Annotated in this window: 52 protein-coding genes and 7 pseudogenes; 30 read left to right on the forward strand and 29 right to left on the reverse strand. The window is 59.8% G+C overall.

Annotated features, from left to right (window positions below):
* The first annotated feature begins 150 nt into the window (after positions 1-150).
* From AC1ECN_RS23045 to AC1ECN_RS23070, 6 genes are all read left to right on the forward strand, one after another.
* On the forward strand, positions 151-711 hold the full coding sequence (locus tag AC1ECN_RS23045) for a hypothetical protein (RefSeq protein ID WP_130663678.1): 561 nt from the start codon (positions 151-153) through the stop codon (positions 709-711).
* A gap of 531 nt (positions 712-1,242) precedes the next feature.
* Positions 1,243-1,947 (forward strand): carbonic anhydrase, encoded by a 705-nt coding sequence (locus tag AC1ECN_RS23050; RefSeq protein WP_018068610.1) that lies wholly within the window; start codon positions 1,243-1,245, stop codon positions 1,945-1,947.
* 4 nt (positions 1,948-1,951) lie between these two features.
* Positions 1,952-3,481, forward strand: coding sequence for a SulP family inorganic anion transporter (locus AC1ECN_RS23055; protein WP_027689799.1), 1,530 nt, complete (start codon positions 1,952-1,954; stop codon positions 3,479-3,481).
* Between the two features lie 569 nt (positions 3,482-4,050).
* Entirely contained in the window at positions 4,051-4,359 is a 309-nt protein-coding gene (locus tag AC1ECN_RS23060; protein WP_018068608.1) for a type II toxin-antitoxin system TacA family antitoxin, read from the forward strand.
* Positions 4,359-4,901, forward strand: coding sequence for a hypothetical protein (locus tag AC1ECN_RS23065; protein WP_018068607.1), 543 nt, complete (start codon positions 4,359-4,361; stop codon positions 4,899-4,901). The genes AC1ECN_RS23060 and AC1ECN_RS23065 overlap by 1 nt, the downstream gene beginning before the upstream one ends.
* A 744-nt stretch (positions 4,902-5,645) precedes the next feature.
* Positions 5,646-5,957 (forward strand): DUF736 domain-containing protein, encoded by a 312-nt coding sequence (locus AC1ECN_RS23070; protein WP_018068606.1) that lies wholly within the window; start codon positions 5,646-5,648, stop codon positions 5,955-5,957.
* Positions 5,958-6,245: 288 nt separating this feature from the next.
* Here AC1ECN_RS23070 and AC1ECN_RS23075 read toward each other — a convergent pair whose 3' ends face one another.
* The 4 genes from AC1ECN_RS23075 to traC form a co-directional block, all read right to left on the reverse strand.
* Positions 6,246-6,554: a WGR domain-containing protein gene (locus AC1ECN_RS23075; protein WP_018068605.1), complete on the reverse strand. Its 309-nt coding sequence runs from the start codon at positions 6,552-6,554 to the stop codon at positions 6,246-6,248.
* Positions 6,555-7,010: 456 nt separating this feature from the next.
* A complete protein-coding gene (gene traG, locus AC1ECN_RS23080; RefSeq protein ID WP_024323836.1) occupies positions 7,011-8,978 on the reverse strand; it encodes a Ti-type conjugative transfer system protein TraG in 1,968 nt (655 codons plus the stop codon).
* Positions 8,965-9,180 carry a type IV conjugative transfer system coupling protein TraD gene (traD, locus tag AC1ECN_RS23085; RefSeq protein ID WP_020397338.1) on the reverse strand — a complete coding sequence of 72 codons (216 nt, stop codon included), beginning with the start codon at positions 9,178-9,180 and terminating at the stop codon, positions 8,965-8,967. Before traD ends, traG begins: the two co-directional genes overlap by 14 nt.
* Before the next feature lie 4 nt (positions 9,181-9,184).
* Positions 9,185-9,481: a conjugal transfer protein TraC gene (gene traC, locus AC1ECN_RS23090; RefSeq protein ID WP_130674196.1), complete on the reverse strand. Its 297-nt coding sequence runs from the start codon at positions 9,479-9,481 to the stop codon at positions 9,185-9,187.
* Positions 9,482-9,735: 254 nt separating this feature from the next.
* On the opposite strand from traC, the gene traA reads away from it, so the two are divergent.
* Genes traA through AC1ECN_RS23110 form a run of 4 tightly spaced genes read left to right on the forward strand, consistent with a single transcriptional unit; the run spans position 9,736 to position 15,417 of the window.
* Positions 9,736-13,059: a Ti-type conjugative transfer relaxase TraA gene (traA, locus tag AC1ECN_RS23095; RefSeq protein WP_130674195.1), complete on the forward strand. Its 3,324-nt coding sequence runs from the start codon at positions 9,736-9,738 to the stop codon at positions 13,057-13,059.
* Positions 13,056-13,622: a conjugative transfer signal peptidase TraF gene (gene traF, locus AC1ECN_RS23100; protein WP_130674194.1), complete on the forward strand. Its 567-nt coding sequence runs from the start codon at positions 13,056-13,058 to the stop codon at positions 13,620-13,622. Before traA ends, traF begins: the two co-directional genes overlap by 4 nt.
* A complete protein-coding gene (locus tag AC1ECN_RS23105) occupies positions 13,612-14,766 on the forward strand; it encodes a conjugal transfer protein TraB (RefSeq protein ID WP_130657840.1) in 1,155 nt (384 codons plus the stop codon). Before traF ends, AC1ECN_RS23105 begins: the two co-directional genes overlap by 11 nt.
* 15 nt (positions 14,767-14,781) lie before the next feature.
* Positions 14,782-15,417 carry a TraH family protein gene (locus AC1ECN_RS23110; protein ID WP_130827352.1) on the forward strand — a complete coding sequence of 212 codons (636 nt, stop codon included), beginning with the start codon at positions 14,782-14,784 and terminating at the stop codon, positions 15,415-15,417.
* Positions 15,418-15,439: 22 nt separating this feature from the next.
* Here the strand turns inward: AC1ECN_RS23110 and AC1ECN_RS23115 are convergent.
* Together AC1ECN_RS23115 and AC1ECN_RS23120 are read right to left on the reverse strand one after the other, a co-directional pair.
* Positions 15,440-15,555: pseudogene (locus tag AC1ECN_RS23115) on the reverse strand (DUF5615 family PIN-like protein); the annotation flags it as partial.
* Complete coding sequence (locus AC1ECN_RS23120) at positions 15,552-16,184, reverse strand: DUF433 domain-containing protein (RefSeq protein ID WP_018068596.1); 633 nt, start codon at positions 16,182-16,184, stop codon at positions 15,552-15,554. The pseudogene AC1ECN_RS23115 and the gene AC1ECN_RS23120, both read right to left, overlap by 4 nt.
* A 29-nt stretch (positions 16,185-16,213) precedes the next feature.
* Between AC1ECN_RS23120 and AC1ECN_RS23125 the strand changes: the two genes are divergently transcribed.
* The 8 genes from AC1ECN_RS23125 (at position 16,214) to AC1ECN_RS23160 (ending at position 23,093) form a co-directional block, all read left to right on the forward strand.
* The gene (locus AC1ECN_RS23125) at positions 16,214-16,495 is read left to right on the forward strand and encodes a hypothetical protein (protein WP_130657838.1); all 282 of its coding nucleotides are present in this window, start codon (positions 16,214-16,216) and stop codon (positions 16,493-16,495) included.
* Positions 16,496-16,712: 217 nt separating this feature from the next.
* Positions 16,713-17,756 carry an ABC transporter substrate-binding protein gene (locus AC1ECN_RS23130; protein ID WP_477954217.1) on the forward strand — a complete coding sequence of 348 codons (1,044 nt, stop codon included), beginning with the start codon at positions 16,713-16,715 and terminating at the stop codon, positions 17,754-17,756.
* Between the two features lie 10 nt (positions 17,757-17,766).
* Complete coding sequence (locus AC1ECN_RS23135; RefSeq protein ID WP_018068593.1) at positions 17,767-18,666, forward strand: ABC transporter permease; 900 nt, start codon at positions 17,767-17,769, stop codon at positions 18,664-18,666.
* Positions 18,663-19,466 (forward strand): ABC transporter permease, encoded by an 804-nt coding sequence (locus tag AC1ECN_RS23140; protein ID WP_018068592.1) that lies wholly within the window; start codon positions 18,663-18,665, stop codon positions 19,464-19,466. Before AC1ECN_RS23135 ends, AC1ECN_RS23140 begins: the two co-directional genes overlap by 4 nt.
* On the forward strand, positions 19,463-20,548 hold the full coding sequence (locus tag AC1ECN_RS23145; protein ID WP_130657836.1) for an ABC transporter ATP-binding protein: 1,086 nt from the start codon (positions 19,463-19,465) through the stop codon (positions 20,546-20,548). Before AC1ECN_RS23140 ends, AC1ECN_RS23145 begins: the two co-directional genes overlap by 4 nt.
* 120 nt (positions 20,549-20,668) lie before the next feature.
* Positions 20,669-21,535: a TauD/TfdA dioxygenase family protein gene (locus AC1ECN_RS23150; protein ID WP_477954192.1), complete on the forward strand. Its 867-nt coding sequence runs from the start codon at positions 20,669-20,671 to the stop codon at positions 21,533-21,535.
* A 44-nt stretch (positions 21,536-21,579) separates the two neighbouring features.
* Positions 21,580-22,233, forward strand: a complete 654-nt coding sequence (locus tag AC1ECN_RS23155) for an RraA family protein (protein WP_018068589.1) — start codon at positions 21,580-21,582, stop codon at positions 22,231-22,233.
* Positions 22,230-23,093 (forward strand): carbon-nitrogen hydrolase family protein, encoded by an 864-nt coding sequence (locus tag AC1ECN_RS23160; protein WP_020397333.1) that lies wholly within the window; start codon positions 22,230-22,232, stop codon positions 23,091-23,093. The genes AC1ECN_RS23155 and AC1ECN_RS23160 overlap by 4 nt, the downstream gene beginning before the upstream one ends.
* 20 nt (positions 23,094-23,113) lie before the next feature.
* Here the strand turns inward: AC1ECN_RS23160 and AC1ECN_RS23165 are convergent.
* Positions 23,114-23,264: pseudogene (locus AC1ECN_RS23165) on the reverse strand (helix-turn-helix domain-containing protein); the annotation flags it as partial.
* Between the two features lie 190 nt (positions 23,265-23,454).
* Between AC1ECN_RS23165 and AC1ECN_RS23170 the strand changes: the two are divergent.
* Entirely contained in the window at positions 23,455-24,519 is a 1,065-nt protein-coding gene (locus tag AC1ECN_RS23170) for an ornithine cyclodeaminase (protein ID WP_130657833.1), read from the forward strand.
* 15 nt (positions 24,520-24,534) lie between these two features.
* A complete protein-coding gene (locus AC1ECN_RS23175) occupies positions 24,535-25,896 on the forward strand; it encodes an MmgE/PrpD family protein (RefSeq protein WP_130657832.1) in 1,362 nt (453 codons plus the stop codon).
* 135 nt (positions 25,897-26,031) lie between these two features.
* Here AC1ECN_RS23175 and AC1ECN_RS23180 read toward each other — a convergent pair whose 3' ends face one another.
* Both AC1ECN_RS23180 and AC1ECN_RS23185 read right to left on the reverse strand, forming a co-directional pair.
* Positions 26,032-27,426, reverse strand: coding sequence for an amidohydrolase family protein (locus AC1ECN_RS23180; protein ID WP_130657831.1), 1,395 nt, complete (start codon positions 27,424-27,426; stop codon positions 26,032-26,034).
* Positions 27,416-28,126 (reverse strand): response regulator transcription factor, encoded by a 711-nt coding sequence (locus tag AC1ECN_RS23185; protein ID WP_130674191.1) that lies wholly within the window; start codon positions 28,124-28,126, stop codon positions 27,416-27,418. Before AC1ECN_RS23185 ends, AC1ECN_RS23180 begins: the two co-directional genes overlap by 11 nt.
* Before the next feature lie 615 nt (positions 28,127-28,741).
* Between AC1ECN_RS23185 and AC1ECN_RS23190 the strand changes: the two genes are divergently transcribed.
* On the forward strand, positions 28,742-29,482 hold the full coding sequence (locus AC1ECN_RS23190; RefSeq protein ID WP_130676466.1) for a winged helix-turn-helix domain-containing protein: 741 nt from the start codon (positions 28,742-28,744) through the stop codon (positions 29,480-29,482).
* Positions 29,483-30,175: 693 nt separating this feature from the next.
* Here AC1ECN_RS23190 and AC1ECN_RS23195 read toward each other — a convergent pair.
* Positions 30,176-30,808, reverse strand: coding sequence for a glutathione S-transferase family protein (locus tag AC1ECN_RS23195; protein ID WP_477954196.1), 633 nt, complete (start codon positions 30,806-30,808; stop codon positions 30,176-30,178).
* Positions 30,809-31,390: 582 nt separating this feature from the next.
* Here AC1ECN_RS23195 and AC1ECN_RS23200 point away from each other — a divergent pair.
* A complete protein-coding gene (locus AC1ECN_RS23200) occupies positions 31,391-32,740 on the forward strand; it encodes an NfeD family protein (RefSeq protein ID WP_130676467.1) in 1,350 nt (449 codons plus the stop codon).
* Between the two features lie 28 nt (positions 32,741-32,768).
* Positions 32,769-33,533 (forward strand): slipin family protein, encoded by a 765-nt coding sequence (locus AC1ECN_RS23205; RefSeq protein WP_018068576.1) that lies wholly within the window; start codon positions 32,769-32,771, stop codon positions 33,531-33,533.
* A 190-nt stretch (positions 33,534-33,723) separates the two neighbouring features.
* On the opposite strand, the gene AC1ECN_RS23210 is transcribed toward AC1ECN_RS23205, so the two are convergent.
* Positions 33,724-34,275 carry a hypothetical protein gene (locus AC1ECN_RS23210; protein WP_245484765.1) on the reverse strand — a complete coding sequence of 184 codons (552 nt, stop codon included), beginning with the start codon at positions 34,273-34,275 and terminating at the stop codon, positions 33,724-33,726.
* A gap of 24 nt (positions 34,276-34,299) precedes the next feature.
* Between AC1ECN_RS23210 and AC1ECN_RS23215 the strand changes: the two genes are divergently transcribed.
* Positions 34,300-34,797, forward strand: a complete 498-nt coding sequence (locus AC1ECN_RS23215) for a hypothetical protein (RefSeq protein ID WP_130676468.1) — start codon at positions 34,300-34,302, stop codon at positions 34,795-34,797.
* 54 nt (positions 34,798-34,851) lie between these two features.
* Complete coding sequence (locus AC1ECN_RS23220) at positions 34,852-35,058, forward strand: hypothetical protein (protein WP_080642907.1); 207 nt, start codon at positions 34,852-34,854, stop codon at positions 35,056-35,058.
* Between the two features lie 119 nt (positions 35,059-35,177).
* Here AC1ECN_RS23220 and AC1ECN_RS23225 read toward each other — a convergent pair.
* The 3 genes and pseudogenes from AC1ECN_RS23225 to AC1ECN_RS23235 all read right to left on the reverse strand — a co-directional run.
* Positions 35,178-35,330: pseudogene (locus AC1ECN_RS23225) on the reverse strand (aminoglycoside phosphotransferase); the annotation flags it as partial.
* A gap of 51 nt (positions 35,331-35,381) precedes the next feature.
* Positions 35,382-37,343, reverse strand: coding sequence for an elongation factor G (locus tag AC1ECN_RS23230; RefSeq protein WP_477954200.1), 1,962 nt, complete (start codon positions 37,341-37,343; stop codon positions 35,382-35,384).
* A gap of 839 nt (positions 37,344-38,182) precedes the next feature.
* Positions 38,183-38,386, reverse strand: a pseudogene (locus tag AC1ECN_RS23235) (IS6 family transposase); the annotation flags it as partial.
* Between the two features lie 265 nt (positions 38,387-38,651).
* Here AC1ECN_RS23235 and AC1ECN_RS23240 point away from each other — a divergent pair.
* On the forward strand, positions 38,652-39,362 hold the full coding sequence (locus AC1ECN_RS23240) for an autoinducer binding domain-containing protein (RefSeq protein ID WP_024323909.1): 711 nt from the start codon (positions 38,652-38,654) through the stop codon (positions 39,360-39,362).
* Positions 39,363-39,387: 25 nt separating this feature from the next.
* Here the strand turns inward: AC1ECN_RS23240 and trbI are convergent, their stop codons facing one another.
* The 12 genes and pseudogenes from trbI to traI form a co-directional block, all read right to left on the reverse strand.
* A complete protein-coding gene (gene trbI, locus AC1ECN_RS23245; protein ID WP_477954203.1) occupies positions 39,388-40,668 on the reverse strand; it encodes an IncP-type conjugal transfer protein TrbI in 1,281 nt (426 codons plus the stop codon).
* Positions 40,669-40,682: 14 nt separating this feature from the next.
* Positions 40,683-41,111, reverse strand: a complete 429-nt coding sequence (trbH, locus tag AC1ECN_RS23250; protein WP_018068569.1) for a conjugal transfer protein TrbH — start codon at positions 41,109-41,111, stop codon at positions 40,683-40,685.
* 2 nt (positions 41,112-41,113) lie between these two features.
* Positions 41,114-41,935 carry a P-type conjugative transfer protein TrbG gene (trbG, locus tag AC1ECN_RS23255; RefSeq protein WP_477954205.1) on the reverse strand — a complete coding sequence of 274 codons (822 nt, stop codon included), beginning with the start codon at positions 41,933-41,935 and terminating at the stop codon, positions 41,114-41,116.
* 16 nt (positions 41,936-41,951) lie between these two features.
* A complete protein-coding gene (locus AC1ECN_RS23260) occupies positions 41,952-42,614 on the reverse strand; it encodes a conjugal transfer protein TrbF (protein WP_024323906.1) in 663 nt (220 codons plus the stop codon).
* Between the two features lie 20 nt (positions 42,615-42,634).
* Entirely contained in the window at positions 42,635-43,783 is a 1,149-nt protein-coding gene (gene trbL / locus AC1ECN_RS23265) for a P-type conjugative transfer protein TrbL (RefSeq protein ID WP_050574296.1), read from the reverse strand.
* Positions 43,784-43,809: 26 nt separating this feature from the next.
* On the reverse strand, positions 43,810-44,007 hold the full coding sequence (gene trbK / locus AC1ECN_RS23270) for an entry exclusion protein TrbK (RefSeq protein ID WP_130674182.1): 198 nt from the start codon (positions 44,005-44,007) through the stop codon (positions 43,810-43,812).
* Entirely contained in the window at positions 44,004-44,804 is an 801-nt protein-coding gene (gene trbJ, locus AC1ECN_RS23275; protein ID WP_477954208.1) for a P-type conjugative transfer protein TrbJ, read from the reverse strand. Before trbJ ends, trbK begins: the two co-directional genes overlap by 4 nt.
* Positions 44,776-47,223: pseudogene (locus AC1ECN_RS23280) on the reverse strand (conjugal transfer protein TrbE). Before AC1ECN_RS23280 ends, trbJ begins: the two are co-directional and overlap by 29 nt.
* Before the next feature lie 9 nt (positions 47,224-47,232).
* A complete protein-coding gene (locus tag AC1ECN_RS23285; protein WP_024323901.1) occupies positions 47,233-47,532 on the reverse strand; it encodes a conjugal transfer protein TrbD in 300 nt (99 codons plus the stop codon).
* Positions 47,522-47,902 carry a TrbC/VirB2 family protein gene (locus AC1ECN_RS23290; RefSeq protein ID WP_018068562.1) on the reverse strand — a complete coding sequence of 127 codons (381 nt, stop codon included), beginning with the start codon at positions 47,900-47,902 and terminating at the stop codon, positions 47,522-47,524. Before AC1ECN_RS23290 ends, AC1ECN_RS23285 begins: the two co-directional genes overlap by 11 nt.
* Positions 47,892-48,857: a P-type conjugative transfer ATPase TrbB gene (gene trbB / locus AC1ECN_RS23295; protein WP_024323900.1), complete on the reverse strand. Its 966-nt coding sequence runs from the start codon at positions 48,855-48,857 to the stop codon at positions 47,892-47,894. Before trbB ends, AC1ECN_RS23290 begins: the two co-directional genes overlap by 11 nt.
* A gap of 13 nt (positions 48,858-48,870) precedes the next feature.
* Positions 48,871-49,497 carry an acyl-homoserine-lactone synthase gene (gene traI / locus AC1ECN_RS23300; RefSeq protein ID WP_130674180.1) on the reverse strand — a complete coding sequence of 209 codons (627 nt, stop codon included), beginning with the start codon at positions 49,495-49,497 and terminating at the stop codon, positions 48,871-48,873.
* 364 nt (positions 49,498-49,861) lie between these two features.
* Here traI and repA point away from each other — a divergent pair, with 364 nt between their 5' ends.
* From repA to AC1ECN_RS23320, 4 genes are all read left to right on the forward strand, one after another.
* The gene (gene repA, locus AC1ECN_RS23305; protein WP_075225817.1) at positions 49,862-51,079 is read left to right on the forward strand and encodes a plasmid partitioning protein RepA; all 1,218 of its coding nucleotides are present in this window, start codon (positions 49,862-49,864) and stop codon (positions 51,077-51,079) included.
* Positions 51,064-52,104 carry a plasmid partitioning protein RepB gene (gene repB / locus AC1ECN_RS23310; RefSeq protein ID WP_027689819.1) on the forward strand — a complete coding sequence of 347 codons (1,041 nt, stop codon included), beginning with the start codon at positions 51,064-51,066 and terminating at the stop codon, positions 52,102-52,104. The genes repA and repB overlap by 16 nt, the downstream gene beginning before the upstream one ends.
* Before the next feature lie 238 nt (positions 52,105-52,342).
* On the forward strand, positions 52,343-53,608 hold the full coding sequence (gene repC, locus AC1ECN_RS23315; RefSeq protein ID WP_130676474.1) for a plasmid replication protein RepC: 1,266 nt from the start codon (positions 52,343-52,345) through the stop codon (positions 53,606-53,608).
* A 1,734-nt stretch (positions 53,609-55,342) separates the two neighbouring features.
* Positions 55,343-55,714 (forward strand): hypothetical protein, encoded by a 372-nt coding sequence (locus tag AC1ECN_RS23320; RefSeq protein WP_018483756.1) that lies wholly within the window; start codon positions 55,343-55,345, stop codon positions 55,712-55,714.
* Between the two features lie 95 nt (positions 55,715-55,809).
* Here the strand turns inward: AC1ECN_RS23320 and AC1ECN_RS23325 are convergent.
* The 3 genes and pseudogenes from AC1ECN_RS23325 to AC1ECN_RS23335 form a co-directional block, all read right to left on the reverse strand.
* Positions 55,810-55,901, reverse strand: a pseudogene (locus tag AC1ECN_RS23325) (integrase); the annotation flags it as partial.
* Between the two features lie 33 nt (positions 55,902-55,934).
* Positions 55,935-56,190: pseudogene (locus AC1ECN_RS23330) on the reverse strand (recombinase family protein); the annotation flags it as partial.
* Positions 56,191-56,381: 191 nt separating this feature from the next.
* Positions 56,382-56,708, reverse strand: coding sequence for a hypothetical protein (locus AC1ECN_RS23335; RefSeq protein ID WP_003551659.1), 327 nt, complete (start codon positions 56,706-56,708; stop codon positions 56,382-56,384).
* Positions 56,709-56,754: the final 46 nt, after the last annotated feature.

The raw sequence follows: 56,754 nt of genomic DNA on the forward strand, positions 1-56,754 counted from the left end.
AAGCGACTCAACCTCGGTTGATCGGCAGCAGACGGCCAAGTGCTGGCCGCATTCTTATGCTTATTGTAGTGAACATTTTGGCGGCGGTTCATTCTGCCGCCAACGCTTTTGCTCGTAGTTTACATACCGGTAGAATTCGAGGTCGAATAAATGGCGTCTCCATGGAAACTTCTTGCTCGGCTGGTGTCACCGCGACGCCAGCAGAGGCAAGAACACGGCTCGACCGATGACGTGAAGCCGGACGCATCAGCCATCGCCAAGGCGACTGACACAGCAGCCAACAACGACTTGAACGCCGCAGACCGTCCGGCCGGCGAAAAGCCGGTTTCTCACCGTCATTCCGCCGCGGTGTCAGCCGACCCGGATCATGCCGAAGAGGCGGCGAGCAGTGTTGATGAAACGACCGATGTGGAAAGCGCCACGCTCGAGAAAGCAGCTGATCCGGCCTTATCCAATAAGGCCGACATAGCCGCACACGCCGCACCCAAGCTCTTGCAGATTGACGAAGGTGCAGCGCGAAAGCGCAGCAGACAGGTCAAGAAAGCGAAAGTCGACGATGTTGTTTCGCAACCCTCTCCACACGTTCGGATCATGTCCGACGATGCAATCAGCCTCGATGGAGAAATCAGGCTGCTCCGGGATCAGTTGGCGAGGAAGCTTCGGCTGCAAAACGCACAACTGAAAAGGATGCTGGATCGGTTCGAACGCTGAATTTGTCATTTCACGTCGTACCCAATAGGGGCAATGTGCCTTGGCTCGGAACGGGTGTAAGCGCGTTGCTGGCGCACTGCATAAGGTCTGTCTGACCGGCTGCCAAATGAGAGAGCTAGCAGCTGGGCTCTCATATGGCTGCGCTCAATTCGGATTCCATCTGCCTTTGCCGAAATGACTTGGCGATCCCTCCGTCTTGACCATCGGCCCGGCGGACCGGTTTGGCAGTGATATGCGTGAAGTCATCCCGGCCGTTTGGCCGACACCCTCCCACGACCGCTGCGGATCGACGCCGATCATGGTGCGAACGAGCTCGATCATCGTCTGGCCGAGGCTGGCACGCGCCGTGCAACGAGATCCGCATCGGGAATGCAATCGGGCAGATCACTTCTCGATCAAAAAATGTTGCGTCGCAATATGTGGCGAGACCCTTTTTTGCTCCTGCTGTGCCCTTTATTGTGCACCTGCGAACAGATCGCTTCTGCAACCCGCCGGTCTAATCCGACGTCCGGCCAGAAAGAGGATCCGAATATGGGTGATCTCCTGAAAGGTATCTCCAGTTTTCGCGGCGCCGTATTCCCGACCCATTCGGCGCTTTACCGCAAACTTGCTCGCGAAGGTCAGCAGCCCCACGCTCTGATGATATCTTGCGCCGACAGCCGCGTGATGCCGGAAACGATAACGCAGTCCGGCCCCGGCGATCTCTTCGTCTGCCGCAACGCCGGCAATATCGTTCCCCCCTTCTCGACCCTCAATGGTGGGGTCTCCTCTGCAATTGAATACGCCATCCTGGCGCTCGGCGTCAGTGACATTGTCGTCTGCGGTCACTCTGATTGCGGAGCGATGAAAGGGCTGTGCCATCCGGAAATGCTTGAGCCGATGCCCAATGTCGCAGCCTGGCTGCGGCACAGCCACGCCGCCTATTCGATTGTTTGTCAGGCCTATCCCGACGATCTCTCGGAAGCTGACCGCGTGCGTGCGGTAGCGATGGAAAACGTCGTCGTGCAGCTCGACCATTTAAAGACACATCCGTCCGTGGCTGCGAAGCTTGCGACCAATGACATCACGCTGCACGGCTGGTTCTTCGACATCGGGACAGGCGAGGTCCAAGTCTATGACGGGGTTCTGGCGAGGTTTACGGAGGTACAGGAGGGGGAGCCGCTGCCGGTCGCCTTCACAGGACGAGGCCATCCGCATGTCATGCCGCGGATTGCCGCAGCGCTTGCCGGGGAGTAGTGCCATGACAAAAAGCGTTTCTGCATTCGCGCGCGATCTCGCGTCGTCTCTGGTGGTTTTCCTTGTCGCCATTCCGCTCTGCCTGGGAATTGCGATCGCCTCCGGGGTTCCAGTGGCCATGGGGCTTATCTCCGGTATCATAGGAGGGCTGGTCGTGGGCCTGCTGGCAGGCTCGCCTCTTCAGGTCTCCGGGCCGGCCGCCGGCCTAGCCGTCGTCGTATTTGGATTCGTCGAACAGTACGGTGTGGCTATGCTGGGTCCCGTGCTGCTTGTCGTCGGACTTCTGCAGATCGTGGCGGGTTTCCTGAGAATTGGCTCCTGGTTCAGAGCGATTTCTCCGGCGGTGGTTCATGGGATGCTGGCCGGCATCGGCATTTTGATCATCCTGGGACAGATCCATGTTCTCATGGGTGCCAAGCCCGCAGCAGGCGGCATAGAGAACGTCACCGCCATCGATGAGAGCGTCAGCCGGTTAACGGGCACCAATGTCACCAACGAGGCCGTCGCACTGTTGGTCGGCCTCATCGCTCTCCTTGCGATGGTGTGTTGGGAGAAATTCCGCCCGAAATCACTGTCGCTGGTCCCGGGAGCTCTTGTCGGTGTTGCTGCCGCTACAATCTTGACAACCAACCTTGAACTCCCGATCGCTCGCGTGGACGTGCCCGCCTCTCTGGTTGACAGCATATCCTTCCCGGCGGCCGGGAATTTCGCCCAGCTTGTGCAGCCGGACATTATTTTAATGACGTTGATGATTGCCGTCATTGCAAGCGCCGAAACACTTCTTTCCGCGGCCGCCGTCGACCGAATGCACGATGGAGAACGTACCCGCTTCAACAAGGAACTATTCGCCCAAGGCGTCGGTAACGGCCTTTGTGGATTGCTCGGGGCACTGCCGATCACGGGTGTCATTGTTCGATCATCGGCCAATATCCAAGCCGGAGCTCGCACGCGCACCTCGGCAATATTACATGGCGTTTGGATCCTGGCGTTGGTGGCGCTTTTACCGGGCGTGTTGGGAATGGTGCCGTTGACGGCGCTTGCCGCCGTACTGCTCGTCACTGGCTGGAGGCTGATCAGTCTCCACCATGTGCGCCACTTGTTCGAGCATCATGGTCTCGTACCGGTCGGAATCTGGGCAGTGACAGTGGCAATGGTCGTCCTGCAGGATTTGCTGGTCGGCGTGGCGCTCGGCCTTGCGCTGTCGATTCTGGAAATTCTCCCCTATCTGCGTCGAAAGCTTGTGATCAGGCATGCTGAGGTCGATAACGAAATTCATGTCCGTTTGCGCGGAGCGGTCACCTGCAAAGACGTGCCGGCGCTACTCAGCACGTTCGAAGGGCTACCCGACGGCCGTAAAGTCAATATCATCGGCAAACACCTGTTTTACATGGACCACACCAGCGCTGAGACGATTAGCGAATGGCTTAGGCGCGAGACGAAATCCGGCCGAAACATCGAGGTTCATCCGCCTCGGACGGCACGGCATCCCCGCCTGAAGCCGCTATTTGCCCGGTTTTCTGCTGAAGTTGCATGACGTTTGCGGGAGGGCAATCCGTTGCCCTCCCTCTCTCCTTGCGCTGAGCTGTAAAGTCAACTCGATCGGGATCGGTCTCTTCGACATGGACGACGTCTCCAGTCGCTCTTGGGAGTGAAGCGGCGCTTCCCTGCATATCTCATGGGATAACTGCGACACTGGTCGCCGTGGCAAGGCCATGCAACCGCAAAAACGATTGTATCTTCATACCCTTCAATACGAATCCGACCCTGGGCTGGCGCAATATCGTCGCTTCACGGCTTATCGTATGCACGGGCCTCTATTCTCGCGACATCGCTGACGCTGGCACAAGTTGAGTGGGGCACCGCTTGCCCAGATGCTCGATATCAATCCATCCGATCGTATCTCGGCTGCCTTAACGAGGCCAGTCTCGACTAACGATGAGCCGTTGACGTTCGCCTGCCCACATACACGGTGCGCAGGAACTGTCGCGCGACGTTCACTGCACGTACGCACACGCGACGTACAAAGATCCGTATGCCAACTTGATGAGTACGTCATTTTGACGTACATATAGCCACACTGTCACACCCGAATAGGAGGCGATTATGCCTGCGTTCAAAGACATGACTGCCGAAATCGATGAACCAAACGACGCACGTATGGGCTTCCGTACGAAGGCGCGTATCAAGACGGCAATTCAACGCGCTGCTGCGCTGTCCGGTGTCGACGACTCCGCTTTCACGATCAACGCTGCTTATCAAGCCGCCATGACGACGATTGCCGTCCATGAACGGACCTTTTTGCAGCCAGCCGATCATGCTGCGTTTTTTGCTGCACTGGACAACCCGCCAGAGCCGACAGATAGACTTAAGGCTGCTTTCAAGCGTCACAGCGAGACTGTCGTTTCAAAATAATGCCGCAAAACGAAACGCCAAAGCCAATCATCGAGCCGCTCGATCCCCTAAAACATGATCGGGCGGCTTTTTCGTGCGGCATTGAGCAGGTCGACAATTTCTTTCAGAAGACTGCAAACAAGCTTCAGAAGAGCGACAATCTTCGTGTTTTCGTGATGACGCAGGACGCAGGCCCGGTGATGGGCTTCTACGCTATCAACAGCCACGCTGTTGATTATACGGAGCTTCCGAAAAGGTTCGCCCGCGACCGGCCCGGACATGGGTCAATTCCCGCGGCCTACATCTCAATGATCGGTCGCGACTTGAAATTCGCGGGCAGCGGATATGGCGGCGACCTGCTGATCGACTGCTTGACGCGAATAGCGCGTATCTCGGATGACATAGGTACGGCAATCGTCATGCTCGATGTCCTGGATTGCGGTGATGCAGAGCGGACCGAGAGACGAGTGAAGCTTTACAAGGAATACGGCTTCCAGCCTCTCCCAACAAATGCGATGCGGATGTTCATCCCAATCGCGACGATCAAAAAGATGTTCGACTAAACCCTGCGTAAGGATTTCGTCAGGAGTTTAGAAGGTGAGGTCTCGTCGACCAGGGGTGCAGCGAGACCGAGCGGAGCAAAATATGTAGCCGGCTACCTTCTTACGAAGGCGTATGTGCAGTGATGGGCCGACCCCTAGCATGGAGGGCCGTCATCCGTGCCTCGGCCGTTTTGCATGCGAGCGACTGGCCTGGGTTATCGACGGGCGGTCGAACGCTTCCGGGTTTCGCCGATCGGTGGCCACAGCTTTTGGGGCTGCCTGATGTCGACGATAAACGGCTTGGCGCGACGAATGGATCCTCCGGGCGGCGAACCGCAGCTCGGCAAAATCACGTTGATAACAAAGGGCAAGGGCCCGGCCGGCCGAATTCGTCGCATCCGAATTCGACGCTATGACTTGAGGACAGAGCACAGGTTTGCCGCTGAAGTGGTTCGCTACGGCAATGCTCTGACGCGGGGCCCCATGTCCAAGTCCCTCCCATTGCTGTCGTGAGCCGCTCCTCCGCGGGCTCGATGAGGCATGTCTGACCGGAGACCGGCTGCGCCTCGATCGTCTTACCGCAACGGCCATTTGCAGATTTCTTACCCCGGACGTCACGTCCTCCCCTCCCGCTAACAAATCTGCGTCTTGCCGTCCTCCATTTCATTTTGGCCTTATCAGGTGCGGTCCGATCGTCGCCGGTCTTTGCGACAGCCATCGAGGCCGCGATGGGCGCGGCCCGATACACACGAAAGGAACTTGAACATGGCTACCATCGGCATCTTCACCGCAAGCGAAAACGGCTTCACCGGCTCGATCCGCACTCTTGCGCTCAACGTCAAGGCCCGCATCGCCCGCGTCGAAAATCCATCCGACAAGGGTCCGCACTTCCGTATCTACGCTGGTAACGTCGAGCTCGGTGCGGCCTGGCAGAAGCGCTCCAACGAGAGCGACCGCGATTACCTCTCGGTCAAGCTGGACGACCCGAGCTTCCCGGCCCCGATCTACGCGACGCTTTCGGAGGTCGAAGGTGAGGACGGCTACCAGTTGATCTGGTCCCGCCAAAACCGAGACTGAGATCCCGCTGGCCCCGCCGCTTGAGGCGGGGCCAGCGGCCCGCTTTGAGAAAGCCGACAATGGGCCTCGAGGCCGGCCACCACCTTTAGGGCGGATATCAGTGATGAGCGCATTTGAAAGGAAAACATCATGCAGCAATTCGCCAACTCCTTACCGCGGCTGGCCGATATCGTTTCCTCGTCGAGATCGGCGCGGCACTCTCTAGACCAACTGGAACCGGCGACAGTGACGCGCCATCAGGGGCCGTTTCGGCGGCCGTCGTGAAGCTGGAGGACCGAGGCGATCGGATCATCGCTGCAAATACCGGAGAGTTGATCTTGGCCGATAGCCCCGGGCACGTTTTTGTTTCACCAGGGCGAGGAACAGGAGAACGGCTTGCTCTTCCCGCTCGAAGACGTGCTGTTTTTCCTGCCCATGCTGGCCGATGCGTCCCCATCGCCGGATCAGGCAGGCCTCTCCAAAGATTGTCTGCCCGATTTCCATGGCGTAGTAGCGCGCCATGTTCTTTGCCGGATCCGCGCGTTCGATATAGAGATGGTAGGGTTGTGCAATCATGCTGCCATGATCGCCAAACAGTATCGCGACGTCTAACGACACATTTGAATCAATCACATGCGAGCGATTCAATTTCGTGATGGATGGCACCGGGGCGAGGCGCCGATGGCGCACGGCTCTAATCGCACCGCGACCGAAGCTCGCAAGTGGTCTTCGCCGGTTTCGGTCACGATCCTCTCGCAACGAGACGCAGTCGGTGCACGAAATCGTTGTGACGAGCGTGCCGAAAAGTCTTGTGGCCAGCAATGCTGGCAGGCGGTCGCGTCCTTTGAGGACGCGGTTCTATCTCTCTGACTGCCCATTGTGCACCCGCCGCTGCGGCGTCAAGGACATGCGCCCCTCCAATTTGACAGCCAACTGGCGACGCCGATCACCGCCGCCCAGACGACGAGTGTCGGAGTGCCCCGCCGCAAGCGGCCCGACGACGACGGCCTCACCGTTTTCCTGAACGGCGTTACGGTGTTCGTCGCCAACAATTCCGCTAAATCCTGGCAGACGCTACCCACGTAGTTTCATCGGTGTTTCGGGATCCATCGCACTCTCGTCGCCGCGGGCTGGTGAATGAAACCGGTTCTCGCCGACGCAAGCCCTCATATCGTCGCGACGGAACCAGATCGCACGACCGCATCGAAGCGGTGCATTCCCTGCCGTGAACACGATCTGCTCGTCGGCCCGCATGCGCAGAACTTCGTGCGGCTGGATGAGCGGTCTGGCGGCAAGCTGTTTCGAGCGCGTGCGCGATGAACCCTTCGACTGGACACTGCGGCTGACCTGATCGATCTCGACCGTCGTCATGCCGCAGCGTCGCGAGATGTAGTCGGCCGTTTCCGGATCGTTGATGGCAGCAAACGAGATCCAGCTCGCACTCTCAAACCATTTGCTCGCCGCGTCGCGGCCGCCATAGGTTTCTCGCATCTGGCCGATCGACTGGTAGATCATTGTCAGCGTGATGCCGTATTTTCGGCCAGCGTCGCGAGCCGTCTCGAGAATCCGCATGTAGCCCAGGCGTGCCACCTCGTCCAAAAGGAACAGCGCCCTGCCCTTCAACGCTCCATCACGATTGTAGATCGCGTTCAGGAAGGACCCGATGATGACGCGGGCAAGACCCGAATGCGTCTCCAGCGTCTTCAGGTCGATGTTGATGAAGACATCCGCATTTCCAGCGGAAATGTCGTTGGTCGAAAAAGTCGATTCCGAGACAAGCGCCGCATAATTCGGATAGGACAGCCAGTGCGTCTCCTTCACCGCATTCGCGTATACCCCGCTGAACGTTTCCGGCGTCATGTTGACGAAGGCCGCGACGTTCTCCTTTACGAAGTCGGATCTCGAATTGTCGTAGATCGACTGCAATCGCGCGCGCAGCTTGGGTTCGGGCTCGGACAGATTTTTGCGGACCTGGCGGAGTGTCTGGTCATCCTCTTCTGTGCGGTCGGATAGACAGACGTCGGCGATCAATGCGGTCAACAGCTGCAGCGCCGATGCGCGAAAGAAATCGTCGCGCACGCCGCGAGCGCCGCCGCTGTCGCTCATGATCCATGAGGCAACGGCGGCGATATCCTCTTCCTTCGTGCGGCCATGAAGCCCGATCCAGTCCAGCGCATTGAAGCCCGTGTCGGGAGTTCTGGGATCGAGGATATGGACGTCGCGTCCGGCGTTTGTCCGATGCCCGATCACCATGGGCGCGACTTCGTTTGACGGATCCAACAAGACCAATGTACCGCCCCATTTAAGCGCGGTCGGGATCGTCACCGACGTCGTCTTGAAACCACCTGAACCGGCAAAGACGATGCCGTGCGAGGACCCGAACGAGCCGTCGAAGCAGAGAAGCGGCGACTTGCCGCCGGCGCCCCACGTTTCCACGCTGTCCGCCCGGAACGACTGCTTCGCCGCTATGTCCTTGTCGACGCGGTAGCGCTCGCCGATGACGATGCCGCCGGTATCCGGAAAGAGCTTTCCGGCCTCCGTCGATTTCATCCATTCGGCTTCGCCGTGCAGTGCGCGCCTTCCTCGAATGCGGCGCGGCTCAGATCGCGCGAACGCCGCATTGCCGACAAGTGCTACGCGAAGTGCAAAGCCGGCCGACATCAGCGCTGCCCCTGCCCCGATCATCGTTGCCGGGTCTGCATAGGAGAGCGCCGATCGAACTGCCGGAAAATGGTCGAAAATTGCGGCAAGTCGCACGGTCTCACGCAGCGCAGCGATCACGACCGTCGCACTGCTGCCGCCGACAACGCCCCATCCGGCGAGCTTGATATTCGTTGAGCCGGCGCTCGCGAACAGAAAGATGATGCCGGTGGCGGCTGACGCGATATAGGGCAAGGCGATTCCAGTCCGACCGAGGATCAGCCGACCTGTCTCGGTTTTCCCGAATTCGGAAAACCATTGTTCGGTACCCGTCATGCCGATGGTGACGAGGATCATCAGCGCTATAGGCACGCTGAACAGCGCGATCTTATTCGCCGTCATTGCCGAAGGCCTCCGCTCCGATCGCCGTGAGCCGGGATCGCTCGCCCTCATCGCTCCTGATGCGTCGTGCTGTTTCGATCAGCGCCCCGAGCAGCAGCGCGCGCTTTTCGTATCGCAGGCCCGCCTTGACGATCAGCCCGCCGAGTTCGATCTTCTCCCGTGTGTCCTTCTTGCGGGCGTTGAATGTCATCGTCCTCGCCATCCGCTCAAGCCTCGTTATCGCCGCTCGCAGCCGGGCCAGACGCGACCGGTGTGGTTTGTGCACCTTTGCGACTATGCTCGTTTGCCCCTTTTCCTTCGGTCGGAACGACTTCGCCCCTGCGAAACCGTTGGGCCAGGTCCTCAAACGCTGCCTGCAGCTCGTTTTCGTCAGTCTCGATCTCGCCAAGGCCAGCCTTGAGCGCGATCCGCCCTATTCGCTCTGCTTCGCGGGTCTCGGCGGTTTTAAGTTGCTCTTGCAGTTTGGCGATTTCGTCGCGGATTTTCGAGGAGTGCTTCTTCATTCCAGATGGTCCCGTGTCTGTCATTTCGTCTTCGAACGTTTGTGAGGTTCCTCCAGACCGACCTGCCGATCTACCGACACTAATGCGAGTAGGCGCAACCTGCGCTTCCGGTCATGATCCCGGCCGTTCCGGAGGAGCGGCTTCCAATGGCGCAATTATACGTCGCTGACGCGACGCCCTTGCTTGAGGTCGATCTGGCCCGCCGCTCTCGACGAACGCGATGAACTCGTTCGCAACCGGGAAAGAACTCCGCCGTGGCCGTCCCACATTTCTCCGTCAGCATCGTTGCCCGTGGCTCCGGCCGCAGCGCCGTGCTGTCGGCGGCCTACCGACACTGCGCGAAGATGGACTATGAGCGGGAAGCCCGGACGATCGACTACACCCGCAAGCGTGGTCTTCTCCATGAGGAGTTCGTCATCCCGACAGGGGCTCCCACATGGCTGCGTGCCATGATCGCTGACAGGTCGGTGTCTGGAGCGTCCGAAGCCTTCTGGAACAAGGTCGAGGCCTTCGAAAAGCGATCGGACTCGCAGCTCGCCAAAGACCTCACCATTGCTCTTCCAATCGAGCTCTCTGCCGAGCAGAACGTTGCTCTCGTCCGGGATTTCGTGGAGCGGCACATTACGTCGAAGGGGATGGTCGCCGACTGGGTCTATCACGACGTACCGGGCAATCCGCATGTCCATCTGATGACGACGCTCAGGCCGCTGACAGAGGACGGGTTCGGCGCAAAAAAGATCGCGGTGGCCAGTCCGGACGGCAACCCGATGCGCAACGATGCCGGCAAGATCGTCTATGAACTCTGGGCGGGAAGCGCGGACGATTTTAATGCGGTTCGCGATGGCTGGTTCGCCTGTCAGAATAGGCATCTTGCCCTTGCCGGTCTCGACATCCGCGTCGACGGGCGCTCCTTCGAAAAGCAAGGCATCGAACTGACCCCGACCATCCATCTTGGTGTCGGCACCAAAGCGATCGATCGCAAGGCGGAACAAGCCAACGCAAGGACGTCGGCATGGTCGCCAAAACTCGAACGCGTTGAACTTCAGCAAGACCGCCGCGCGGAAAATGCCCGACGCATACAGCGCCGTCCGGACATCGTTCTCGACCTCATCACGCGGGAGAAGAGCGTCTTCGATGATCGCGATGTGGGGAAGATCCTGCACCGCTATATCGACGATGCCGCTCTGTTCCAGAACCTGATGATGAGGATCCTGCAGAGCCCGCAGGCGCTGCGCCTCGAACGTGACCGGATCGATTTTGCGACTGGTGTCCGGACACCCGCCAAGTACACGACGCGGGAGATGATTAAGCTTGAGGCCGAGATGGTCAACCGGGCTATCTGGCTATCCGATCGGGCCTCTCATGGCGTGCGAGAGGCGGCGCTGGAAGTGACGTTTGCGCGCCATGCCCGTCTTTCGGATGAGCAGCGGACGGCGATCGAACGTGTGGCTGGCGGCGAACGGATCGCCGCCGTCATGGGCCGCGCCGGCGCCGGCAAGACGACGATGATGAAGGCGGCGCGCGAAGCCTGGGAAGCGGCTGGCTATCGTGTCGTCGGTGGTGCGCTTGCCGGCAAAGCAGCCGAGGGCCTGGAGAAGGAAGCTGGCATTCAGTCCCGCACACTGTCGTCGTGGGAGCTGCGCTGGAACCAGGGCCGCAACCGGATCGACGCGAGAACCGTTTTCGTGCTGGACGAGGCCGGCATGGTGTCGTCGCGGCAGATGGCGCATTTCGTCGAGGCCGTCACCAAGGCCGGCGCCAAGCTCGTCCTCGTCGGCGACCCCGAACAGCTGCAACCGATCGAGGCGGGTGCCGCCTTCCGGGCGATCGCCGACCGGATCGGCTATGCCGAACTCGAAACGATCTATCGTCAGCGCGCGCAATGGATGCGCGACGCCTCGCTCGATCTGGCGCGCGGCAACGTCGGCAAAGCGGTCGATGCCTATCGTGCCCATGGGCAAGTCAGGGGGTTGGACCTCAAGGCGCAGGCGGTCGAAAACCTCATTGCCGATTGGAACCACGACTACGATCCGTCGAAGAGCAGCCTGATCCTTGCGCATCTTCGCCGCGACGTTCGGATGTTGAACGACATGGCTCGAGCCAAACTGGTCGAGCGCGGCATCGTCGCAGACGGCTTTGCCTTCAAGTCCGAGGACGGAACCCGCATGTTCGCGGCCGGCGATCAGATCGTGTTCCTGAAGAACGAGGGAAGCCTTGGCGTCAAGAACGGTATGTTGGCCAAGGTCATCGAGGCTGCACCTGGGCGGCTCGTGGTGGCGCTTGGCGAAGGGGACCATCGCCGTGTGGTCACGATCGAGCAGCGCTTCTACAACAAGCTCGACCACGGCTATGCGACGACGATCCACAAGAGCCAAGGCGCGACCGTCGACCGCGTCAAGGTGCTCGCTTCCCTCTCGTTGGACCGTCATCTCACCTATGTGGCCATGACGCGCCATCGCGAGGATCTCGCCGTCTATTACGGCCGACGCTCTTTTGCGAAGTCCGGCGGCCTTGTCCCGATCCTGGCGCGACGGAACGCCAAGGAGACGACGCTCGACTACGAGAAAAGCTCTTTCTACGGCCAAGCCTTGCGCTTTGCCGAGGCGCGAGGCCTGCACCTCATGAACGTCGCCCGGACGCTCGCTCGCGATCGCCTCGAATGGACCGTCCGGCAGAAACAGAAGCTCGCCGATCTCGGCGCCCGCCTGGCGGCGATTGGCGTGAAACTCGGACGCGCCGCCAACGCCAAAACATCACCCAACCTGAACGCCAAGGAGTCCAAGCCGATGGTATCTGGCATTTCCACTTTCTCAAAATCCATCGATCAGTCCGTCGAGGACAAGCTCGCAGCCGATCCCGGCCTCAAAAAACAATGGGAGGATGTCTCCGCGCGATTCCATCTCGTCTACGCCCAGCCGGAAAGTGCCTTCAAGGCGGCCAATGTCGAGGCGATGCTCAAGGATCAGGCGATCGCCAAAACCACGCTGGCGAAGCTCGCCGGCGAACCGGAGCGCTTCGGTGCATTGAGAGGTAAGACGGGCGTGTTCGCCAACCGGGGCGACAAGCAGGACCGCGAACGGGCGATCGCCAACGTGCCGGCCCTGGCCCGTAATCTCGAACGATATCTTCGCCAGCGGGCCGAGGTCGAACGCAAGCATGAGACCGAGGAACGCGCGGTCCGCCGGCAAGTCTCGGTCGACATTCCGGCGCTTTCTGCGTCCGCAAAGCAAACGCTCGAGCGCGTGCGTGATGCGATCGACCGCAATGATCTTCCCGCCGGTCTCGAATATGCGCTTGCCGACAAAATGGTGAAGGCCGAACTCGATGGGTTCGCCAAGGCCGTCTCCGAACGGTTCGGCGAACGGACCTTCCTCGGCATCGCGTCGAAGGATCCGAGCGGAGAAACCTTCAAGTCCGTCACGGCAGGGATGAACCCCGCGCAAAAGGCGGAGGTAGAAATCGCCTGGAATTCGATGCGGTCCATCCAGCAGCTCTCCGCTCATGAGAAGACGACCGAGGCGCTGAAGCAGGCCGAGACCTTGCGGCAGACCAGGAGCCAGGGATTTTCACTGAAATGATCCCCACAATCACGCGCCAGCGCCCGACACACGAACAAATTCGCCCCGCCGCGACGCCATTATTGGCCGCAGCCTTGCTCGCGCTTGTCTTGTTCATCGTCGCCGCGGCCGGCGGGTTCCGCATCAATATGACGCCAAGCGAACCGCTCGGCCTCTGGCGCGTCGCAGCACTCGATCGGTCCCCCACCGTCGGTGACGTCGTCTTCATCTGCCCGCCGGAAAACGACAGGATGCGCGAGGCCCGACAACGCGGCTATCTGCGCTCCGGTTCGTGCCCAGGCGATTTTGCCCCGCTGATAAAAATGGTGATCGCCACCGAGGGTCAAAGGGTGGAGATCAGCTCAGCCATGTTCGTCGATGGTATCACCGTGGCACATTCGGCAGTCGCGAAAGCAGATGGAAAGGGTCGACCTCTTTCTGCTTTTGCGAGTGGCACCGTGCCAGCGGGACACGTCTTTTTGCATTCCGGTTTCGCGGGCTCCTACGATTCCCGCTATTTCGGTCCGTTACCCGTGTCCGGCATCCTCGGTCTGGCGCAGAAGGTGCTCACCTATGCGCCGTGACCACGTGGGTACCGCAGCGCTGATCGGCGTAGCCCTCGCCGCCGCCTTGATCGGATGGAGCGGCCAGGTTCTTCTCCTACCAGCCGCCCTCGCCTTTCCTGTATTATGGACCCATGCACCCAACCGGATGGCGGCCGGGCTGGTCTCTGCGGCATATTTCCTCGCGGCATCACATGGGCTGCCGCAAGGGGTCGCCACCTTCTATTCGTCCGACCTTTTGCCAGGACTGCTGCTCTGGCTCGCGGCATCGGTCAGCTTTTTCGGCGTCCACACGCTGCTTTGGACATCGGTTCGCACCAAGAGACCCCATCGCTACGTGGCCGCTGGCATCCTGATGGCGCTACCCCCTTTCGGTATAACCGGGTGGGCGCATCCGATTACGGCGGCGGGCGTTCTTTTTCCGGGATGGGGGTGGTGGGGACTGGCTGCCACGACAGCCGGCCTGATCGGCCTCGTAACCCGCATCTGGCCGGCTGTCGCGGTCGCCTTGGCAGGCGCATGGGCTTGTTCCGCCGCAACCTGGACCGATCCAGACGTACCTCAGTCATGGCGCGGCGTCGATTGGCAAATGGGTGCTTCGCTCGGACGAGAGGCCGGTCTTCAGCGACAGCGTGACCTGATCGCAACGGTACAAAAGGCGGCGGGCGATGGTGTCGCCTACATCGTCCTGCCGGAAAGTGCGTTGGGCTTCTGGACGCCCACCGTCGAGCGGCTATGGACCCGGGCCCTGGCCGGCAGTCCCGTGACGGTGGTCGCCGGCGCGTCCGTTGTCGGCGCCGATGGCTATGACAATGTTTTGGTGGCGGTGTCCGCCGGAGGCGGTCGCGTCCTTTATCGTGAGCGCATGCCTGTCCCCGGCTCGATGTGGCAGCCGTGGTGGGGCGATAGCAAAGGCGCTCGGGCGGACTTTTTTGCAAACCCGGTTGTCGTCCTTAACGGCTACAAGGTCGCGCCGCTGATCTGCTACGAACTGCTCGTTGCCTGGCCCCTCCTGCAATCCATGTCGCACGATCCCGATGTCGTCGTCGCCGTCGGCAATGGCTGGTGGACCGCGAATACTTCGATCGTCGCCATCCAGCGGGCCAGTGCCAGGGCCTTTGCGCGCCTCTTCGCCAAACCGCTCGTCATTTCATTCAACACCTGAACTCGGGAGGTAGTCATGCTCGATGCCACGATGATACAAAAATGCGCCGATCCCTCGTTGACGCCTGCCATTGTCGAGCAATTCGTCCAGAGGGCCGGCTCCTCCGACCCGTTGGCGGTTACCGTCAAAGCCGGTGGCCGGCTGATCCTCGTCCCGAAGGCGAAAACGCCGGACGAGGCGATGGAGCTTATCCGCCAATATGTCGGCCAGGCCGTGGTCCGCGTCGGGATTACGCAGGTCCCGGCCGGAGTCGGCGTCAAGGATGTCTCTGAGCTTAAGTCTGATCTTGTCCACGCTTGTGAGAATCTGCGCCTCGGCACGGGGATGTTTGCCAAAGTGGTGAGGATCGTCGCCAAGTGGTACGGCAATCCCACCGACAGGCAAGTCTTTCCGCAGATATTCGAGGATGCCGTCTATGCCTGGAAGACCGGGGAGTTCGAGGGCGTGAGCGTCTTTCGGGCCGAGGATCCTGGCGTATCTGTGAAAATGATTGTCCCACCCGTGGTCGAACAAGACCTCGATACCGATACCGATACCGATACCGACACCGACACCGCGCCAGCCTCTTCGACGCTCAAGGAGAGCGAGAATAGCGGTCGTGTCGGAGCAGCGGAAATGCGGATCGATCTGTCCCGGATTGGCGCAAAATGAGGCTTTGGAAAGCGCCTTGGGGGTCCCAGCCGGTCCCGCCGCTTAGCCCCGACCAGTTAAGTGAAAACAATCGTGGCCGTGATCTTGAGCCACGGCCACGAGTGATGTGTGGAGGCATTCGTCGATCAGAAATTTCAAGAGGGCTTATCCGACAACTGTGGAACGCGCTCATTTCCGAGCCGAAGACGCTTTTCCGACTTCACCGTCAAGCCCAACTCCGAAAGTTTGCGTGGCCGTCCCCGAACGGGATGGGCTGCAGTCCAGATGTCAGCAAGCTCCACCATTCGCCCCGTCAGCGAAGGATAGCCTTCGACGATTTCCTCGGTGCTCGCGCCTTGGGCCTTCATCGCGGCGATTGCTCGCACGGGAACGCGGGTTCCCTTAAAAACCGGTTCGCCGCCGACAACTCCTTTGACGCTCTGGATCAATTTTTCAGCCTCTCGAAGCGCCTCGGCGCGCGTGGCCAATTGCTCCCTCGCCCGCGCGACGTCGATGATAAGGTAATCGTCCGCCCTTACGGTATCGGCGCCGGGGTTCTCATCGATGGTGTCGAACAGTCGTTTACGGCGCTCGGCAGATAGGATCGATCCAACGCCGTACCAGAGCTTCAAGCGAAGCAGATCCTCTTCAGTAAGAGCTCGGCCCTCGGTGCTGGACGGACGATTGGCGACAATCCGCTTGTCGATCGCGTTGTGCACCGACTTTATCGCAATCTCGCTGACAGCGGCGGCCTCGGCAGGCGTATAGGCGTGTGAGACAGTGACCATAATCATTCTCCTTGAGAAGAATATATAAGGTGGCTGATGGTCGCCGTAAAGCGATGATGTTGCGAAGCAACGATCAGAGCGTCGCGATCCTGGTGTTGGCCCCGAATTGCGCCATCGACATCGCGCTGGAGCGTTTTGCCAGCTTCATCGAGATGGTGCCGCACGGTTCCGCCTCTGGTACCGGCGATCATCGCCGTTCCGAAGCCCGTCCTTCCTCGTCTCGCTCATACCAGGCAGAGCACCGCGCGCGGCGAAAGCTGGGCTTTGGCCGGGCAGCGACCATTTTCATTGCACGGATATTCGACCGATAGCGATCCGCGGGAAGACAACGCTAAACAGGATGCGCCGCCAAGCTTCGAGAAAACCACCCTGTGAATGCGAAATCGTCATCGCTGCCATTGTCGGGAGAAAATCGCGATGGCCCCGATTGATAGCTGCGGGGCAATAATCCTCGACGATCACTATTGGACCCTCGACCGCCTGCTGTCCACCATCCCCGCGGCAACAACACAAAAAGCGAGACAAGCCATGGGAACAAAGCAAAGCCGGATTCTGCTCTCGGCGATCATGACAGCAATCCTGTCCACCCCTCTGCGAGCAGAAACGGTTGTGGTCAACAGCTACGGCGGCCCCTACGAGGAGATCATAGAAAAAGCGATCATTGCACCGTTCGAGGCCAAGTTCGGTATCGATGTCATTTATGATCCGGTCGGCTCGGCGTCGCAGGACTATGCGAAGATCAAGGCGACCGGGGGCCGACCGGGGTTCGATGTCGTCGTCATGACCGCTTCGCAGTCGCTGCAGGGCTGCCGCGACGGCGTGCTGGAGAAACTTGACGTGGCCACGATTCCGAACCTTGCCAAGCTCATGCCGAGATTGGCGGCCGCGGCTGGTCCCTGTGGTGCGGTGCACGAAGTGCAGTACATGTCGCTCCTCTACCGGAAGGACAAGCTTGCTACGCCGTCCTCCTGGTCGGCGCTCCTCGCCCCGGAGTTGAAGGGCAGGATCGTGCTGCCGACGTTTCAGAACATCATGGCCATCTACCTCGTGGAGATGATGTCCGTGATCAACGGTGGCGACCTTGTCGACAATCTCGATCCGGGTTTCAAGGCCATGGAAGCTGTCGCCAGGCAATCCATCGGATTCGAACAATCGTCTGCGATTCTCGAAAGCTACATCAAGGACGGCACGGTCTGGGCCATGCCTTTCTGGAACGGCCGCGCTCAACTCCTCGTCGATGCCGGCTTGCCCGTTGACTACATCCGTCCCAAGGAAGGCAGCATTCCCCTCATCGCCACGCTCAACGTGCCCGTGGGTGCACAAAACAAGCAATCGGCCATGAAGTTCATCGATTTCTTCCTGGAAAAGACAAGTCAGGAAGCGTGGATCGGTGGCTACAAAGTCGGGAGCGCGCGAACCGACGTAGAGGTCCCCGAAACAATTCGCGCGCGGCAGATCACCTCGGAAGCTGACCTCAAGACCCTGCTCCTTCCGGACCTGTCGCTCGTCGCCGAGCGCCTGCCACGCTGGGCCGAGCAGTGGGACCGCGATGTCGTTCCGCAGGCAGACTGAGAGGCCCGCGATGAACACCATCACACTTGCGGTGCCTGCGGCCTCTCTTTCTCCGATCAGAAGATCCTACAGCTACATGGCTTTGTCGCCAGCTGCCCTATTCCTGAGCGTCTTCTTCGCGCTTCCGATGGGACTGATGATCGGCATCAGCTTTTCACAAGAGGAAGTCGGCGGATTTTCCGTCGAGAGCTACCGACGATTTTTCACCGACGGGCTTTCGGTTGCAGGATTCTGTCGCACCGCCGTCATGTCCGGACTCGTCGCGATCGCGGTTACTGTGTTGGGGTATCCGGTCGCCTATTTTCTGGCTCGTTCCAGGAGCCGGTGGCGCGCGGTCGTCTTTGCCCTTGCGCTGGCACCTGAACTTGCGGGCGTGGTGTTGCGGACCTACGGATGGCTCATCATCCTGGAAGATCGCGGCTTCATCAACGATGTTCTCCTTGACCTCGGTCTCATTTCGTCCCCGCTTCCGCTTTCGAAGAATCTCTTTGCGGTCGTCGTCGGTCTGACCCACGTCGTGTTGCCGTTCGGCATTCTCTCGCTGATGACCAGCATCCAGGGCATCGACGAAAGTCTCGAGCGCGCGGCGCAGATGCTCGGTGCCTCGCGCGTCTCCGTCGTCCGCCACGTCATCGTTCCGCTTTCCGTTCCGGGAATTGTCAGCTCGCTGCTGCTTTCGTTCACCATGGCCGCGAGCGCTTACGCGACACCCGCACTCCTCGGCGGCGCCGGTTTCAAAGTCCTGGCAACGATGATCTCCGAGCAGGTCCTCTTCTACGTCGACTGGCCCTTTGCCGCCGTCATGGCCAACGCGCTTCTCCTTCTGATGCTGGTGATCTCGTTCGTTGGCGTCCGGTTTGAAGCGCTGCACCGTATCAGGCGAAGCGGCGCCGGGAGGACCACGGCATGAACTGGCTCCTCTCGGTTCTCTTCCGGCTGATGCTGGCCGGCGTCCTCACCTTCATCACGCTGCCACTTGCCGTCGTCATAGCGGCCTCGTTCAGCCCGACCTCCGCGGTGACGTTCCGGCCGTGGGAGTGGACGGCACGGTGGTACGGCGACCTTGTCTCGGAGCGCTGGCTCTTGCCCTTTCTGCTGAGCGTCAAGATCGCGGTGATCGTCTCTATCGTCAGCGGCATCATCGGCGTCATGGCAGCCTATGCCGTCGTCTATGAAAAGATCCGCGGCAGTGAGGCGGCGATGTCGGTGCTTCTCTTGCCGCTGTCGGTGCCGCAGATCGTCAAAGGCGTCGCGATCGTCCTGTTCCTGTCGCTGGTCGGGCTGCAGTCCTTCCTTGGCACGCCTGCGCTCATCGCCGCCCACATCGTCCTCGCACTGCCCTTCGTCGTGAGAATGGTGGCGACGTCTATTGCGAACTTCGACCGGAATCTGGATCGGGCGGGTCAGATCCTGGGGGCGAACAAGCGCCAGCGGGTGCAGCACATTCTTTTGCCAGCGATCAGGCCTGGTGTGCTGTCGGGAATGACCTTCGCCTTCATCATTTCCTTCAACAACATTCCGCTGTCGGTGTTCCTGGTTCGACCAGGCGATACGACGCTGCCGATCACCGTCATCAACTACCTCGAATACAGCCTCGATCCGGTGATGGCGGCGGTCAATGTCGCGTCGATGATTTTCATCCTCGCGGTGATCTTCCTTTTTGAAAAGATCGGCGGATTTTCCGTCAAACTCCATGGTGGCAGCAAATGAGCAGCATCGATATTGAACTCGTCTCCGTCAGCAAGTCCTTCGGGGCGATCTCGGTTGTGAAGGACATCAGCCTGCAGATCCCGCAGGGTGAGTTCGTCAGTATTCTCGGACCTTCCGGCTGCGGGAAGACGACGACGCTCAACATGATCGCCGGCTTCAACCAGCCGTCGTTCGGCGATATCAGGATCCGCGGGAGGAGCCAGGGCCGCGTTCCACCAGAACGGCGAAATATCGGCTTGGTGTTCCAGAACTACGCGCTCTTTCCGCACATGACGGTCGCCGACAACGTCGGTTTTGGCCTCAAGATGAAAGGCGCGGCGAGATCGGAGATCGAAAGCGGCGTGGCATCGGCACTGCGAAGTGTTCATCTTGAAGACTACGGCGCGCGCTATCCGAGGGAATTGTCGGGTGGACAGCAGCAACGCGTCGCTCTGGCACGTGCCATCGCGCCACGCCCATCCGTCCTGCTCCTCGACGAGCCGCTCTCGAATCTCGATCTGAAGCTTCGAGAGGCCATGCGGCTCGAACTGAAGGAACTCCAGCAGCAACTCGGCATGACGTTCGTCTACGTGACGCACGACCAGGAAGAAGCGATGGCGATGTCCGACCGGATCGTGGTGATGTGGCAGGGGGCCATTGCCCAAACGGGCGGGCCTGCTTCGATCTACCGTCATCCGGCGAGCTCATTCGTGGCGGATTTTATCGGGAAATCGAACATCCTCACCATTGAAGGGACGAGCGAGCAGGAAGCCACCCTCGACCTTCACCTGGCCGGGAGCGCGATCAGCTTGCGGGCGAAGCGCCCGCCGCACCGTCAGCAAGCCGGCTTCTGCTGCATCCGGCCCGAAGACATCGCGGTGCTGAACAACACTGGCCCCGGCGGGGGCGGCGTCAATCGTCTGTCCGGAACCGTCCGCCGGGTCATCAATCTCGGTCCGTCGCTGGAGCTCGCGGTCGAGATCGACCCGCATGTCGTCTTGACGGTGCTCACACGCTCATCGCTGTCGGCCTCACTTCCAGTTATGGGCGACGTCGTCGCGCTTTCTATCGACCCGGACGACATCCAGGTCCTGCCGGAATAGCCGATGGCGATCGATACGCCACGCCTATCAATCCAATCCAATCGATATTGGCGATGCTCCCCTCGCCTGCCCTACGATCATCGCGACCTTAGCGGAAGGTCAGCAACAGGAGTTTTAGGAATGCTCACCAAAATAAGGCTTCGCGCCGTTCAGCATGCCAGCAATGTCTGCGGCGATATCGAGGGTTTCGACTTCAATGACTATGACGCCGACGACATCGCCGCGGTGCGAAAGTTCTGGCTGCAATATGGCGTCGTCCGTTTCAAGAAGGCCGGCATCACCGACGCCCAGCAGGTGCAGTTCTCGCGTCACTTCGGCGAGTTCGTCATCCATCCCAAGCAGTTGCAAGAAGGCGGGCATCCGACACACCCGGAAATCCTGGTCATTAGCAATGCGATGAAGGACGGCAAGCCAAGCGGCGCGATGGGCAATAGCGAGGCGACGTGGCACACCGATACGTGGTTCTACGAACGCCCGCCGGCAGGCGCCATCCTGCGTGCCGTCGCTGTTCCGCCGTTAGGCGGCGACACCTATTTCCTCTCGACCTATATCGCTTATGACACGCTGCCGGCGCCGCTAAAGAACGCCGTCGATGGGCGCCAGATCTTCTTCCAGAACGTCTACGACAAGACCGGCAAACTCAGGCTTGGCAAGTCCACGCCGAAAAGCCAGGACTTCCGCGAATGGAGCGGCATCGTGCATCCGTTGGTGCGCACACATGGTGAGACCGGCCGTAAGGCGCTTTACCTCGGCGGAACGACGGAAGGCGCGTGGATCGTGGGCATGAGCCGCGATGAGAGCGACGCGCTGCTCGCCGAACTGTGGGATCACACGACGAACACGAAGCATATCTTCGTGCAGCAATGGGACGAGGGCGACATCATGATGTGGGACAATCGTTGCACCATGCACCGCCGCGACTCCTTCGATCCCGCGTCCATCCGGATCATGCATCGCACCACCACTTCCGGCGAGCGGCCGGTCTGAGCCGATCCAGGCATCACCGGCCGAACAGCAAGAAAGCCCAATCGATGACAGCGTTCTATCAGATGATCGACAGAAGCCCTCCCCTGCCCGCTGACCTGATCGAGCGGCTGTCATCGGTTGATACTGCGACCATCGGCCATGTCGAGCACCTGGGATTTGTCGGCGGTGATATCCGACCCCTATTTCCTGCCCGTGTGGCTGGTGCCGCCTTCACCGTTGCGGCTCCCGGCCGTGACGGCGTCATCATCTACAAGGCGATCGATCTCTTGTTGCCGGGCGACATCCTGGTGATCTCGCGCGTCGATCGCGACGATATCGCCTGTGTCGGAGGCGGTGTCGCTGCCGCCGCGAAAGCCAAGGGGGCTGCAGGCATCGTCATCGATGGTCCTTGCACCGACGTCGATGAGATCATCGCCACCGGCGTTCCCGTCTGGTGTCGCGGCGTCTCCGCCAAAACCACGAACCGCCAGTTTCAGATTGGCGGCTCGCTCAATGTTCCAATTGCGTGCGGCGCGGCCGCGGTTCTGCCTGGCTATGGGGTGCTTGCGGACAATGAAGGTGTGTTCGTGGCCGATCGCGACCGCATGCGAATCCTTGCTGACGCGGCATTGGAGCGCCAGAAGCGCTCGGTGACGGTCCGGTCTCATTTGGCCTCCGGTCGGTCGATCTTCGACTTTGACCAGGAGCCGAGGTCTTGAAAATCGCCCTCGTTCAAATGAGTTCGCAGCCCGATCGGGCCCATAATCTTGCCGAAGCCGAGCGGCTGATGCGCGAGGCTATGATCGGCAGACCCGATCTGATCGTGCTGCCGGAACATTTCGACTGGCTTGGCGGGACGATCGCCGACAAGAGGCGCGCGGCGGACCGCGTACCAGGTGGCGAAGCATATGTCCTCGTTCAGCAGTTCGCAAAGGATAACGCGGTCTGGATCCATGCCGGTAGCCTGATGGAGCGCCGCGGCCAGGATCACCGTGTCTACAACACCACCGTCGTGTTCAACGCCAAGGGCGAGCAGGTCGGCCTCTACCGAAAAATCCATCTCTTCGACATTACCGCGCCCGATGGAAAGACCTATTCCGAGTCTGCGGCCGTGGCGCCAGGGCGCGACCTGTTCATCTATGAACTCGACGGCCATCGGATCGGCTGTGCAATCTGCTACGACCTGCGTTTTTCGCGGCTGTTCGATCGCCTCGCGGAGGAAAAGGTCGATATCTTCGTCCTGCCCGCCGCTTTCACCCACCAGACCGGGCAGGCTCATTGGGAGGTGCTGTGTCGGGCACGCGCGATCGAATTCCAAGCCTATTTCGCGGCCTGCGGACAGTGCGGACGCTATGCGATGCCGGACGGAGAGCTCCGCCGGACCTTCGGTCATTCCATGGTGTGCGATCCGTGGGGGCAGATTGTCGCGCGGGCCGAAAACGACGTCTGCGTTCTTGTGGCGGAAATCGACCCCGCTCGACTGCCTGAGGTTCGGCGCCTGATCCCGATGGCCGAGCATCGCGTTTTACTCGCGGACAGGCAGGTTCGCCTGTCCCCTGGGACCAAGCCAAGGCGTTGAGATTTCATTCCTGCCGCGGCATCGTCGATGCGGACACGTTTGACGTAACTGACCTCGAGCGCCTGGGCGAGTTCATAGAGCGTCACGACCGTTGGATTGGGGCTTCCCTCTCTCCAGACCACTCAAATACTGCTGGCTGAAGCCTGACCGCGATTCGACCTCCTCCTGCATCAGACCCTTTTCGCGACGCAGGCGCGCCAAATTCCGGCCGACCAGCTCCGGCGGGCGTGCTCAAACGTCGCCGAAACTTTGCCTGCTCGTTATCGACAATGCGCAAGCTTCATCAAAGCTTGATCTAGCGGTCTGCAGGCAGGTGTTAGGTTCTGCCTCAAGGAACGACATCTTGTCGTTGGAGGAGAACATGTTCGACACTACCACGGACAGCAATGTCCGCTTTCTCACCCGCCAGGACCTGCAGTCGGCCGGCGCGGAGCTCACGCTTGCGGAAATTCATGCGGCCACAGATGCCGCCTGGGCGGATATCAAAAGCGGAAAGGCTTTCGGAGGAAAGGCCGTCCTCTCGCTTCCAGAAGAGGAGTTCTGGCAACGGGAGAGCGTCGCCCCGTTCAGGCGTGACTTCGTCGACGAGCGCCTCGGCTGGAAGCTGTCGGCTCTCTATTGCGTCAATCCGACCCATGGTGGCGTCAAGATCATTGGCGCAAACGCCTTCAATCGGCATCTTGGCCTGCCCCGCTCCACGTCGACTGTCGTCCTTTTGGAAAAACGGACCCTTCGGCCCTTGGCGATACTCGACGGGACGGCGATTTCCGCGCTGAGAACGGGCACCTATGCGTCGAAGGTGGTTCAGCTGTTTGTTCGCAGCCAGACACCTGTGTCGGGCTTCATTTTCGGATCGGGACCCGTCGCCCGAAGTGTGGTCGAGTGCCTGAACTTCGCCTGTCCCGAGCTGATCGGAGACATCTTCATCCGTAGCCGATCGATTGAAGGCGTGGAAAGACTGCTGTTGGACTTCGCCGACCGGACGTCGTTTCGGCTTCATGCCGTAACCGACAACCAAAGACTGAAGGAATGCGCCTTTCTGATCACCGCCACGAACGCCCGCCAGCCGCTGTTTGAGGACGAGGAATTGGACAGGGGTGCGGTGACGCTTCATCTTGGCGGAGACGAAGTGCCCGAAACCTATCTGCAGCGAGCCTTGAAAAGCGGGACCGTCGTCTGTGACGACATCAAGACGGTCTCGCGCAGGAACTCGCAAAGCATCGCCCTCCACTTCTCCCGAAAAGCGCTTTCTCTGGAGGAAATCGGTCCGCTGCTGGGCGTGCGGGAGCTCTCCGCGCCGACCAACTGGGTCCGAGCGCCGGGCACGCCGGTTTGCGTAACCTGCGTGGGCCTGCCGGTGCTCGACCTTTATGCCGTGCAAGCGACCTATGAGAAATATCTCGCTCGCACGCAGGAAAGCGCCTGAAGGGCTGCCTAAGCGATGAAGACGCCGACAGATTCCATGTACACCACGCACCTCCTCGCCGAGCACGTCCATTCTCTCTCCTCAGCTCCGCCCGCGGTCAGCACCCGTGACACCGCCTTGCGTTGCATTCTCGATCTTGTCGGGGCGGCCGTTGCTGGTTCTTCGCTTCAGTGCAGTCGTGCGGCCCGTGACAGCGCTGCCGCGCTTTTCGGCAAAGGCGAGGCCGCCATTTGGATGACGGATCGGACCGTGATGCCCATCGCAGCCGTGATCGCCAACGCGACCGCGGCGTCGGCGCTCGACCTGGACGACGGACACCGCGCAGCGCGCGGACATCCGGGCGCCTGTGTTGTTCCTACCGTCTTGACGTTGGCGCCGTTTGCCGGCGTCTCAGCCGATGACGTCCTGTCGGCAATCGTTTCGGGTTATGATGTGGGCGTCAGAGTGGCGGCGGCACAAAATGCCCAAGGGATTCAGACCCGGCAGTCGGGACGGTGGGCCGCTTTGGCCGCGGTTGCGGCAGCGGCGTCACTCTTCAAGGTCGAGCCGCCTTTGATCGCGCAGGCGCTTTCGATCGCCGGTGTGCTTGCCCCCAATCAGCAGGCCAATGGAAGTTCAGGCTACTCCCGGCTCACGGGCAATGACGTCAAGGAAGGAATTCCCTGGAGTGCCGCCACCGGTCTCATGGCTCTCGACCTCGCTCGCAACGGCTATAGCGGGCCGGAAGATCTCCTCGATCATCCCGGCTATTACGACAGGCAACGGATACTGGAAGGACTGGGGCAGCGCTTTGAAATTTGCGGCACCTATTTCAAGCCCTATGCCTGTTGCCGCTATATACACCCGGCGCTCGATCGCCTCTTCGATCTTGTGAAGGCTCACGAACTGAGGGCCGCCGACATTGTCTCGGTGGAGGTGGAGACCTTCGGCTGGGCGCTCAAGCTCGGCAATGTGCTTTCGCCCGCAAACCTTGTCGACATTCAATATAGTCTTCCCTATTGCCTCGCCATTGCCGCGATCGAGGGCCGTGGTGCCCTTGCTCCCATCAGTGAGAGCCTTCTCAATCGGCGGGACCTCACCGAGCTCGCGCGTCAGGTGAGGATCACCGTCAATCCTGAGATCGACGCGCTCTTTCCCGCCGAGACGCTGGCGAAGGTGATTGTCGAGACACGACGGCACAAGTACGTCTCGGCCCTGGATGGCCCGTCTGGCGATCCCCAGCGTCCGATGGACTGGCACGCGGTAGAAGAGAAGTTTTTGCGCGTCACGCGGCATGTCCTGTCGCCTTCCAAGCAGGAGGCGATCATCGATGGCGTTCTCGGCGTCGCAGGTGGAGAGGTAGACCCACTTCTACGGCATCTGCGCGCGCCAGGCTAGGACACGATATCGAGCCGATTCCGACGACTTTCCTTGTCGGCACATGAAACTGACGCAATGGCGGGCATTGCCCTCGGCTGTCGACACCAATTGCGCACGCGGTCAAGGCCGCCGAGATTGGCGTCCGAGGCCCCGCTAACGGCCCGCTCGCATGGCGTAAGCGCGCAAATCCCCAACCCCCATCGCCCCGTTGAATACCACCAGTTCTCCGTTTGCCACGACATGACGGACACGACCGAGATTGTGGTTCTCAACGATGACCACGTCGGCGCGTTTGCCCTTTTCCAGCAAGCCACGATCGGCCGCAAGCTCCGGGAATGTTTTCGAGACGTTGCCGGTCGCAAGCGCGATTGCGGCCGGCAGCAAGAGCTGGCTTTTTCGTACCATTCGCTGGATGGCCGACAGAATACTATCCCAGTCGCCGCCGGCAAAGTCCGTCGATAGGGTATCGACGAGCCCCGCTTCGACCAGAGCATCGATATTTACGGTGTCGTTGCGCCAGCGGGTTTCGATGCAATCGAGCGTTGAGACGTCGATGGCGACGCCGCGCTTCCTCAGTTGCAGCCCAAATCGCACGGCCTCTTCGGGAGCGAACATCGGATGGTTCGAATGCCCAGCGATCATGCGAGCCTTCGGGTATGTCTCGGCAAGCTTCAGCAGCGTCGCTGCGGTGGGTGCCGCATTGTGAAAGATTGCCGGAAAATCGAGGCGTTCAGACGCTGCCGCGATCTCGTCAAAACCCTTCAGCGACAGCACCACGGGCGGCATCACCGTGTCGCGGATCAGCTTGATGAGGTCGGACGCACCAATCTTAGCGGCGAGACCGCATTCGATCAGAAGAGTATTGAGCCGCGGAAGATCGGGCAAGCCACGATCGAGATAGCGGCCGAGCACGGCTTCCTTGAGTGCGCGCGCCTCTTTCGGATGGATTGATATTCCCGTAGCGGCCTCGATAGCCGCGGGTATGAAGCGATAGTCCTGCGCCCCGCCACCGAGCGTCTGTCCGCCGCCTGCTTCTCCCAGTGCCTTTGCGCCTTTGTCGACCATGTCGTCGATGCGCGCGATCTTGTGCCGCTCCGATAATCCGCCGCCATCAATCACGATCGCTGCGGCCAGATTGCTCGTGGTATGAGCTGTCGTCAGATGGATATCCATCGCGTGGCGCTGGTTCGAGGGGCCATCGATCTCGTCTGGCAGCGCCAATCCGCAGACGTTGAGCAGGGTTGTTGTACCAGACAGGAGATGTCGGTTTCTGAAGTAGTCGACATCCGTGGGCCGGACGGGCACCGACCCGCTCGGCATGGACGGGCCGTGGATGCACCCATGAGCATGCGCATTGACGATACCGGGGATGACAGTGCATCCGGCAGCGTTGAGGGGGACAGCATCGCTTCCGGCATCGGCGTCACCCCGAGCGACGTCGATGATCCTTGTTCCGCGGATGCGCACGACCCCACGCTCGTGGAGCGTGGTTCCATCGCCGGTGACAATTCGTCCGCCAACGATGACGAATTGAGTGTCAGGGGGCATTTGACAGGGCCTCCGTTTCCGACCAACCGGTCACCGCGAGCCCATAGCCGACACCGCGAACCGTCCTGATCGGGTCGGTGGGCGCAACTGCCGTCAGTGTCTCGCGCAGCCGACCAATGTGAACGTTGATGGTTTTTGGATCGACGAAGACACCTGCCGGCCAGGCTGCCGACGCGAGCTCATGCCTCAGATAGATGCGCCCGGGATCCTTGAGCAGATGCAGCAGAATGGCGAACTCCAGACGCGGGAGGTGCAACTCGACGCCCCGCCTCCAGACCCGCCGCGCCAGCACATGCACTTCGATGTCGCCGCACGACAATCGCTCCTGCGAAGCGCCGGACAGTGACGAAAGCGAGTGCAAGGCGCGCAAGAGGTGGTCCGGTGAAATCGGCCGCACGAAGCTTTCGTCGGCGCCGGCATTGATGAAATCGGCATGTTGCCGGGCGGAGTTGGCGCCGACCAGCGCGATGACCTTCACTCCAGCCGTCGTCGCATCGCCTTTCAAGCTTCCGCAGGCGGAAACCGCATTTGCCACCCTGCCATCGATCACGACGCCACGCACCCCAGCGGTCCTTGCCGCGGCGATCGCCTCATTCGCGCTGGTCGTCAGGAGCGTCTCAAAGCCGGTCTGCCGTAGTATATGGCGGGCAAACAGGCTGAAATCCGCGTCCGTTGAACCGATAACAATGGTCGGCTTCACAGGGCATTCACCGAGGGTTGAGCGGAGCGTGAGCCGTACGATCCCACGGTGTCTGGGGAAATTCAAATGCCGTGTGCGCCTTGCGTATTAAGAATTATGTCCCGCGTTCCGCGCTGCTTCGCGCCCATCGATCGTGATTTCGCATGGATGCCCTTCAAGCAGAATTGGAAAGCCCAGGCGAACCCGCGCATCTTCGTTCCATCAGTGACAATCGGAGAAGAACATGAGCGTGGCGCGATCGGTCAGCACTAAGAGCTTGGATGATGCTTCGCCTTCACCGTCGAATGGCCCGCCCTTCCCGCAAGCAGGGGTCAGCGGCTCTGCCTGTCTTGACTGCGCTGCCTGCCGGCGGCGTCTTTCGGGAAATTGTCCGCTGCGTGCACTTCCCGAGCGGGAACTGTCGCGGCGGGGCTCGGCTGCCGATTGACGAAGTCAGATCGCGTCATTGACGTCTGAAGCGCGCCTGTTTCCAATTCCTCGACTTGTGAGGCGCGGCTGTCAATACCCGCAGAATTGCAGGTTGGCATCGCCAACCCAACCTGCGATTTCTTCAGCGTCGGCGCCGTCAATGCACGTTTGGCCGATAGCGCGCCATGAAACCTGTGGACGGCGGGAGTGGGATCGGGCACCGGAAAACCGCATCGAGAGAAGAAAACGGAGATCATCATCGCGGCTGGCGGCGGGGACGCCGGGCAGATGCTATCGGACGCGGTTATCCACGAGGGCATGATAGCGACGACTGTCACCTTTGCGCGGGCGCGTGCCCTGATCAACAGGCACGTTTTTGATTTGATGATCCTCGATGCCGTCGTCCGGGCCGAAGATGCGCTTCGTCTCTGCCGGCAAATCCGCGCCGTCAGCACAATCCCGATCATCGCAGTCGTTGCGCAAGGGCGTGAGGACATCATCCTTGCCGCTTTCGAAAGCGGAGCCGATGATTGCGTTTCCAGTCCCTTCGGGACCAGGGAAATGATTGCCAGGATCCGCAGCGTGTTGCGCCGGGCATCGCATGATCGCGCGGTGCATAGCCTGCCAAAGGCCTTCCGATTCAATCGGTGGCGCCTCGACTCATGGCAACGCACGTTGCGACGACCGGATGGGACAGTGGTTGACGTGACGGCGGCCGAGTTCGACCTGCTCGTCGTCTTTTGTCAAAACCCCGGCAGGATACTCAGCCGGGAAGAATTGCTTGCCTCCACTCACGCAGGCTTGGCGGGTCCCATTGAACGGAGCATCGACGTCCACATCAGTCGCTTGCGCCACAAGATCGAGGACGATCCCCACAACCCCACCCTCATCAAGACCGTGCGGATGGGTGGCTATTTCTTTGCCGCGATTGTTGAAACCGATGGATAGCGAATTTGCCGGGGTGAGTGCTATTCGGTTCGGGGGCGATGTCACGTTGTTTCATCAACGCCCGGGCAAGGCTTTTGTCTGACCTCAGACTGTTGCGCCGGCCACAGCATTCCACAGCGCCATCGCGCGGATCCGATGAAGGTGGATGGCGAGGGCTGAGCGTTGCTCAACGAGTATTGGATACAGCCCCACAGCTTCATTCTTTTAATGACTGTTTGAAACTACGGTTATGACCGATTGAAAGTCGAGGCGTGACCACTTGAATCCACATGGCGGCTGATTGAAACGAGACACCAAAAGTACGTAGCATGCCAGATTGCGGCATGAGGTAGGCGAGAGGCCACGCAGGCGCTGCTGAAGCTTTCGCGGCGGTCACCGGAACTGACCGGGCTGATCCTCAACGGAGGGGTACCTGGTCAGGAGGGAAGCGAAAGCAAATTTGTGTATATTTCCATCGCATCGCCAAGCCGACCAGCTTCTAACAAACGGAGGAATGCATTGCTGTTGATGAGTTTTGAACCCTCGACCCTACGAATTTTTAAATTGGATAAGGGGGATCGCGGCAATACAGGTGCCGTCGTGATCATGCCGATTCTATCCAGTAGCGCGTCTGAAATTTCAGCACTAAGCGTAAGCACGGCCTCCACGGCAGCCTGGACGGAGTTTTCACGGTATCGATCCAGAGCGGACTTTTCAGCCGGCCGATGCGGCAGTGAAGACAGCCAACTGAGCATCGAAAGCCCGCTTGAAGGCGGGCCGCGTTTCACCGCGGGCGACATAGGCGGAGAGGTTGTGATATTCATGGAGGATGCCCGTACTTTTCAACCTGCGCAGCACCGATACCATCAGTAGGTCACCGGCACTGAACACACCGTCGAGCCAGTCGGCATCGCGAAGGTGACTGGAAAGGTCGCTCAGTCGATTACGGATTCCTTCCTCGACGACAGGCCGACGCTGCTCGTACCAAGGTTCGTCGGAGCCGCGGTTGACGATCGGCGGCTCCACGGTGTTGAGCGCAGCAAACATCCAACTGATCGCGCGAGCGCGGGCATTCGCATTGTCCGGCAGCAGGCCCGCATGGCGCTCTGCGATGTGGAACACGATCGCCCCTGACTCGAACAGTGCGAGATCGCCTTCTTCATAGGTCGGGATTTGCCCGAAAGGCTGAAGCGCGCGGTGCGCGGGCTCCTTCATCGCGCGGAACGACACAAGGCGAACGTCGTAAGGCTGGCCCACTTCTTCGAGCGCCCAGCGAACGGGCATGTCGCGCGCCGGTCCTTGGCCGCCGTCAGGTGACCGTTCAAAGACGGTAACAGCAATGGTCATCGGCGTTCTCCATCGGTTGTCAATCTTGAAGACGGTTGGCGCAACGAGATTCCGACACCAATGCTTCAGACAGCCGCGCGTCAGTTTCAACTGTAGATCTAAGGATGCGCTACTATGATGCCATGCCTCCGATGTTCGAAAAACGAGCGTTTTCCTAACTTCGGCTAACGGGCATGCTTCACACCGAATGTCTCGGACGAAATCGTGAGGAAACCCCGTCGTAAAATCAAACGTCAAGAAAGTGAGGGATACGAACCGTCGATCACGACACTCCGCGATGTTTGCGTTAGGGGCTGGGGCTCATAAGCGACCCGCCGCACTTCTACGAAAGGCAAATCACCACCGGGCTATCTATGCCGGGCGATACGAATGCCCATGGCGCTGAGCCGAATACGAAAATCCCCGAAAAGCGGGGTGCATCGTAGTCAAATTCTCCGGAGGCTCAGATCACGAATGTTTCCAGCCGCGCTCGACGCGGCGCAGAGAAAAGACTTGTCTCTTACCGTTTCGCAGTTCTGCCATATATTTCAGAATATGAGAGTCCGGCGGACGATTGTGTGGCGTTTGGAGCTTTGGCGGTGGATGCCGTCAATCCTTGCTTTGCTGCTGACGTTGTTCTGGGCTTTGGGTCTGGCGACACCCGCATCCGAAGCTGAGCGTGTCGCTATAGTCCTGAAGGTGAACGGGGCGATTGGCCCGGCGACGGCCGACTATGTAAGACGCGGCCTTCAACGGGCCAATGAACGTGGCGCCAGCCTGGTTGTCCTGCAGATCGACACGCCCGGCGGTCTCGACACGTCGATGCGCGACATCATTCGTGCGATCCTTGCCTCCTCGATACCGGTCGCAAGTTTCGTTGCACCCAGCGGAGCACGAGCCGCCAGCGCCGGCACCTATATTCTTTACGCAAGCCATATCGCGGCAATGGCACCGGGCACCAATCTGGGTGCGGCGACGCCGATTGCACTTGGCGGCCGACCATCCGATGGTGACCGGAACGATAGCCCTGATACGACCGGCAAGCAGCGGCAAGTGCCGCGCGATGCCGGCGAGGCGAAGGCGATCAACGATGCGGTGGCTTATATCCGCGGGCTTGCAGAACTGCGCAATCGTAACGCCGACTGGGCGGAGCGCGCCGTGCGCGAGGCCGCGAGCCTTTCCTCCGCCGCAGCTCTGCGTGAGAAGGTCATAGATTTCACGGCGGCTGATATAAACGATCTCCTGGCACAGGCGCAGGGCCGGGTCGTGCGGGTCGGTCAAACGGATGTCCGGCTCGAAACGTCGGGTCTCATCGTCCAGGAACTTGAACCTGACTGGCGAACCCGCCTGCTTTCGGTGATCACCGATCCGAACATCGCGCTGATCTTGATGATGGTCGGTATCTACGGCTTGATCTTTGAATTTCTGACGCCCGGGACGCTGGTGCCGGGAACGATCGGCGGCATCTGCCTGCTGCTTGGTCTCTATGCTTTGGCCTTGCTGCCGGTGAGTTTTGCGGGCCTCGGGCTGATTATTCTCGGCGTGGGTCTGACGGTGGCCGAGGCGCATTCGCCGTCCTTCGGCGCACTCGGCGTCGGCGGCGGCATCGCACTGGTGCTCGGCGCTACCATCTTGTTCGACACGGACATACCCGGGCTTAAGGTTTCCTGGTCGGTGCTTGGCGCAATCGCCGTCGCCTGCCTCGCTGTTAGCCTTCTCATTGCCCGTCTCGCCTTCATCTCGCGCTGGCACGATGTCGTCACCGGCGGCGAGCAGATGATCGGAATTTCAGGCAAGGTCGACAGCTGGACGGGCATCTCGGGCTACGTCATCGCCCATGGCGAGCGCTGGAAGGCCGTTTCAACTGAGCCGCTTGCCGCCGGCGACGGCGTAAAAGTGACCGGCCGGGATGGGTTGACGCTCGAAGTGGTCCGCAGTTCGCAGGAGGCCTAACGGCCTTCAGAATGCAGGAGGAATAGTCATGGGCATGTTTGCAGATCTCGCCTTCTATCTTGTGATCATCTTTATTCTGCTCGTCGTCGTCGCATCTGCGATCAAGATCCTGCGGGAATACGAACGCGGCGTGGTTTTCACGCTTGGCCGTTTCACCGGTGTAAAGGGCCCCGGCTTGATCCTGCTCATCCCCTATGTCCAGCAGATGATGCGGGTCGACCTGCGCACGCGGGTGCTCGACGTGCCCGGCCAGGATGTCATTTCGCATGACAATGTTTCGGTCCGCGTCAGCGCGGTGATCTATTTTAGGGTCGTCGATCCCGAGAGGTCGACGATCCAGGTCGAGGACTTCATGATGGCGACGAGCCAGCTCGCCCAGACGACACTGCGCTCGGTGCTCGGCAAGCATGACCTCGACGAGATGCTGGCGGAACGCGACAGGCTCAACATCGACATTCAGGAAATCCTCGACGCCCAGACCGATGCCTGGGGCATCAAGGTCGCCAATGTGGAGATCAAACATGTCGACATCAACGAATCGATGATCCGCGCAATTGCCCGTCAGGCGGAAGCCGAGCGCGAGCGGCGCGCCAAGATCATCAATGCCGAAGGCGAGCAGCAGGCTGCAGCCAAACTGCTTGAAGCAGCCGAAATCCTCGCCAGGCAACCCGAGGCCATGCAACTTCGTTATTTGAGTACATTGAACGTCATCGCCGGCGAAAAGACCTCGACGATCATATTTCCATTTCCGATGGAGTTCGGCAAATTGATGCCGCCCAAACCGGACCGATGACGACGCCTTGAATGCGTTGTTTTTGCCGATGGAACAATGGTCCTGCGGTCAAGGTGTCAGCTAAGAAGTGCGTTTGAGATCTTCATCGGCAACGCCATAACCTGCGAAGCGGTGGGCGATCATCGCCGTGCAAAATGCCCGCGTTGACCTGATAACTTCATCCAAGTAACGAGATCCCGCGCTCCGAGCATCACTTGGACGCAATACCAAGCGCGCTTAAAAACTCGAGCATGGGATCATTAACGGCACGCTGGCGCAAAATCCGGGCTTCTCTGATTTCCGTGTCGTCTGCAGCACCTTCAATTTCGAACTGCGCCACGGCAACGTTGCCTTCGCGCAGGTAGCCTTCGTCTGGCTCGGGATCACAAAAACGGGTGAGCAATAGCGTCAGGGCACGTTCGATTACCTCCCGATCGTTGCCTTTCAGAGCCTCTTGGAATTTGGCGATTGCACCGGCGAGCCCGCCTTCTCCGTGTTCGAGGCAGTAGACGAGATCGTGCGCATCTTTGCGCTCACGCCGATGATCAAAGGCAAACGCCTTGAGGCATGTGAATGCCACGATATCGGCGTAGGGGATGGATTCTGTCGAGCGGCCTTTTTCACCCAACAGATCAGCGGTGACTTCCATCCGATCGTGATGCCCGAACACGAGCGACGCGTGAGGGATATTCACCGCAGAAACATTTCCTTCCGTCGGCAGTTCCTGCAATGCGCCACCCCGGAGCTTCGGATCGTCTGCCAAGAACTCCAGAATGACGAGAATGCCGTGCTTGAAGACCAGTCATTTAGCATCCCGGTTGATCAGATCGAATGCCGTGTTTTCGGAAATTTTCAGTTTTCTGAAGCTGTGGAAAAGACGAGGAAAGCAAGTTGGGAAGCTCTCCTCATTAAGAATTCTGCCGCCTTCGACGGGGCTTTGCTCCGCATGGCAGATCATCGGATTGAAGATGGCCGCTTAGTTGTTGCTGCAAATAGCACATCGTTTTCTGCATATGTTGCAACACGCGACCCCAGATTTGGTGATGTGTATCCGCACGCGGCACGAGCTGATCCGCTCGGAATGACTGCTGTTGTCTTGACAGCAGACGACAGTGTCATCGTCACGAAGAGAAGCCTTGCGGCGGATCAGAATCCTGGCGGGCTCTATCTTATCGGAGGCTATGCTGAACCCGGTAAAGGCTTTGATACGGTCGATCTATTCCAGGAAGTTGCTCGTGAGATCGCAGAGGAAATTGCTGTCTCTGATCTTACTCGCTCTGCATAGTTTGCAATTGGCCTCGCTTACGATCCTGTCTTCTGCCACCCGGAACTATTCCTGTTGACAGTCAGCAAATCGACAGCCGCCGATATTGTAGAAGGCGCTCAAAGTGCGCCAGATCGAAACGAAGCCGCTCAACTCCTCGCGTATCCACTGAGCGACGTCCTTGATGAGGGCGGCCCACTGGCGAATGCGCCGAAAACGTGGAGCTTCATCAAAGCCAGAGATTTTCTGGCACGGCATCTGCTGGCGAATGACTCCATTTAGAGTTTTCGGACAGACTGCGGGACCGGAAGAAAGCAAACGCTTGGCGTCGGCTAGCCAACGGGCAATAGCTGGCAGGCAATTTCCGATGTTTCGTGCGGCCGCCTCGTTGGTGCCGTTGCCTAGACCGCTCGAACTTCGGCAATCCGCTTGATCGCGTATTCGTCCTCCCAGCAGACAGCGGCTTCCCATGCGGCCGATGCTTGCGCGGCGATGTCATATGCGCCGCCTTCCAGACCGGCGGGATTGTAGGGCAGGATGAGGTCAAGGTCGGGACGTCGACATGAGCGCGGCTCTGTGAACGAGCATGAAGTGGCGCGAACGTTTCAGTGTGCGGTGCCTGGTTTCTCGTTTGCCCTCACGATGGCGTCCGCTTCCTTGCCGTATAGCTCCTCGAAGTGATCGAAGGTCTTGGAAAAATAACCAATGCCCTGCGTCGCCGAACGCAGAGCCCGCGCCAGATCGTTAAGTGCGCCACCCGGAACGAGCGCCCGGAAGATGTCCCATCCCTTGGTGGTTTCATCACGGTCGAAGCCGAGAACCTGACCGTTGAGAGCGGCGACGATCTGGACAAGGCTGCCGGAATAGATAGACGGAATGTGAATTTCGCTGCGGAAGACCGGTTGCATCAAGACCGTCGATCCTTCGGAAAGCGCCTGTCGCACCCCCATTTTCGACGCAGTCCGGAAGGCGTGTTCCGAACTGTCGACGGTATGGTGCTGACCATCTAACAGCGTTACGCCGACATCGATGACTTCGAAGCCTAGCGGTCCTTTCTCCATCGCTTCGCGCGCGCCCGCTTCGACGGCAGGGATGTAATTGCGCGGAACGGCGCCGCCCTTGATGGTTTCGCCAAAGGTGAAGCCCTGGCCGCGCTCGTTGGGGTGAATGCTCAACTTCACATCCGCGAATTGCCCGGCACCGCCGGTCTGTTTGCGATGGCGGTAATGAACCTCCGATGGTTTCGTGATCGTCTCGCGGTAGATTGGGCTGGGCGTTCGGTCGGTCACGGAGATGTGAAAGACATCGGACAGCGTTCGGCAGAGATCACGCAGATGCACCGGCCCCTGGGCGCGGACGAGTTGAGCGCCCGTGCCTTCCTCCTGCAAGACTTCCAGACCGCGATCCGTCTCGGAAAGTTTCGCCAGCGTTTCGGAAAGTTTGTTTTCATCGCGCTCGCTGCCCGGAATTAGGATTCTTTCAAGCATCGGGTTGGGTGGTTCCGTCCACTCAGGCGGGGCGACCACCGCGCCGGAGGTCAACAGCGAAGGGACGGGCAGGTGGTCGGACTTGACCGTCGCGAAGACATCCCCCGGCGCAGGCAGAACCGCCAAATTGGACCGCCCGTTTGCGAGATTTTGTACGGCGCCGAGGCTGGAGCCGCCCAGTGATGCGCCTTGCCGCAGTCCCTCGCCAAGTGCGCGCACGAGCACCGTCTTGCCGACATTCTGGCGATGATAGGCATGGAAGCTCACGGCCACCAGCTTGCCTTCATCGACAATTCCCGTAGGAGCGAGACGCTGCCGAAGAACCCCTACCGGCGGCGCCTCGTGGCGCAGCGCCTTCATCAGCCTCATCATGCCGTTGCCGTGACTTGCGGCACCGATCAGGACTGGAATAATCCTGTTTTCCCTGAGAACCCGTGATGAAATGGCATAGAGGGCATCACTGGATGGCTCGCGGTCCTCGATCAGTTCCTCGAGAAGCCAGTCATCAAATTCGGACAGGTGTTCCAGGAGCTCGGTGCGCGCTTCGTGCTCGCGTTCGGCAGTGCTTTCGGGGATTGCGATCAGCGCCGAAGGCTGGCCTTCCCGGTATCGCCACGCCCGTTCCGAAATCAGATCGCAACTGCCAATGACCCTATCCCCCTCGCGGATCGGGATCTGGCGAAGCAAAAGGGTGTGGTTGGTGTAGTCTTGAAGCGCGGCGATCACGTCCCTCAACCGCCCTCGCGGTTCGTCCATCCGGTTGACGTAGAGGATGCAAGGCGTCCCCGAGGCTTCGACTATCCGCAGATAGGGCGCGGCGAGCACAGCCTCCGCGGGTGCCGATGAAACGCACAGTATGCAGGCGTCGCTGGCAAGAAGCGCGTGCTGCGCATGCGCCAACGCTTCGTTGGGTCCTGGCGCATCCAGTGCACACCACGCCTCGTTTCCGAAGGTGAATTCTGTGAGGTTCAATCCATAAGGGGAGCTGGATTTTCTCGGCGTCCCCTCCAGGGAGCCGAGCTTTTCCACGACTGTCGATTTTCCGGTCTGCGAGGGTCCAAGCACGGTAAAGCAGCGCATCGGCCTTCCTCCAACTGCCATAAATACAATTTTCAGCCATCACAGGATGCCCTGAACCGCTGCAAGACGCCAGAGGTGTTCAGCGTCACAACGCTTGACCTGGACTTGCAATTGAGGCTGATCCCATTCTCGTAGAACTCGAACCATCGCCGGACAGCCTCGGAAACCACTGCCACCATCGGCTCGACCTGCCGTCCATCCATGTCGAACTCGCTCTCAGCGATGAGATCTAGGAGCGTGCTGAAATCCTTCAACGGGAAACGTTGGCTACACGTCGGACACGCCAGCAACGTGACGTGCGAAGCCGAATGTCCCCCGCGTCGATGTGAACCGTTTGCAGTTCAAAGCCATCGGAGGCCATTCGATCACCTTAGATTTGGGTGCGCGACGTCACCTTCCCGTGATTTCCCGAAAAAAGCCCCGCCGAGACGGGGCAAGTTCATGGATCGCAGGGGAGGAACAAACACCCGTGCTTTCCTGCAGGTACAACAAAAAAGGGACCGGTTAGGTTCCCGTCAGCGCTCGCCACGGATCAAAAAAGAAGCCGCCGAAACGGAGCAAATTTGTGGAAAGGACGGACCGCACAGGAAGGAAGGGAAGCGGACAACCCCAGTATGGGGCGCCTGTGCGATCCTTGTGGCCTAACTGAAGATAGTCGGAAAAGTTCCCAATGTTCCACTTCTTCGAGAAGTCGCAGCACTGCGACATCGGCTGAAGATCAACTGCGACGGCCGCATCGAAGGGGAACCCTTCCGCATCAAGCAGGTTAGACGTGCGCGGAGACGCAGGGGCGATGTCACGTTGTTTCATCAACGCCCGGACAAGGCTTTTGTCTGACCTCAGACTGTTGCGCCGGCCACAGCATTCCACTGCGCCATCGCGCGGATCCGATGAATGTGGATGGCGAGGGCTGACCGTTTCTGGTGCGGCGGGACGAAGAGATTTCGGACTGCTGAAAAGACTGAGATGAAACGTTGCAAGCCGCCGGCAGATCGAAATCCCTGTCTCATTTGTTCTCGTTTTCGAAGTGGCACGTGAGAATTCACAAAGGACGGTGCTGTCCGCGGGCGCCGCAAGCTCGTCGCAGCCTGCTTGGGGCGCGAGACAGCGACATTATTAAGTTTTGTTGCTCGGGGCGCCAACAGGTTGCAGGACATTTGTGACACATCTAAACCGATCAGCGCAGTCGTCACGCAAACGCGTCCAGTTTGAGTTTGAAAATCACCAAGGAACATCCTCATTGCTGAACGGCCATCGCCGATGCCTCGCCCGGGCCGCCAGTCAGATTTCCAGGGAGCACGTGATCCCATGCATGGAAGTTCGCTTTTCGACAGATTGATCGACGCGACGGTCGCCGCCGCCAACGAACATTCCCTCAAGACGGCATTGAGCGACGTTGCTCGTGCGCATGGATTTGAGCGGTTTGCCTACCTTAATCTCCATACAGCAAAGAGCTTTGCCGTCTCCACCTACCAGAAGGAATGGCAATCGCTCTATTTCTCCCGTTCGTATATGGCCATCGATCCTGTGGTGACGGCAGCCAAGCGACTGAGGCGAGCGTTCAGGTGGTCAGTCGATGTTGAACGCCGGCGCGCGGACAACAGCATCAAGGAATTCTACGATGCCGCGGCTGAATTCGGGATCCGATCAGGTCTGTCGATTCCCATCTGGACGGGGTTTGGCCAGTTTGCCATCTTGACGCTGGCGTCAGCCAGGCATCTGGAGATGTCGGGATCGGACGATATCGACACGGTCGGCGCAGCTGGCGCGGCGGCACTGATCCATGCCCGGCTTCAAGGCACGAGCACGCCCACGCAAAGACCCGACTTCATCTTTTCCGATCGCGAGGCGCTGTGCCTGCGATGGGCGGCCGAAGGCCTGCCGATGCACTCCATCGCCGATGTGACGGGCCTGACCTATCACACCGTCCGCTGGGACCTCGATCGGGTAAAGGCCAAGCTTGGCGTCTACACCCAGAAACAGGCCGTGGCAGTCGCAAGCCGGTTCGGGCTGATCTGACGGGCCTGGCTGACGCGCATATAGATCAGTTGCGATAAGGGCCCGGGAAAACGACGTCCTGGTCGACCAGGACGTTGAACTTGTAGCCGGGCCTGATTTGAAGTGTCGGCTGGACGTCGAGGTTTTTTCCCACGCTCCGTTCGGCTAACCGTCCGAAAACGTCCGCGAAATTCCGCCGGGCAGCGTCCGAGGCGGTATCCTCCGTTGAACTCTCCGGCATGGCCATATCGACCCCTGTGCCGATAAGAGCGATGAGAACCGCCGAACCGAACGTTTGAAGGTAATGCCGGTCGATTTGGTCCCGAAAGCCACCATAGCCTTCAGCGTCGGTCCCCGCCATGCCGCCGAGCTGAAGGGTCGAGCCGTTGGGAAAGATGATGTCGGTCCAGACGACCAGCACGCGCGACTGACCGAAAGAGATCTTGTGATCGTAGCGGCCGAAGAGCTTGGCACCTTGCGGGACGAGCAACTGGTGGCCTGTGGCGCTGTCATAGACATTCTGGCTTGTCTGGGCAGTAATGCGCCCCGGAAGATCGGAACTTATGCCGCTAATCAGCGTGGCGGGGATGACCGAACCGCGCTTCAGCTCGTAGCGTGATAGCTGTGGCACCACCTTGTTTGGCAGATAGCCGAGATCCTTGATGTCCTGGTTGAAGAATGAGTCTTTCGCTGACTGCATGTTGGGATCGCCGTTTTGCCCTGAAAGTCCTGCCTGCATCGCCGCGGCGTAGAGGTCGGAGGCCCCGCCAGGCGTTTTTGCGCTTTGGGAATTCGCCTGCGTCGTATCGGCGGCGATAAGTCCCTTTAGACTGACATCGACGGCAAGTGGTGAATCAAGTGCTGCAGCTTTGGCTTGAAGACTTGCCATTTGCTGGCGATGGCGTTCCCGCAGGAATTGCTCTTTCTGCTCGCGCCCGAGGCGGGCAAGCCATTCTTCTTCCGGCTCGAGGCCGGGCTTGTTGCGCGCCCTTTCGGTTTTTTCGGTTTCGGCCGTCTGTTGCGGCTTCTCCCCTTGCCTGTTGCTGACCGGTCCCGGCTGATAGATCTGTGTCTGCTCGGGATCGCCGATGATGGCATCCTTGACGCCTCGCTTCAGCTGATCGGCATAAGTTGAGGCCGACGCATTCGAGGCCTGACCAATGCCATCCGCCCCTTGAAAATAAAACCCGCGGGACGAAAGACCGTAGCTGATCACACCGAGAAAGAGCACGGTCAGGGCGATGGCGACGATGATCGGGACCCGGTTCAGCCGCTTATTGCTGCTGTCCTTGTTTGAAGCGCCGCCAAGCTGAAGCGATTGGACCACCCCCCTCTCCTCCCCTAATTGCGCCTGACAGAGACGGGGCTGGCCGGCGACGCGCCGGTCGCGCTGGTGGCATAAGCCCGCGCGAGCTCAACCGAACCTGCCGATATCGAAACAAGCGCCTGCCCTTCAAGGTCGTCGACGCCATAGGTTAGGGCAACCATGCGCTTCTTCTCGTCGATCCCCTGCTCGGTCACGACCTCATAGCCCCATGCCTTCAGGGCAGCTTCCATGGCTTGCCCGAAGGGCGTGGCATCCTCGTTCCATTTGACCTTGTTGATCCCCGGGCCGACCTGTTCTGCAAGCCGACCGACCATGTCGCCTGCGATCGCACTGGCGGCAGGGTCGGAGAGGTCGCGCGAGGCTGAACTGGCGGTAGGGCCGTCGGCGGCGGTCGTGCAGCCTGCAAGCAGGCACCCGATGACGGAAAGCAAGAGGCTTCGCATGGTCACCCTCCCCTGCGAATGGTGATCTTCTGTTTGTACTTTCCAACACCGGAGATGAGAACCGCGCGGTCGATGTTATAGTCCACCACCTTCATGTCGTTCTTCATTCGGTAGTTGACGATCCGATTTTGACCGCCTGAGACGACAAAGAGGACCGGCGCGTCCTGACCGGCGATCGAGCGGGGAAACTGGATGTAGGTCTTCATACCGTCCGAATAGACGCGCGTGGGCTTCCACGAGGCTTTGCCGCTAACCGTATAGGCGAAGGTCAATTGCTCCGACGGGACGCCTGCTCCCGGCGTCCTTCCCGCTTCGAGGCGGGCGTTGACATCGGCAAGCTTGCTCGACACATCCTCCGGATAGTCGAAGCCGACACGCGCCATGTACTGGCTTGTGTGTGATTTGAGCTGGATATGATAGGTCCGGCGCGAGGTCGTCACCACCATGGAGGTGACGAGGCCCGGTTCCGACGGTTTGACGATGAGATGGATCGCCTGCCCAGCCGCAGCACCGGACGTGGCCGGTTCGACCTTCCATCGAACTGTGTCACCGACAAGCACATCGCGAACGACCTCGCCGCCTTGAAGCTCGATGTCGCAGACCTGCAGCGGCGAGCACACCACCGACGGCTGAGTTTCTCCAAACAGGAAGATAACCTTTCCATCCGCCCCGTTGGTGACGAGCCCCGTGCCTGCGCGCCACTTTCCTGAAAGGTTCGCGCCCTTTGCTTCGTTTGCGGTCATGCTCTGCGCCGCGGCTGCGTTTGTCGCAAAGACGACGACCCAGGCGCAGCCAAGGGCCGCGAGATATGTTGCTCTTCTCATCGACGTATCCCTGCCCTCACAGCTGCGCGGTCCACTCGAAGTCTTTCAGATAAAGACCGATCGGATTGAGCCTGATCACGCCCTCGTCCTGTGGCGCCGTCAGCGTAACGGTCGCAATCCCGCGGTATCGGCGTGTTCCGGTTTCCTTTCCCTTCCGATCGCGCTCGAATTCCGTCCAGTCGATCTGGTAGGACTGATTGGAGAGGGCGACGATGTTGCTGACTTCGATCGCAACTGTCGCGTTCTTGGCTTTCTCGAACGGCGAATTGCCGCGGAACCAGGCATTGATTTTCTCGGTCGACGGATCGGATGTCCGAAGCAGCGCATAGGTCCGATCGATGTATTGCTTCTGAACGACCGCGTCTGGCGTCACCGACCGGAAGCTTGTCACGAACCCACCGAGCGTGGCGCGAACCACCCGTGGGTCGGCATATTCGATCTGCTGGGGAAAGCCTGCGCTGACCGAGGTCCCAAGCTTGTCGACTTCGACGATATAGGGGACGAGTTTGACCTGCGTGCTCAAATAGAGCGCATAGACGAAGCCGATGACGGCCATTGTCAGTGCGATCATGCCGACGATGCGCCACGCCGCTGCCGCCCTGACATAGGAACCATATCGTTCGTTCCATTCCTGCCTGGCGGCGAGATATGGGTTCTCAGGAGCGTGTTGCATTGCCATCGATCGATCCTTGTAACGAATTATTTTTTGTCGTCGCGGAGCGGCGACGGGCGCAGACCGCCGCGTGCTTGCGCCTGATCGAGTTTCGCATTGGCGAGGCCAAGAAGAGAGCCGGCATGGGCACCAGGCGAGCCGATCGCCTTTTCCTTGGCCGCAGATCCGACCGCTTCGCCCGTGGCGCTCAATCCCGCACCGATGCCGCGCAAGGCAGCGCCCGTCATGGACGCACCCTCGGCACGCGCAGCACGCGCGGCGGCAAAACCCGCGCTGGCGCCACCGCCGGCCAGAAGCGATGCGCCCAGTGCGAATGATGCCGCCTGCCCGCCATGGCGGATTACCTCCATGCCGCCGCTGACGGAGACGCCTTGGACGACACCCTGGAGAATGTTTGGGACGTAGATTGATATGATGAAGACGACAACTGATAGGCCAGCGATGGCCAGGCTGGTGATGAGTTGCTGCTCCGCCGCGACAGACGCCTCGGCCAAGCCGATGAGAACCTCCGAGCCGATGCGCGCAATCATTACCAGTGCCATCAGCTTCATACCGACTGAAAACGCATAGACGAGATATTTGACTGCGAAGTCTTTGGTGAAGGACGAACCACCTAATCCAAGCATGATCATGCCGGCCAACAAGCCCACATACATTTCGACGATGACAGCGACGAACACCGCAGCGACGAGCGAGAACGCGATGACGACAACAACCATGGCGAAGACGGCGGCAATGGCTAGAGAGTTGTCCTCAAAGAGGCCGAACTGAGCCTGTTCGGACAGTTTGTCCGCAACCTCTATGCCTGCGTCGAAGATTGCGGCCGGAGAAGCGGAGCCACCTTCCGCGCCCAACTGGTATAGGCTGTCCACCACCGCTTTGGCGAGCGCTGGTCCCCGGTCCAGGATAAAGGCAAAGAGACCGACGAACATGATCCGGCGAACAAGCTCTGCGAACCAACTATCCAGTGACGCAGCTTGCAGCGCCAGCCATACGGCTGCTATTCCAATTTCTATCCCAGCCAGGATCCAAAAGAGCGACCGAGCTGCCCGTGACACTGTCGACTCCCAATCCTTCGCAGCATTGACCACCTGGTTTTCCAACGTCGAGAGCGCCGATCCTTGCTGGGCGAAGGCTGGCCCTACCGCCACGATTGCAAGGCCGATCGCAAGCATGACCAATCCGAGGGTTCGTCCTGAGTTTACCACCTTGTCCGCATCTCCTGTCCTTGCCTCAGATTCCGTTTCGGCAACGGCTTAAAGAAATCCCTCAGGCGTTGTTCGGCGGCTGTCGCGGTCGTCGAGGCAGGATGGGCATGTGTATCCGCCACGACGAGGACCGCTGCGGTGGCCACTCCAACCGTACCGACGCGGAAGGCAATGATCGCGAGAGGGCTCACCAGCGCGGCTCCATCATTTGTCCATCGGGGATTCCTCTTCCCGCGGGTTCGAAAAACTTCTCTCTTCTCTTCTGCGCCAGGTCGTTGTCGGTCTGGTTTGCCTGCAGCCAGGTGCCCATCATCGTCATTTGCTGGGAAAGTAGACCGCGCAGCTTCTGCAGCTGGGCGACCTGCTGCGCCGCGATCTGGTGGCCGACCTGCAGGGCCCTCATCTGCCCGTCCGCGCTTTGTGACATCGAGCGGAGCGACGCCATGGTGGATTCTTCGGTCTCGAACTGGTCCGCCGTCAGGCTTGCGGCGTTCAGACTGCCCGCGATCGTGTCACGATTGGTGTCGGACCAGGACTGATAGGTCGAGGAGAAGCTCGTCCCGTCCGACAGGTTGGTCTTGAGATCCGCATAGCTTGGGAAGCGCTGTTTGAGGATATCGTCGGCGTTGCCCATGGAAAACGCGATCCCCTGCCCTTGCGAGACGACACTCTGCAGGCGCTTTAGGTCGCTCTCGACTTCGCCCCAGATGTGGTTGGGCAGCTGCGCTGTATTCTGCAGCATGTTTTGGTAGATTTTCAGCTGGTTCTGGATCTGCTCGGCGAGCTGGCTGATCTGGGTAAGCTGGTTTTCGACCTGGACGCCGGAGCTTTCGAGCAACTTGATCAGCTCGGCATTGTTGGCAAGCTGTGTCCATTCCGTCGCCGCGCCCGTCGCGCTGCCGGCGTTTGCAGGATCTGGCAGAACGAGTGCGCTTGACACGGCTGCGACCAGCAGAAACCTATGCGTCTTTGAGAAGCGATGCAGCATCCTTGATCCCTCTCTTTTGGAGCCAGTGAAGCGGCCATTGAGGGCCATGTTCTCCATGAAGCGCGCGGATGTGCTTCAAGTCGTCCTTGCTCGATGCGCCGACGAAAGACAGCGTCAGCGGGCCAAGGGCCATGTCGAACAGGCGGCGCCCTTCGGGTGACGCGACGTAGTATTCCCGCTTCGGTATGGCGGTCGCGACGATCTCGATCTGCCGTTCGTTGAAGCCGATCCGTTCGTAGAAATCGCGGGTCCCGGGCTCGCGCGCTGCCCCATTCGGCAGGCAGATTTTCGTTGGGCAGCTCTCTTTCAGGACGTCGATAATCCCAGAGCGTTCAGCATCCGAGATCGACTGGGTTGCAAGCAACACCGCGCAATTGGCTTTGCGCAGCACCTTGAGCCATTCCCGGATTTTGTCGCGGAACACGGGATGACCGAGCATCAGCCAGGCCTCGTCGAGGACGATGAGGCTTGGTGCGCCGGTGAGGCGCTTTTCAATGCGGCGGAAGAGATAGGTGAGCACCGGCACGAGATTGCGCTCGCCCATGTTCATGACTTGCTCGATTTCAAACGTCTGAAAAAGCCCCAGTGCAAGGCCGTCGGTCTCGGCATCCAGCAACTGGCCCATCGGGCCGTCGACGGTGTAGTGATGGAGAGCATCCTTGATCTCGCGCATCTGAACGCCACTGACGAAATCCGAGATCGAACGACCGGAAGCCCCGTCCATCAGACCGATCTGGCGGGAGATGGCGTTGCGGTGATCGGGCGTGATCGTGATCCCCTGCATCCCCACCAGGCTTTCGATCCATTCCGACGCCCAGGCACGATCGCCCTCCGATGACAGTTCGGAGAGCGGACAAAAGGAAAGCCCGGTGTCTTCGTCGCCGCCGATCTCGTAGTGATCACCGCCGCAAGCAAGTGTCAGCGGCAGCATCGAACGGCCTTTGTCGAAGGCGAAGATCTGGGCGTTCTCGTAGCGGCGGAACTGTGCTGCGATGAGCGCAAGCAGCGTCGACTTTCCTGAGCCGGTCGGACCGAACACCAGGGTATGGCCGACGTCGTCGACGTGAAGGTTGAGCCGAAAGGGCGTCGAGCCGGTCGCGACCTGCATCAGCGGTGGTGAATCGGGTGAATAAAACGGGCAAGGTGCCCGCGGATTGCCGGACCAGACGGAGTTGAGCGGGATGAGATCGGAGAGATTGCGCGTGTTGATCAGCGGCTCGCGAATGTTGCAGTACCAGTTTCCAGGCAGGCTGCCGAGATAGGCGTCGGTCGCATTCAGTGTCTCGATCCGTGCGCCAAAGCCCTCGGCCTGGATGAGACGCCGGATCGCTTCCGTCTTTTCGTTCAATCGTTCGGAATCGCTCTCGAACAGCACGACGACCGGCGTGTAATATCCATATGCAACGAGCTGTGACGATGCTTGTGCGATTGCATCCTCGGTCTCGGCGACCATCGATAGTGCGTCCTGGTCGACCGAACGGCTTTGCGTCTGGAAGAGTTGGTCGAAGAAAGGTCGAACTTTCTGCTGCCACTTCTTGCGGGTCCGCTCAAGGCGCACCCTCGCCTCCTCGGCGTCGAGGAAAATGAAGCGCGACGACCATCGATAGCCAAGCGGCATCGCATCCAGGCTGTTCAGGATGCCCGGCCAGCTTTCGGACGGAAGGCCGTCGATTGCCACCACGCCGAGAAAACGGTTCTCCACCTTGGGAGCAAGTCCGTGCCGAAGCTCGGCGGTCGCGATCCAGTCGAGATACATTGGAATGTCGGGGACCCTGACAGGGTGGTTCTCGCCCGTCACGCAAAAGCGGATGAATTGCAGCAGCTCGTCATAGTGGGCAACGCGCGCGCCGCCGCGCTCGACGGTCTCCCGCGTCAGCATTCGCCTGATGGAAATGATGTTGGCGAGATACTGTTCGACTTCCCGGATCGCGTTGCGGAAGATGAAGAGCACGGTGTCGGCATAGGACTGCTTTCGGCTGTCTTCGTCGGAATAGATGTACTTGCTGAGCCTCGATCGACGCTGCTCGGTCGGCCGATAGGTAGCGATGATGGCATGGCGGCTTTCGAAATGCCCCTGCTCGCGCTCGAAGTGGGCTCGTCGTTCCTCGTCGATCGCCTGCGTCACCCGATCGGGGAAATGCGATTTCCCAGCCGAGGCGTAGTCGACCGTCGCGAGCCGCACCGCCTACACCTGGATCATCCAACCGGAACCGAGACGTGACAATATGGCGTTGATCTGGCGCGACACCTCGTTCCGTTCGAAATCGGTGGAGCTTTCGGAATCGGGCCCGGCAAAATACCAGCCGGCCATCAGTGAGCCATCCTTGAGCAGGATGATCCCGTTATCAACAAGACCTGCGTAGGGGACGAGATCGGCGAAGGACGGCGCCGTGTGACGGAAAGCGCGAAGGGATACCATCTTTGCCCCTCAGTAACGTCGCCAGGGAGAGGACGTGGCCCTGTAGCTGCGTCTGTAGGCCATGTGACGGATATACACGCGTCGCATCAGCGGATCGGCTTTTGCCATCATCCTCAACGCTGCGACGATGACGATCCACAGCGTTGCTCCGAACAGCGCGGAATAGATCGTCAAGACGACAAAGATCAGGATGATCGCCGCGAGTGCCGTGATCAGAACCAGTTCCCGGTCCGCACCCATCAGGAGGTTGGGGCGCGAAAGCGCGCGATGTATGGGATTGCGCTGGAAGGTGGTCGCCTCAACCGCCATTACCTGCCCTCCCCTCTTCGCCATTTCGGGTCTTCAGGTTATGATCGGCAATGCCGATAGAGGCGCCGGTCGCGCCGAACAGGCCGACGATCTGGGTTGCGCCGAGCAGAATGCCGGCAACGAGCACCACATACATGAGCCGGCGGGCGAAGTCGTTGAGTTCTCCACCGAAGATCAACATGCCGCCTGCGATAGCGACAGCAGCAAGCGCGATAAACCCGGCAACCGGACCGGTGATCGATTCTTGGATTTGTTGAAGAGGATCTTCCCAGGGCAGACCGCCGCCCGAACTTGCCCAAGCCGGGGCGGCAAGGATGAAGACCGACGCAAGCGCGATGGCGGCGAGGTCAATCGTGCGTTCAAGCCGCATGCTGCAAGTCTCCATGAGTCTCGAGCTGATATTCGCCGTCTATAAATCCATGAACGCGCACGATGTCGCCGACGCGGCGGCCTTTTGGGGTTCGATCGATCGAGATGATCAGGTCGACTGCCTCGCCTATGACTGCTTGTACAGGTTGTGTGCTGACCTCCGCGGTCAGTTGCTCCAGCCGTCGGAGCGCCGATTGCGCGGTGTTTGAATGGATGGTCGCCACGCCGCCGGGATGGCCCGTGTTCCAGGCCTTGAGCAGAGTGAGCGCTGCGCCGTCGCGAACCTCGCCGACGATGATCCTGTCCGGCCGCAACCTCATCGTGCTCTTCAGGAGCTGCGCCATGTCGACACGATCGCTTGTGCGCAATGCGACCGCGTTGCTGGCGGCGCATTGTATCTCGACCGTGTCCTCCAGAATGACCAATCGGTCGTTCGGAGTCTGCTCGGCGATCGCTGCGACGACAGCATTGGTCAGGGTCGTCTTGCCCGATCCTGTCCCTCCGCAGATGACCATGTTCCACCTCCTATCTATAGCCTGGCGGATGACGAGGGCCTGGCCGGCCGTCATGGCGCTGCTTGTCACATAGTCTTCGAGCCGGATGCGCTGCGACGCCCGCCGGCGGATCGAAAAACACGGGGCGGGGACGATCGGGGGCAGCAGGCCCTCGAAACGATGGCCGCCAAGGGGCAGTTCACCCGAGACGATCGGCTTTCGGTCGCCCACCTCGGTATTCAACACGTGGGCAACGCAGCCGATGGCGACTTCGGCGGCGCGCTTGTCCATCTGGCCTGTGTGGGCGATCCCGCGTCCCAGACGCTCCACAAACAGATTTCCGTCGGGGTTCAGCATGATTTCGACGACGCTCGGGTCGTTGAGCGCAAGGCAAAGCTCCTCGCCAAGGGCGTCCTCGAGTTTGCGGATGAGGCGCGGCAGCGCCAGGGTCGGTATCGACATCGCGGCTGCCTGCTTATGCCGCATGCTGGCGCCGCGCACCGAATGCGGAACGGTAGGCGTGCGGTCGGACCCGTTCGAAGTTCTCCCAGCTGACCGGCAGAATGCCGGCTACGCTCAGCGTCTCGTTGATCATGATTGGCTGACCAAGGCGCTGCATCGGCCAGCCGGCGCGCCGCAAGATTCGCTCGAAGCGAACATCGGTGGCTGTTGCGATTTCGCGGTAACCCTGATGGAGGCACCATTCGAGGATGCCTGCAAACATGCCAACCGTGACGTCGCTCAGGCCCCCTTCCCCAGCCCCGCGGGAACGCGCGGTATCGACGCAGAAACGAGAGCTTTCGATCATGGACGGATCGGCGTCGAGCCGTCCCGCCGAAAGAAGCTGCGGGAAGACCTGCTGCAGCATGGTAGGACCGATGGCCGGCAACAGCCGTGCGCAGCCGATCACCACATCTCCATCCGACAAGGCAAGAATATAGGTCGGTTCGAACTCGTCGAATTGATCGCGCTCCCGCCCGTTGGACCTGGAAACCTTCCATGCGAGCCGGTCGGCGAAAACACGCGACCGCAGCCGGTACATTTGATCGAGAAGTGCTGCGTCCTTGCGCGACTTCGGCGTCTTGAGTGCTATCAGCTTCATGATCCCGCTCCGCAATTAAGGTGATCTGCGGATCCTGGTTTGCGGAAAGCGGCGGTTTGGTTCCAGTCGCAAATCTGCGAGTCGCGCATCGGTCACGGCTGATGGCGACGCCTCGTTGCGCGTCGAGGCAGTCGGCTCACGCTGTGTCGCACCCGCAAAACTGTGGGTACGGCGACCGGCACTGGAGGTCAGCCGATCGTCTTAAGCCTATGAAAAATATGAAGGAGGTCTGCAACACGTTACCGGCAACCGGTCATTCGTTAAGTTTTCGTTAACCAAAGAACATTTGACGACTCACGCGATAACTGCAACCCTTGCGACGGAAAATACGCGATGATCAGTGAAAAACCGTCGCGAGGTGAAAATGGATCAGATGACGACACGCAAACCAACGAGCGAATCCTCTGCTGCGAAGATTACACGTCAAGCGCAGATGTTGTCAGCGCAGTTGCAGTCTCTCCGCACCCATATGTATCCGCCGGAGGCGATGAAATCGTTGCGCACCTTTACCTCGCGCGACGTGGCCACCATGCTGGGGATCGCGGAATCGACGCTCCGACAGATGTCGTTGGACGGCGAAGGTGCAATGCCGGAGAGGCTGGAGAATGGCCGCAGGAGCTACACGCTCGCCCAGGTCAATGAGATCCGCAGATACCTGGCGGTGAAGCGGCCCATGGAAGCTTTGGAGTTCTTGCCGCGCCGGCGTCCCGGTGAGAAGCTGCAGGTTATCGCGGTTGCGAACTTCAAGGGCGGATCGGCCAAAACCACGACGACCGTTCATCTCGCCCATTACCTCGCTCTGACGGGTCTGCGGGTGCTCGCGATCGATCTTGACCCGCAGGCATCCTTGTCGGCCATGTTCGGCTATCAGCCGGAGTTCGATGTCAGCGACAACGAGACCATATATGCGGCGATCCGTTATGACGACGACAACCGCCGGCCGATACGCGACGTCATTCGCAATACCTATTTTGACGGAATCGATCTCATACCCGGCAACCTGGAGCTCATGGAATACGAGCATGAGACGCCGCAGGCGATCGCAAGCGGCGGCGGCCGCGGCGACGGGATCTTCTTCCGGCGTCTCGGCGCCGTCATAAACAGCGTCGAGGAAGATTATGATGTTGTCGTGATCGATGCGCCGCCGCAGCTGGGCTATCTGACCCTGGGCGCGCTTTGTGCTGCGACCTCGCTGCTGATCACCGTTCATCCGGCGATGATCGACGTTGCCAGCATGAACCAGTTCCTGGCGATGATGAGCGATGTCATGCACGTCATCGAGGAGCGTGGCGGTATTCTGGAACACGATTTCATCCGATATGTCATCACCAGGCACAATCCGAACGACGTCCCACAAGTGAACGTCGTCGCGCTCCTGCGCTCCTTGTTCGGCGAGGACGTGCTGGCGCCAGCGGTGGTGGATACGACCGCAATCGCCAGCGCCGGCCTTGAGAAGAAGAGCCTTTACGAAATGGCGCGTGGTTCGGTTGGCCGAGACACGCTTGCGCGCGCGCTTGATTCCGTCGACGCGGTCAATCTCGAGATCTTCAACCACCTCAAATCGGTATGGGGACGGTCATGACGAATGCCAAAGAACGCTCCAATCGGATGAAAAGTCTTTTTGCGAATGTCGATTCCGCGGAGCTTGCCAAGCAAATCTCGGCTGGGCCCGCGGTGAAAGTCGGATCTGGAGCCGTCAAGTCGATGGACCGGGCCTTCGTTGCCGTCGAAGAGGAGAACGAACGCCTCCGCCTGCAATTGAGCGGTTCTGAAGCCATTGTCGAAATCGACTCCGCTCTTGTCGTTCCCTCCTTTGTCAGGGACCGCCTCGACATCGAGGGAGATCCGCAGTTCCAGGGTTTCGTTGAGGGTATTCGGGAAAGCGGTCAGAGACTTCCCATCCTCGTTCGCCCCTCCCCCGACAGGCAAGGCTACTTTCAGGTCGCGTACGGCCACAGGCGCTTGCGTGCCTGCCAGATCCTTGAACGGCCGGTGAAAGCGATCGTCCGCGATCTCTCCGACGATGAACTGGTGGTCGCTCAAGGTATCGAGAATACCGAACGCGCCAATCTCTCCTTCATCGAGCAGGCGTTCTTTGCCGCGACCCTCAAGGCGCGCGGCTTCCGGCGGGAGACGATCGCCGCCGCGCTCGGCAGGGCGGATGGCAAGCTGACCTACGTTTCGATGCTGATTGGAATCGCAGAACAGGTCCCGGCCGAACTGATCGGCAGAATTGGTCCGGCTCCTTCGATCGGCCGCCCCAAGTGGGAAAAGCTCGCCGCTCATTTCAAGGATGGCAAGGCTCCGGCCGCGGCCCAGGCGATCATTGATAAGGTGACCTCGACGGCTGTATGGGCCGCTGCCACGAGCGATCAGCGCTTCGCCGCGCTGATGAGCGCGCTCCAACACAAGGCGGCCAGAGGAAACCAGGGCGAAGAGGTCGACGTCGGCGGCGGCGCCATGATCACCGCGAAATCTTCGCGTTCTTCAACGCTGATCACGATTCCGGAAAACAAGGTGCCGGGCCTGTCGGCCTGGCTCGTCGAAAGGCTTCCGGCGCTGGTGGAGGAGTACCGAAAGCAAACGGGAGAGACGCCGATGGGGTAGGCTAATTCAGAAATAGGAAAGGGCCCACCGACGGCAATCGGCGAACCCTTGAAATCCTAGCCAACAGTACGAAAACGTCCTATCGACATCAGCTCTTACAAACTGATTCTATGACGGACCGCTGGCACAATCAACCCCTGCGTAACAGCCGGGAATGAAAAACTGTGTCCGTCTGCTGGCTTTCATCAACAAGAATCTCGATGGAGCCGCACGCCAAGGCGTTGCGGGCAGCTAGCCCATGACAGAAGCAACGGCAATCGCATCGTTCAGACGCGTCAGTCCGGCCATTCTCGCAAGCGCACGGATGGCGATGGCTAACGACATACCGGACACCTCGAAGTCGGAGATTTCTCTCCTGTTGAAAAAGGCAGCGCCGATCCTTGGGATCGACGGCACGACCTATCATGTCCTGGACATTCTCCTTGGCCTCTCGCGCGCCGATGACTGGAAAGGCGCAGGCAGACCGATCGTTGCCATCTCGAACGCAAAGCTCGCCGAATACACACTGCGCTCCGAACGCACAGTGACGCGTTGCCTGCGCAGGATTGTTGAGGCTGGGATTGCCGCCTACCGTGACAGTCCGACCGGCCGACGCTTCGTGTACCGCGACAATGACGGGACGGTTGCCAGCGGCTTCGGGCTTGATTTCACACCGGCGCGCGTACGGCTTGCGGAGATCAGGGAGAGCGTCGAGAACTATCAAAGGGAACTCAAGGCCAGCCAGGATGCACGTCGCGCGGTCACGCGGCTTTCTAGAGCAATCATCGATGCTTGCGAGGCCTTCCCGGAGAAGGCGATTAGCTGGAGGAGCGCGGCGCAAGCAATTATCGATGCCGTCGCCGGCCGGGCAGAACAGGCAAGCGGTCTCGAATCACTCCACGCAGAGGTTCTTGAATACGCTGAATACCGCTTCCAGGAGCATAATATGTCATGCGCGGGTGACATTGGCGTCACCTCTAATATTAATACAACCCCTAAAAACCTTTCTGATAGTAATGAACGGACCCGCTCTAACGAGCGAGACATCATCTCAACTGACGACGGCTCCGCCGTCGAAATGGCTTATGAAAATAAGCCTGAAGCGGCGGCGGGTGACATGCAATCCCGATTGCGGCAGGCGGAAAAGACGGTTGGCGATATCCAAGGTGCCGTTCTGGCTACGGTGCCGGTTGGCTTGCTGCAGGTTGGGTGCCGCGCGGCGCAGGAATGTGTCAGCGTGGAGTTTGACGGATGGTCCGATGTTGTCGGGGCGGCGGAAATGATGCGGCGCATGATCGGCCTCTCGGATGCTGCATGGGTAGACGGTGTCGGGAGGGTCGGCCGTTATGCTGCGTCCGCCATCTTGGCGACCGTGCTCGAAAAATCCTTGCGTGACCCGGAGCTGATTGCAAAGCCCGGGGGGTATTTCCGTGCAATGGTCGACCGGGCGGTCGATGGAAGTCTTCACCTCTCAAAAAGCCTTTACGGTCTTGCCGAAAGCGAGATGAACACGCGGGCTAGATAGGCGAAAAAGTAACAGCTGTTACTCCGCCCTTGGGCTTGCGGAACGGGGTCAATCGCGACGAGTTTGCGTTGTGGCCGCTACAGGAATAGATCGAGTTCAGGCGCGTGGTCTCGCCATCTGGGTCGGATGGGCGGCAATGGAGCGGCGCATACAGAAAGAGTGGTTGTTTCGTCGGGTATCGGTTTGCCCCCGACGTCGATGCCGCCATGTTCCATCTGGCTTCCGCAACAAGACGGAGGGGGCTGACAACTGCACTTGATGTATCTCCCGACAAAGCCGTGGCCGATTAGCCCCATTCCTCGTGTCCACTGAAGGACCCTGCTTGGCTGGCGATCTTGGACACCCTCCGATGTGAATGTGTCGCAGTTGATTGTTAGGTATCGATCGCGCAGTCAGCCTCGACGGTTCTGGCGGTTGCGATCTCGCTCCTGCCTGCGTGCTTCATGCTTTTCGGCGGTGAAAAGCTTTGCGCGTCCTTTGAGTTACTCGGCTCGAAGAAGAACATGGGTGTTGGAGGTCATAGGCGGAGGAGGTCTTCGAATGTTCATTCAGGAAGCTATGCCAATTGTTTCGTCCCGCTTGTGCCCCGCGGGAGATCATTGTGCATTGATGCCTAGAGGGACCGAACTTCAGTCGGGGTGTGCGGCACCCGCCAAACAGAAGAGGTCCCAGGAAGGCCGGTAATGGCGCTTGCGGGTGTGGGTGCTGTAGGCCGTCTCGCCCGGGAGAGATGGACGGGTGGAGGTGCCTATCGTCGCCTCGTTTTGCCTCCTCTATCCGACGTAAGCTGCTTATCCACGGACGGAGAGGGCCGGGCAGGGTCCAGTCGACAAACCCGTTTGGCCGGGACATCAACTGAATGTTTTTATCGCTCGCGTTGGGCGAAACCACGCGATTTCAATACGAGGGACTCAAAAGGTAACAGCTGTTACCTTTTGAGTGCAGACAAGGATGTGACCCTTCTCCTACCTCAAAAAGCTCACTCACTAAAAGCGACACAGCTTCCGGGAACTTCGGACGTGACCGGTAGGTGCCGAGCGGTCTGACGTTCAAAGTGTGACGGATGCGCCGATCCCTTCCCCCGAGGACAGAAGGAATCGGCTTTCGGGTGGTTCAAGCAGCGTATGAACATAGATGAAATGCGGCCAGCCTTCCTACGTCCAGTTCCACTTCATGAGTTATAGGCGCCCCTTAGCGTATGGCCTGAGGAGGCGCGTCCGTCTGGCCGAAGAGATCGTGGCAAGCCCGGAGTGGCAACAGGTTTGCAACATGACAAGTCGTTCGCGCGATAGGCGGCTCGGCCGTCTAATGAACCAGGCGCTTAAGAGCGAACGAACCAGAGATGACAAAGCTCAACTACACGGGAGCCGCTCATGGGTCTCTGCGCAACGGCGGGGCTCGAATCGATCAACTCAATCAGTTTTGTAGATATTCGACGTTCAATCATCCTTGCATTTGTGGAGGATAGTTCCGCAATTGCAAGGATACACGTTGATGTTTGGGCTGCGTCAGTTGGCGCGTCGCGCGGCGTTCACATTGCTGTGCGCCTAACGGCTCGCCCTGCCGGTCGTTCGGAACGCCATCTTTAACCCACGGCCGATGGCGTGGGGCCTCAACTCCAACGGTCGATGAACGACAGCGAAACGCAACATTCACAGCCTGTTCAGCGCGCTAATGTCATCAAGTCACCAGAAAGAGCCTTACCTCCCAACACAGGCTTTGATGGAGTAGCCGATGAAAAAGATCATTCTCTCGACACTTGCCACACTGGTCGCGACCGGCAGCATCTTCACGTCCTATGGCTCCGCGAGCGCACATGACTATCGCGAGCACCGGCACGGCGACAGGGGTGCTGCCATCGTTGGTGGGCTGGCGGCTGGGCTCATTGGCGGACTGGTTGCCGGTGCTCTCATCGAGGACAGGGATCGTCCGCGGTATGATGATGGTGCAGATTATCGCTACAGCGGCCGCCCGCGCTATGAAGGTAATGTCGGTTATCGCGGTGACCCGGGCTACCGTTATAGCGGTGGTCCGCGTTATGAGGACAACTCCGGCTATCGCGATTTTGAGGGCTCAGGCTATCGTTATTACAGTGGCTGGCGTTGATGTAGACCAGGTAGGCTTCCAGCGTTCCACGAGGGCGACCTGAATTGCCCCCGCAGCACTTTTGCGCCAACCGAGCGATTTGAGGGTCAGTTCCTTCAAATTACCAGCCTTGCGGCCCGCCCGTTCGTCTGTTCTGCGTTGTTGTAGTAGCTTGCAGCCTGCGCACCGATTTATGAGGGGACTGCTGCTTTCGCAGAGCTGCGACCCAAAACCATCACCATTGGCGAGGCGACCGGGCCAGGAGTTCTTTTTCAGCGAGCTTTTCGCGGACCATAAGATGAACGGCGCTCGACGGTCCAATCATGGCCGCGGCGCTTGAGGATCCGAACCACACTGTCCCAACTGTGTTGAGGCCGGAATTGTCACACCATCGGCAGCCACGTCTGCGCCGACGCAATGAGCTCACCTAGATAGAGTTTCTCGCGCGCTTGCGGCACCGCTTTAATTGCTTCCGGTCGCCGTTCTGGAAGACCTGGGCGTGAGAAAATGACCCTTTCCGCTCGTGTTTTGTGATCAAGATAGGAGAGCATGTCGCGCATTTCATGGCCGCTGACGAGCAGCCTACTTCGCGACGGGGAGGGGCAGCGGCCCAGGGGGAAATGCTCGGTCGGGCCCTATCGCTTCAAGTGGATCCATCTTGCGGTCGCATGGGGTCACGCAGGGCAATTCAGGTAAATAGGGCAATACAGACGGCCATCCAGATTAACGCCGTCCCCAGTACCATCGCTCGCCTGGCGACGACGACTTTGTCTGCATCCTCCTCCGCTACAGGTGTAGTCACAATCCAAGGCACGGAACCAAGTGCTGCAAATCCGATGATAGCCAGAACCATCACAAAATAGTCGAATGAATGCCAGGCCCCATGTTCATACACCCCCCAGTAACCCAGAAAGGCCATTCCGACTGCAAACATTGTGGCGGACGCCGAGCAGAGCCCTGTGACGGACCCGGTAGGTGCGCGCATGTTCCTCTTTTCACGTGTTTCCAAGTTCATGACGCGATATCCATGACGGTTGGCTGTCTCTCTGCAAATATGTCAG

It is taken from the genome of Rhizobium sp. 01N447_2 (assembly GCF_056399245.1).

Bases quoted from the DNA above. Each gene is read 5' to 3' on its own strand.
- AC1ECN_RS23045 (WP_130663678.1), top strand. From the start codon at position 151: ATGGCGTCTCCATGGAAACTTCTTGCTCGGCTGGTGTCACCGCGACGC.
- AC1ECN_RS23050 (WP_018068610.1), top strand. From the start codon at position 1,243: ATGGGTGATCTCCTGAAAGGTATCTCCAGTTTTCGCGGCGCCGTATTC.
- AC1ECN_RS23055 (WP_027689799.1), top strand. From the start codon at position 1,952: ATGACAAAAAGCGTTTCTGCATTCGCGCGCGATCTCGCGTCGTCTCTG.
- AC1ECN_RS23060 (WP_018068608.1), top strand. From the start codon at position 4,051: ATGCCTGCGTTCAAAGACATGACTGCCGAAATCGATGAACCAAACGAC.
- AC1ECN_RS23065 (WP_018068607.1), top strand. From the start codon at position 4,359: ATGCCGCAAAACGAAACGCCAAAGCCAATCATCGAGCCGCTCGATCCC.
- AC1ECN_RS23070 (WP_018068606.1), top strand. From the start codon at position 5,646: ATGGCTACCATCGGCATCTTCACCGCAAGCGAAAACGGCTTCACCGGC.
- traG (WP_024323836.1), bottom strand. From the start codon at position 8,978: ATGACGGCGAATAAGATCGCGCTGTTCAGCGTGCCTATAGCGCTGATG.
- traD (WP_020397338.1), bottom strand. From the start codon at position 9,180: ATGGCGAGGACGATGACATTCAACGCCCGCAAGAAGGACACACGGGAG.
- traC (WP_130674196.1), bottom strand. From the start codon at position 9,481: ATGAAGAAGCACTCCTCGAAAATCCGCGACGAAATCGCCAAACTGCAA.
- traF (WP_130674194.1), top strand. From the start codon at position 13,056: ATGATCCCCACAATCACGCGCCAGCGCCCGACACACGAACAAATTCGC.
- AC1ECN_RS23105 (WP_130657840.1), top strand. From the start codon at position 13,612: ATGCGCCGTGACCACGTGGGTACCGCAGCGCTGATCGGCGTAGCCCTC.
- AC1ECN_RS23110 (WP_130827352.1), top strand. From the start codon at position 14,782: ATGCTCGATGCCACGATGATACAAAAATGCGCCGATCCCTCGTTGACG.
- AC1ECN_RS23120 (WP_018068596.1), bottom strand. From the start codon at position 16,184: ATGGTCACTGTCTCACACGCCTATACGCCTGCCGAGGCCGCCGCTGTC.
- AC1ECN_RS23130 (WP_477954217.1), top strand. From the start codon at position 16,713: ATGGGAACAAAGCAAAGCCGGATTCTGCTCTCGGCGATCATGACAGCA.
- AC1ECN_RS23135 (WP_018068593.1), top strand. From the start codon at position 17,767: ATGAACACCATCACACTTGCGGTGCCTGCGGCCTCTCTTTCTCCGATC.
- AC1ECN_RS23140 (WP_018068592.1), top strand. From the start codon at position 18,663: ATGAACTGGCTCCTCTCGGTTCTCTTCCGGCTGATGCTGGCCGGCGTC.
- AC1ECN_RS23145 (WP_130657836.1), top strand. From the start codon at position 19,463: ATGAGCAGCATCGATATTGAACTCGTCTCCGTCAGCAAGTCCTTCGGG.
- AC1ECN_RS23150 (WP_477954192.1), top strand. From the start codon at position 20,669: ATGCTCACCAAAATAAGGCTTCGCGCCGTTCAGCATGCCAGCAATGTC.
- AC1ECN_RS23155 (WP_018068589.1), top strand. From the start codon at position 21,580: ATGACAGCGTTCTATCAGATGATCGACAGAAGCCCTCCCCTGCCCGCT.
- AC1ECN_RS23170 (WP_130657833.1), top strand. From the start codon at position 23,455: ATGTTCGACACTACCACGGACAGCAATGTCCGCTTTCTCACCCGCCAG.
- AC1ECN_RS23175 (WP_130657832.1), top strand. From the start codon at position 24,535: ATGAAGACGCCGACAGATTCCATGTACACCACGCACCTCCTCGCCGAG.
- AC1ECN_RS23180 (WP_130657831.1), bottom strand. From the start codon at position 27,426: ATGCCCCCTGACACTCAATTCGTCATCGTTGGCGGACGAATTGTCACC.
- AC1ECN_RS23195 (WP_477954196.1), bottom strand. From the start codon at position 30,808: ATGACCATTGCTGTTACCGTCTTTGAACGGTCACCTGACGGCGGCCAA.
- AC1ECN_RS23200 (WP_130676467.1), top strand. From the start codon at position 31,391: ATGCCGTCAATCCTTGCTTTGCTGCTGACGTTGTTCTGGGCTTTGGGT.
- AC1ECN_RS23205 (WP_018068576.1), top strand. From the start codon at position 32,769: ATGGGCATGTTTGCAGATCTCGCCTTCTATCTTGTGATCATCTTTATT.
- AC1ECN_RS23230 (WP_477954200.1), bottom strand. From the start codon at position 37,343: ATGCGCTGCTTTACCGTGCTTGGACCCTCGCAGACCGGAAAATCGACA.
- AC1ECN_RS23240 (WP_024323909.1), top strand. From the start codon at position 38,652: ATGCATGGAAGTTCGCTTTTCGACAGATTGATCGACGCGACGGTCGCC.
- trbH (WP_018068569.1), bottom strand. From the start codon at position 41,111: ATGCGAAGCCTCTTGCTTTCCGTCATCGGGTGCCTGCTTGCAGGCTGC.
- trbG (WP_477954205.1), bottom strand. From the start codon at position 41,935: ATGAGAAGAGCAACATATCTCGCGGCCCTTGGCTGCGCCTGGGTCGTC.
- AC1ECN_RS23260 (WP_024323906.1), bottom strand. From the start codon at position 42,614: ATGGCAATGCAACACGCTCCTGAGAACCCATATCTCGCCGCCAGGCAG.
- trbL (WP_050574296.1), bottom strand. From the start codon at position 43,783: ATGCTTGCGATCGGCCTTGCAATCGTGGCGGTAGGGCCAGCCTTCGCC.
- trbJ (WP_477954208.1), bottom strand. From the start codon at position 44,804: ATGCTGCATCGCTTCTCAAAGACGCATAGGTTTCTGCTGGTCGCAGCC.
- AC1ECN_RS23285 (WP_024323901.1), bottom strand. From the start codon at position 47,532: ATGGCGGTTGAGGCGACCACCTTCCAGCGCAATCCCATACATCGCGCG.
- AC1ECN_RS23290 (WP_018068562.1), bottom strand. From the start codon at position 47,902: ATGCGGCTTGAACGCACGATTGACCTCGCCGCCATCGCGCTTGCGTCG.
- trbB (WP_024323900.1), bottom strand. From the start codon at position 48,857: ATGTCGATACCGACCCTGGCGCTGCCGCGCCTCATCCGCAAACTCGAG.
- traI (WP_130674180.1), bottom strand. From the start codon at position 49,497: ATGAAGCTGATAGCACTCAAGACGCCGAAGTCGCGCAAGGACGCAGCA.
- repA (WP_075225817.1), top strand. From the start codon at position 49,862: ATGGATCAGATGACGACACGCAAACCAACGAGCGAATCCTCTGCTGCG.
- repB (WP_027689819.1), top strand. From the start codon at position 51,064: ATGGGGACGGTCATGACGAATGCCAAAGAACGCTCCAATCGGATGAAA.
- repC (WP_130676474.1), top strand. From the start codon at position 52,343: ATGACAGAAGCAACGGCAATCGCATCGTTCAGACGCGTCAGTCCGGCC.
- AC1ECN_RS23320 (WP_018483756.1), top strand. From the start codon at position 55,343: ATGAAAAAGATCATTCTCTCGACACTTGCCACACTGGTCGCGACCGGC.
- AC1ECN_RS23335 (WP_003551659.1), bottom strand. From the start codon at position 56,708: ATGAACTTGGAAACACGTGAAAAGAGGAACATGCGCGCACCTACCGGG.